Source organism: Haloechinothrix sp. LS1_15, from assembly GCF_033042135.1.
Lineage (GTDB): Bacteria > Actinomycetota > Actinomycetes > Mycobacteriales > Pseudonocardiaceae > Haloechinothrix.
This window is the reverse complement of record NZ_WBXM01000012.1, coordinates 5,001-60,329: the sequence shown is the minus strand read 5'-3', so window position 1 is coordinate 60,329 and position 55,329 is coordinate 5,001. Positions and strand designations below refer to the sequence as shown.

Here is a 55,329-nt window from a genome sequence, read left to right as displayed (position 1 = left end):
AAGTCAACAGGGACAACCTGATCGACCTCACCGCGACGGCTCAGCCGACGTTGGACATCCTGGAGCGCTACGCGCCGCAGTATCCCTGCATGCTGCGCCAGATGGCCGCCCAGCTGGAGGACGCCGAGAAGGCGTTCAGTGGGGGGCGGAACCAGATCAGCCTTGAGTTCATCTCGAGCAGGGGCAAGTACGAGCCGGGCGTGGACGAGCCGCGTTACGAGGACAAGCGCGGTCCACGGTGCTATCCGATGGGTGACCGGCCCGATTTCTTCCCGCAGTACCCGCCGGACGGGCCTCTTGAGGACGGCTCCAGCAAGCCGCCGCCGCCGAGCAACGCCGACGGCAGCGGTGTGTCCTACGAGGACTTCGGCGACGACGGCAGGCGTGGCAGTGCCGCGGCAGGCGGCGTATCGGTGGCCAACTCGCCGATGGAGCAGCAGCTGATTTCGGTGCTGGCGGCCCCAGCGGTCGGTGACGGGCCGGAGGCCGTGCCCGGGTGGGCGAGCCTGCTGGTCGGGCCGCTGTATCGCGGAGCGGAGGTGGAGGTGCGATGAGCGGTTTCGTCTCCTCGCTGATCAAGATCATCGCGTTCGCGCTCGTCACTGTCTTTCTGACCGCCATGCTCGCGGCGACGATTGCCAGCGCGAACTTCGGCGAATCCTCCAGCTATACCGCGCGGTTCGACGACGCTTCCTCGTTGCGTGACGGCTCGGACGTGCGGATCAGGGGGGTGCGGGTCGGGCAGGTGTCCTCGGTTGAGGTCGCCGAAGACAGCATCGCGGAGGTGCGATTCGACGTGGACGCGGGGCATACATTGCCAGCCGAGACCACCGCGGCGGTCAGGTTCCGCAACGTCATCGGACAGCGCTACCTCGCGCTGGACACCGAAGTCGGCGCTTCAGGCGACACCCTGTCGGAGGGCGACGTCATCCCGGTGGAACGTACCGAGCCCGCTCTCGACCTCACCGCGTTGTTCCGGGGGTTCCAGCCGCTGTTCCAGGCCTTGGATCCGGAGCAGGTCAACCAGCTCGCCGCGCAGATCATCCGGGTTTTCGAGGGCGAGGGAGAGTCCATCAACAGCTTGCTCGCGCATACCGCGTCGGTGACCTCCACCCTCGCCGAGCGGGACGAGGTGATCGGCAACGTGATCACCAACCTGAACGAGGTGCTCGACACGGTCAACGAGCGTGGCCCGCAGACCGAGCAGCTGATCGACACGACACGGCAGTTGGTGGCGGGGCTTGCCGAACGGCGCGAACCTATCGGGGAGGCGACCGAGTCCCTCGGGGATCTCACGCACAGCGTGTCCGGTCTCGTGTCAGAGGTGCGCCCGCCGTTGCGGGACAACATTCACGCGCTCGGCGACCTCGCTGACACTTTGGACGAGTCGGACGACACGATCGACGAGATCCTCAACCGGCTGCCGCGCACCCTACAGCAGTTCACGAGGGTTCTCAGTTACGGCGGTTGGTACAACTACTTCATGTGCGACATCTCCGGCACGATCGGGGTGGAGTCGCTCAATGTCGAGATCCCCCTGATCCCGCCCCCCGGTATGCAATCGGCAGAGAGGTGCGGGTGATGAAGCCACTGAAGTCGCGCGATCAAGCCGCCGTCGGCGCCGTTTCCGCGATGTTGCTGGTGCTGGCCGTGGTCGTGGCCTACAACGCGCAGGACCTGCCGATCATCGGCGGCGGGACGACGTATTCTGCCCATTTCGCCGAATCAGCGGGCCTGTCGGGTGGTGACGAGGTCCAGATGGCAGGCGTCCAGGTCGGTGAGGTCACCGATGTGGAGCTGGACGGTACCCAGGTGCTGGTCACCTTCCGTATCGACAGGCAGGCGCGGAACTCGGCCGCGCGGCTGGGTGAGCGGTCAACGGCGTCCATCGACGTCAAGAACCTGCTCGGCGAAAAGCAGCTTACGCTGAACTCGGCAGGCGACGGCCAGCTCGATCCGAACGAGCCGATACCTGTTGATCGCACCATGACACCGTTCGAGATCCAGGATGTGTTCGACGAGCTGGCCGACACCGCGGGACGGCTCGATACGGAACGACTCTCCGACAGCTTCGACGTCGTATCGGAGACTTTCGCCGACACCCCGGAACACCTGCAGGACACGCTCGACGGGCTGTCCTCGCTGGCGGATACCGTGGCCTCGCGCGATGACGAGCTCGTGCGGCTGATGTCCAACACCAGCCAGATATCCGAGCTGCTCGTCGAACGCAGCGGCGAGATCGAGAGCATCATCGACGAGGCCAACCTGCTACTCACCGAACTGCGGGAGCGCGAGGAGGCGATCAGTAGGCTGCTGGCCGGCACGCAGCGGGTCTCCGAGCAGCTGTCCGGCGTCGTGGCTGACAACCGGGCGCAGTTGAAACCGACACTGGACACGCTGGACGACGTCACCGACGTTCTCCAAGCCAATCAGGACAACATCTCCCGCAGCATCGAGCTGCTGGGACCGTTCACCCGGCTCGGCACGAACGCGCTGGCGGACGGCCGGTGGTTCGACGGATACTTCTGCGGCTTCCTGCCACCGAGCCTGCGCATCGGTGGACTTACCACCAACCCGGAGGGCTGCATACCTCCGGTGGCGGCTCCGGATCAAGGGATTGAGAGGGAGTGATGGTGGGCGTGCTGCACAAGGTCGGTGGCCCTCGTGTCATCGCGCTCGGCTGCGTTCTCGCCTTGCTGCTCGCCGGGGTCCTGGTTGTGACACAGCAGCAGCGAACGGAGTTCACCGCCTATTTCGACAGGGCCGTCGGGTTGTACGAGGATTCCTCGGTGCGGGTCCTCGGTATCGAGGTGGGCACCGTGACCCGGGTACATCCCGAGGGCGAGACCGTGCGCGTGGACCTGGCCGTCGACTCCGATGTCGACGTGCCCGCGAACGCGAGCGCGGTCGTCGTCGCACCCAGCCTGGTCAGCGACCGGTACATCCAGCTGACACCGGTGTACGAGGGGGGCGAGAAGCTCGCAGCCGGCGCGGAGATTCCCTCCGAACGTACCGCGGCTCCCGCTGAGATCGACGAGCTGTTCGAGCGGCTCGACACGCTGGCGACCGACCTGGGGCCCGACGGCGTCAACGCCGACGGGTCGCTGTCGGGCGCGCTCGACACCGTCGCGGAGAACGTGGACGGTACCGGTCAGGATCTCAACCGAACCGTCACGAAGATGGCCGAGCTGGCACGGACGTTCGACGATTCGGGCGACGACCTGTTCGACACCGTGGACAGCCTCGCCGACTTCGTCACGATGCTCGCCCGCAGCGACGAGCAGCTGGACGAGCTGTACGACACGATGGCGGATGTGACCGGCTTCCTCGCCGAGGAGTCGGGCGAGGTCGACGCCGCCCTGCACTCGCTGGCGATCGCGCTGGACGACGTCCGTGGCTTCGTCGACGAGAACTCGGAGACATTGTCGTCGAATGTGGACAAGCTCGCGGCGCTGACGCACGAGCTTGTCGAGCATCGCGGTCAGGTGGCGGAGGTGTTCGATGTGGCGCCGACCGCCATGAGCAACTTCATCAACGCCTACGACGCGGCGTCCGGCACGATCGCCGTCCGGGGCAATCTCAACGAGTTCACGTTCCCGCCCGCGATGATGCTGTGCCGGATCCTCGGGCCAGCGGTGCCCGACGAGCTTCCCATCGAGGTCACCGAAACCTGCATGGAACTGGCGCCGGTGATCGACGGTGCGCTGCCGCTGCCCTCCGTTTCGGAGATCGTGTCCTCGCTCAACGCAGGGGAGTTGCCGTCCCTGCCGTTGCCGCTGGAGAACGTCCTGTCCGACGGCCGGGGAGGTGAATAGTGAACTCGACCGCTCGACGTAAGGTGTTCGCGCCGCTGGCCGTTGGCTGCGTACTGGTGCTGTCGGCCTGCGGTGTTGGGGAGTTCTCCGGGTTGTACAATGCGCCGCTGCCCGGCGGGGCGGACCTCGGCGACGATCCCTTTCAGGTGACTGCGGAGTTCACCGATGTGCTGGACCTGGTGCCGCAGGCCAGCGTGCGGGTCAACGACGTTCCCGTCGGTCGGGTGGACAGCGTCCAGCTCGCCGAGGACACCAGCGCGGCGCGGGTCGACATGACCGTCAACGGCGAGGTCACGTTGCCTGCCAACGCCGATGCCGCGTTGCGGCAGTCGAGCCTGCTCGGCGAGAAGTTCGTCGAGCTGCGCCCGCCGGAAGGTAGCGAACCGCAGGGTACGTTGTCGGACGGCGACGTGATCCCGCTGGCGAGGACCAGTCGCGGCGCCGAGATCGAAGAGGTTCTCGGCGCGCTGTCGCTGCTGCTCTCCGGCGGGGGCATCGAGCAGTTGCGCGATATCGCTGAGGAACTCAACCTCGCGATGTCGGGCAACGAGGAGGAGCTCAATGCGCTGCTGTCGCACGCCTCGGAACTGGCGAGGTCGCTGGATGGCCAGAAGGACGAGATCGTCAGGGCGATCGACGGCATCGACGAGCTCGCGGGCACGCTGCGCGCCGAGACCGACCACATCGAGCTCGCTCTCGAAGAGCTCGAACCCGGCCTGGCCGTCGTCGCCGAGCAGACCGACGACATCGTCGACACGCTCGTCGCGCTCGACGAGCTCTCCGATGTCACGGTCGACACCATCGAGCGGAGCAGGGACGGCACGGTTCGGAATCTGCGAGCGCTCGAACCGACCCTGCGGAAGCTGGCCGAAGCCGACGACGACCTCGTCGAGGCGCTCAAGATCCTGCCGACCTACCCACTGCCGTGGAACGCCGCTGACGTGGTCAAGGGCGATTTCGCCAACGTGGATGTGGAGTTCGAGCTGAAGCTCGACAAGCTCATCGACAACATCCGGAATTCGAGCCAGCCGCCGCTGGGGCTGTTCGACGAACCAGAGGGGGCTCCGGAGCCCGGCTCGGCAGCCGAGCCGGACGGTCAGCAGCCCGAGAGCCCGCAACCGGAGTTGCCGCTGCCACCCAGCGGTGGCCACAGTGATGGTTCCGGCGGTACCTCCGGCCTGCTCGACGGTCTGCTGGGAGGTCGCTGATGCTCACTCGCGCGACCCGGATCAAATTCGTTGCGGTGCTGGTCATCTCCGTACTGTCGGTGGGCTACGTGGCCGTGAACTACGCCGGTTTCGACGACCTGCTCGGGCCGCGCGGCTACGTTGTCACCGCGCAGTTCGTGGACTCCGGTGGCATCTTCGAAGGAGCGCAGGTGGCTTACCGGGGGGTCACCGTCGGGCAGGTCGAGGAGCTGCGGCTCGCCGAGCACGGCCTGGACGTCGATCTCGGCATCGACGACGACGCACCATCGATCCCGGCCGACACCACCGCGACCGTCACCAATCGCTCCGCGGTCGGCGAGCAGTACGTGGACCTGCGCCCGGAGAGTAACGGCGAGCCGTACCTCGCTGCCGGTTCGGTGATCGAGCAGGACCGCACCGATATCCCGGTGGCGTCCTACGAGATGCTGCACAGCCTGGACGAGCTGGTCACCAGCGTGAACACGGATTCGCTTCGCACCGTGGTGACCGAGCTCGACGAAGCCTTCTCCGGTGCGGGAGGCGATATGCAGCTGCTGCTGGACACCGCGCGTTCGTTCACCGAGCGGGCGCAACAGAGCCTGCCGGAGACGCGGCAGCTCCTGGAGTCCGGCCGTACGGTGCTGGACACCCAGCGGCGCAACGCGGACAACATCACCGAGTTCTCCAGCGGCCTCAACGAGATCTCCCGACAGTTCGCCGAGTCCGACGAGGATCTGCGGCACGTCATCGACCGGACCACCGACGTGAGCGAGCAGGTCAGCGACATCCTCGCGACCTCGGGTAACCACCTGGGCACGCTGATCGCGAACCTGCTCACCACGGCCAGCGTCTTGGAGGTGCGCACCGATGCCACCGAACAGATCATGGTGAGCTCCAGCGTCCTCTCGGCGTTTCCGCACTCCGTCGGTGAGGACGGGCAGGGCAAGCTCGGGCTGGTGTTCAACTTCTTCGACCCGCCCTCGTGCACCAGGGGGTATGAGAGTACGCGGCAGCGGCCGGCCAACGACCTGCGGGAGATCGAGCCGAACGTCGAGGCGTACTGCGCGGAGCCGCCCGGCAGTCCGGTCGCGGTGCGGGGCGCGCAGAACGCGCCGTACGCGGGCAACCCGGTTGAGGTGGAGTCGCCTGATGAGCAGCAGGTCACCGCCGCAGACGAGGCAGGCGAGCTGCCTGGCATGCTGGATCTGCCCTCGCAGCAGGGCGCGCCGTCCGGCGAGGGCAACGGTATCGACGATCTGCTCGGGTTGGAGGGGTGACCGCTGACCGGCAGGCGCATCCGCGTCCGTGACCCGCTGCGCGACGGGCTGATCGTGGCGACCGCGCTGGCGGTGCTCGCCGCCCTCGCACTCGGCTGGGCCTGGGCCGCGGCCGCGCGGGATCACCAGCTGGCGCATGCCATGGAACGCGACGAGGTGCAGCGTGCCGCCACCGACGGCCTGGTCGCGCTGCACACCATCGATCACGCCGAGATCACCGAACACCTCGACCGGTGGCAGGAGGTCACCGACGGCGAGCTGCAGGAGGACCTGCGCGACGACAGGGAGAGCCAGCGGGACCGCGCGGAGGCAACCGAGACGGTGGCCATCGCGGAACCGCGCCGGGTGGTGGTCACCGACCTGGATCGCAGGGAGGGTACGGCCAGGGTGATCGCCGTGCTCGCCGTCGAAGTGTCGGTGGGCGGGGACGACCCGGCCACGCAGACCCGCCGGGTCAACGCCGAGCTGTCCGACACCGGTGAGGGTTGGCGGCTCATCAGGGTGGAGGCGGTGTCATGAGCAGCGCGAACGTGGCTGGACGTGCTCGCCGGGTGCTGCTCGGCTGCCTTGCCGCGGTGCTCGTCCTCGCGTTGGCCAGCGCGATGTGGTCCGGTTGGCGAGCGTACGAGCTGCGCACCCACCCGGCGGCCGGCAACGCGGCGCTGGCTGACCCGGATGCCACCAGCGAGGTGATCGAGCAGGTCAGCACCGCGCTACGGGCAGCGTTCTCGTACGACTACGCCAACCTGGAACGCACCGAGCGAGCGATCGAGTTGGCACTGACCGGGCAGGCGGCCGAGGACTACCGGGAGCGCTTCGACCGGTTGGCCGAGCAGGCGGAGGCCGAGGAGGCGGTGCGGACGTCCACGGTGCGTTCGGTCGGCGTGCGGCAGCTCGACGAGGAACGGGCCGAGCTGCTGGTCTTCCTCGACCAGCAGTTCCGCAGCGGGGACGGGGACCCGCGATCCCGGGCGGCCACGCTGGATGTGACAGCCGAACTGGTCGAGGACCAGTGGCTCGTAGCGGAGATCGAGCAGCTATAGCCTTCTGGCTCAAGGTGCTCGATCGGCGGGGATCCGGAGCAGCTGGCTGATCACCGCGAGCACGGGCAGCTCGATCAGCGGGGCGATCACCAGGCTGACCGCGATGAGCGGGCGGTCGGGAAACGCGGCTACCGCCAGTGCCAGCGCGATCGGTGAGTTGCGCGCCACCGTGGTCATGGTCAGCGTGACCCGATGCGGCTCCGGAATACGCAGCGCACGGCCGAGCACTGTGGATACCACGGGGGTGATGGCGAAGAACACCGCGAGCGGCGCCAGCAGCGCGGCCACGGTCAGGCCATGCTCGACCACCGTCTCTGCCTGCCAGGCGAACATCGCCAGTACCGCCAGGTACAGCAGCGGCGGCACAGCCCGCTCCGCGAACGGTACCAGCGTCCGGTCCCGCCACAAGGTGCCGAACGCGGCTCGGGTGGCCCACCGCAGCACCATGGCGGCCAGCAGCGGCACCAGCAGCACGAGAAGCACCGCACGGACCACCGTGCCCGCGTCGATGAACGCGGCCTCGCCGATCGCGGCGCCGCCGAGCAGCAGCACGTAGACCGGCAGCAGGAGCAGTTGCAGTACCAGGTTGATCGGCAGCAACGCCGCGGCCACGCCGAGGTGCCCGCGCGCCAGCCCGGTGAACACCAGGTACCAGTCGGTACACGGGGTGACCAGCAGGAGCAGCAGCCCGAGGCGCAGGTCGGGGGAGTCCCCGAGCAGACCGGCTCCCAGCGCCCAGGCCAGCAGCGGGGTCCACACGAAGTTGAGCAGCAGGCTGGTCGCCACGACCGTGCGGGCACGGCCGGCCTCCCGCAGCTGCCCGGCGTCGACCTGAACGAACATCGCCGCCAGCATCACCAGCAGAGCAGGCAGCACCAGCTGCCCCGCCAGCGGGGCGACCGGCACCGCGAGGCCAAGGACCAACCCGGCGAGCGCCGCGGCCCCCACAAGCGGCCCCTGCAAACGTTCCCAGATCGACATGGCGATCCGAGAGTAGCGAGCGGTTCAGCGCAGCTTGCGCGAGAGGGTGAGTGCGGCGGTGCGTACCGCAGGGGCAATCCGCTCGGTGCGCATCCGGTTGCTCCAGCCGGATATCGAGATCGCCGCGACGGCCGCGCCTTCACCGTCCAGCACCGGGCTGGCAGCGCAGACCACGCCGACGCCGGACTCCTCGAGGTCGTAAGCCACACCCTCGGCGCGGATGGTGGCCAGCTGCTTGCGTAGGATCGCGGGCGAGGTGATCGTCCGCCTGCTCACCGCGGGCAGGCTCGTCTCGAGCACCTTCTCGACCGCCTGTTCGCCGGCATGCGCCAGGATCGCCTTGCCCACCCCGGTGGCGTGCGCCGGGAACCGCCCGCCGATACGCGAGGGCAGCCGGGGGGCATCCGGTCCCCGCAGCACGTCGAGGTAGACGACTTCGGTGCCTTCCAACACGGCCAGGTGCACCGTGTTGCGAGTCGCCTCGCGCAGGTCGGCCAGGTGCGGGCGGGCGGAGTCGACCAGGCCGCGCTGTCGGATGGCCAGCTGCCCGATCTCGAACAGTCGCAGGCCCAGCCGCACCGCAGCGCCGTCGCGTTCCAGCAGACCGTTGGCGATCATGTGCGACACCAGCCGGTGCGTGCTGGTCTTCGGCAGGCCCGCGCGGCGCGCCAGCTCGGAGACGCTCAACGCCTCGTCACCGGGGCGGAAGGCGGTGAGCAGCGCGCAGACACGGGCCGTCGTCGACGGGTCGCTGCGCTGCGGTTCGTTCCGCTGAGCGGGACGCATGTGTTGAGTGTGCCCGACACCGCGATGGAGTGTGAAGGCGGCGGAGGCACTCCGGTGGACGAATGAGGTGAGTGATGCGGGACGGCAAGGCCGTCGCGGCGATCGTCGGGTCGGGCAATATCGGCACTGACCTGCTGGCCAAGCTGCGACGTAGCGACTCGGTCGACGTGCGATACATGGTGGGGGTCGACCCCGCCTCGGAAGGGCTCTCCAGGGCCGCCGAGCTCGGCCTGGAGACCTCGCCGGGCGGCGTGGACTGGCTGCTCGAGCGGCCTGAGCTGCCGGACCTGGTGTTCGAGGCGACCTCGGCGAAGGCGCACGCGGCCAACGCGCCCCGCTACGCCGAGGCCGGTATCCAGGCGGTGGACCTGACCCCTGCCGCGCTCGGCCCGTTCACCTGCCCGGTGGTCAACATCTCCGCCCAGCTGACCGCACCGAACATCAACATGATCACCTGCGGTGGGCAGGCGACCATCCCGATCGTGCACGCGGTTTCCCGCGTCACCCCTGTGCCGTACGCGGAGATTGTGGCCTCGGTGTCCTCGCGTTCGGCAGGCCCTGGCACCCGGGCGAACATCGACGAGTTCACCGAGACCACCGCGCACGGCATCGAGACCGTCGGTGGGGCGGCCAGGGGCAAGGCGATCATCATTATCAACCCGGTCGAGCCGCCGATGATCATGCGGGACACGGTGTTCTGTGCGATCGACCCCGATGCCGACCGGGACGCGATCACCGACTCGATCCGCCGCATGGTGCGCGACGTGCAGGAGTACGTGCCCGGTTACACCCTCAAGGCCGAGCCGCAGTACGACGACCCGCGTCCCGGCTGGGACGGCCGCGCTCGCGTTGCGGTGTTCCTCGAGGTCGCCGGTAATGGCGACTACCTGCCGACGTACGCGGGCAACCTGGACATCATGACGGCCGCCGCTTCCCAGGTGGGCGAGCTGCTGGCGCAGCGGATCATCGAGCAGGACACGGGGGTGCGGGTATGAGTATCTTCAGCGACGACGGTGTGGAGCGGGACGTGCGGATCGTCGACACCACGTTGCGGGATGGTAGCCACGCGATGGCGCATCAGTTCACCGAGCAGCAGGTGCGGGACACCGTGCGGGCGCTGGATGCCTCTGGGGTGTCGCTGATCGAGGTCACCCACGGCGACGGGCTGGGCGGCTCCACCTTCAATTACGGCTTCTCGCTGGTCGACGAGCGCAAGCTGATCGCGGCCGCGGTCGAGGAAGCGCAGCGGGCGCGGATCGCGGTGCTGCTGCTCCCAGGGCTGGGAACGGTGACCGACCTGCGGGCCGCGGCCGATCTGGGTGCCGGGGCGGTCCGGATCGCCACGCACTGCACCGAGGCCGATGTCTCCATCCAGCATTTCCAGGCCGCGCGGGATCTCGGGCTGGAGACAGTCGGGTTCCTGATGCTCTCGCACATGACCACGCCGGAGGAGCTCGCGAAACAAGCCCGGATCATGGCCGACGCCGGATGCCAGTGCGTCTACGTCGTCGACTCGGCAGGCGCACTGATCCTGGAGGATGCCTCGGACCGGGTGGCGGCGCTGGTCGCCGAGCTCGGCGATGACGCGCAGGTCGGCTACCACGGCCACCAGAACCTCAGTTTCGGCGTGGCCAATTCGGTGCTGTGCTACCGCGCGGGCGCGCGGCAGATCGACGGCTCGCTGGTCGCGCTGGGCGCTGGGGCGGGCAACTCGCCGACCGAGGTGCTGGCCGCCACGTTCAACCGGATCGGGACACGAACCGGGGTCGACGCCGATGGCTTGATGGACGCCGCCGAGAACGTGGTGAAACCGTTCATCACCCGGCTGCCGGTGATGGATCGCTCCTCGATCGTGCAAGGCTACGCCGGGGTGTACTCCTCGTTCCTGCTGCACGCCGAGCGTGCCGCCGAGCGCTACGGGGTGCCCGCCCACGAGATCCTCTACCGCTGCGGTGAGCGACGCTACGTCGGCGGCCAGGAAGACATGATCATCGACGTGGCCCTCGAGATCCGCGCCGAGCGCGACGGCGCGGCGGGGAGCTGAACGTGACGTTCGGCGCCCTAGAGGGAACGAAGGCCACGTTCAGCTCATGGTCCGAAGGGGAGCGGCCACGAGTCAGTCCCGCTTATGCGCGCGAGTTCGCGCGATGAATCGCGCGCAGCTCGTCCAGGTAAGCTCGGGCTTCGGCTTCCTTCGGGTACTGGGTGTCGAGTACGGAGGCGAGGTCTTGAGCTACCAACGCCAGTGACGGGAGGGACTTCCGGTCACCGTTGAGTGCGCGCCGTCCATACGACACGGCTTCGTTGAGTTCGCCTTCCCTGGCGGCGGCGACGCCGTGTGTGATCCAGGCTTCGGCGACGCGCATGGGTTTCCGTTCGTGGCCGTCGAAGTCGGTACTGGTGCGGAGGACGTGATCGGCAAGCGTGCGTGCGAGCCGGTCGTGGCCGATATGTCGGTAGCAGTCCATGACGTAGAAGTCGTACTTGGCGGGGTCGACGACGAAGTGATGGTCCGTGTTCTCCGGATAGGGCAAGGATTCCAGCAGCGTGCGGCCCTTCTCCAGGGCCGCTTCCATCTCCTTCGCCTCGCCCATTCGCGCCCACGCCTTGGCTTCCTGGGCGAGCAGCTGCACGCTCACGCTGTGGCTGCCAGCTGCTTGCTGCCCTGCTTCGGTTGCTGCGAGCACCCCCCGGTAGTCACCTGCGGTTAACGCGAACCATGCGCGCATCTCGTGAGCCCATCCGAGGATTCCGCCATGATTGACGTCCGTACCGAGCTTCAAGGCCATCTTCCTGGTGGCCTCGGCAGCTCGAGGATCACCGGTGTCGTGTTCGAGGCAGCCGACGAGCAGGGCCAGCCATCCTGCGAGCTCCAGGGTTTCCTTGCGCTGCCGGAACGTGAGTCGCTGTTCTTGCAGCTCGACGATGCGTCGTAGCCACTGGCGGCCCTCAGCGATGAGCTGATCAGGTGGCATGTACGGATACTCGGAGCACAGCTTGTCGACGGTGATGCGGACCCCGTCGAGCGTGGAGTCGGTGACATCGGACGAACTCAGCCTGCTGACGATCTCCAGGGTGTCCATGCCGGTAGCGCTCAGGACTTCCAGCCTGCGTGCGCTGCTGTGCTCGGGCGGGAACAGCGCAGCCGTCACCGTTCCGAGCGCGGCTGCGATCAGCGGGGCGTACTGAACCCCTGGTCTGTTCTCCCCCAGTTCCCACGCCTTCCAGCGCCTCAGTAAGTGATCTTGTTCAGGTAGCGCCTTCTCGGAATGGTTTCGCATTGCCTGGACGGCTTCGTGCTGTGAGAGCCCCCGTGCCTCCCGGAGTGACCGGATGCGCTGTGACCACGCCGGTAGCTCGTTGGACATGACATCTCCCCTGGAAGCCAGCACCTTCCCGCCGAGTGTGCCATCGAGAGGTAACGATTGGCGAGGTGATGTTCCGGTGATACGGGCGCATCACCATGTCACCCAACTGTCACTGCCAATAACACTGTGTGATCGCTCGCCGCTGAGGAATCGTAGTGGACGTGCGATGGCAAGCGAACGAGCTGAGTGGGACTCCGGTACGGCCGCATGCGGGCCGGGCCGAATGGGCCCTCCAGTACCGCATGGGCACTGACGGGTCCCTTCGGCCCAGCTCTCCGGCATTGAGGTACCGGCGCCCGGTGTGGGTGACGGTTGCGGCGGGTCGTGTTGATCATGCGGTGGCCTGTGGGGTGATGGCCGAGGCGGTCGCCCGGGGCAGTGGGATGTATCGGGCGGTGTGCGGGGTGCGATTCGCCGCTGCGCCGATGATCGCCGAGCCGTTGCCGGCCTGCCCCGCGTGTGTACAGGCGCTGCAGCCGCCTGCCGGGACGGTCCGGCCACGGCGCGGTCGTGGCGGTGTGCGGCGGCTGCTGGCGGCACTGGTCAGGGTGCTTGGTTCCGGCCGGGCCGGGGGCCCGGCCGTACGTGCAGACTCGCGGCGGGCTCGATCTGTCCCGGCTCCCCTTCCTGCGGTCGGGCTCGCCGCGTCCCACCACCCCGGCTCGGCGGCGGGAGGGGGTGAGTGGCGATGAGCGCGCCACTGCCTGATGCGGAGTTGCGGGCGCGGTGTGTGTGGAGCCCGGAGCATGCCCGGCTGCGGGAGGCGGCGGTGGACTACGCCGCCCACGGCTGGGGGGTGATCCCGGGCGCGGCCTGTGACGGGCTGCGCTACCTGCGGGGCCATACCGGCGACCCGGCCCCCGGTCTGGTGCCGGTGCTGCGCGGGGCGCGGACCCTGCGTGATCCGCGCCGGGTGTGGCACTGGTGGTCGCTGGCCCCCTACAGCATCCTGGCGCGTGCCGGGGAGCAGCTCACCGTGCTGTACCTGCCGGTCTGGCTGGCCACCGCCACCCTCACCCACGCCAGCGACCGTGGCCCCGTGTGCCCGGTCATGCTCGGCCCCCACGGCGCCGCTCTGGTGATCACACCGGGCATCGCACCTCCGGCCGGGATCCCGGACCTGGCCGTGGCCCAGGCCGGCGAGCTGATCCCCCTGCCGCCGACCCGCACCCTGGCCGGCACCCTCACCTGGCACATCCACCCCAGCCAGAGCGGATGGCAGCCCGGCCCCGCCGACCACATCTACACCACCGCCACCACCACCCTCGCCGAGCGAATGGGCCGCGCGTCCGGGGGTAGCGAGCGTGACCGGCTGGGGGCATCTCGGCAAGCAACGTCGGGAGGAGTGTCGCGCGAGACTCGCATCGGTGATCTATAGGCGTAGGTATCTCACCGGTGCGGAGGTAAGGAAATCTAGGAGGAAGGTGGTCCTATGACCGAACAGGACGTTGTCGTGCTCTCTGTGAGTGCTGATGTGGCAGAGAAGGAGGAGTTCGTGTCAGAGCTCGGCGCTGCCAGCGATCTCACGTTGGGTATTGCCGGTCCGCACTCGGAGGCCGGTGTTCCGCAGAGGTCGCATGTCTGATCCGCGCTACGCGGGCCCAGGGCCGCGCTGTGGCGTGGTCCCGGGCCCGGGGGTCTATCTCGCAGCCGATGGCGGTGAGCTGATTGCCCTTGATGTGAAGCGTGATCGGTACCTGGCGCTCGATTCGAGGGCGAGTCGCGTTGACTGGATGGCGCTTCGCGGGGATGTTGCACACCTGTCACCGCAGCAGCAGCTCATGCTGGATGCCCTTCTACGTCAGAGGCTGCTCATGCGAGCACCGATGACGACCGGGGGGTTCTGTCTGCCGGTTCCGCATGATCCCCGTGGGGTGTCGAGTTACTCCTGGTTACCGTATCGGAGTCGCGTGGCGCGGTCGGGTGTGTCTCCTGGCCTGCTCGGCGTTGTTCGGTCGGTCTGGTTTGTCCACTGTGCGGAGACGGTGAGGCAACGGCTGGGCATCGCTGGATTACTGTCGTGGTTGGTCGAGCGTCGTGCTGGGTGCTCGCGGCAGGAGCGCAGGCTTCACGAGCAGAGAGTCGCCGCTGTAGTTCGAGGGCACTTGTGGGCACGTTCGTTGTATCCACGGCAGGTGCAGTGCCTGAGCGGCTCTGCGGGGTTGGCCGCGCACTTGTGGCGCTTGGGAATTGCGGCGGAGTTCGTCATCGGAGTGCAGAAGTATCCCTTTGTGGCGCATGCCTGGGTGGAGGTCAATGGTGAGGTGATCAACGATCGCGCGGAAGTGTCCGACGGGCTGGCCCGACTCGTTTCGGTCTGAGTAGGACGCGATATGGAACTGCTCGGGTACTGGGGAGTTCATGACGACTTCCACATACAGGAACGTCTTGCCCTGCTCAGCGGAGGCGACTCGGTACACGCCATTCCAGGATGCGCTTGGGCCGTGTCGTCGGGGGCTGCCGATGGGGAGGGTGTGTATCGGATCCGGGACACGCAGGGTAGGCAGGTTGGTGCCCTCCTCGGGTGGCTGTCCGGGCATCCGGTATGCCCGGATACCCGCACGTCGCAACTCACGTTCGTGCAGGTGGACGCGGCCACAGCATTCATCGATCGAGCGTGGGGTGCGTATGCGGCGCTGACCGCGAACGCGCAGCGGCTGGTGCTTCAGGTCGACCACGTGGGATTCCGGACCTTTTTCTGGATGCCCTATCAGTCCGGTATCGTGTTCGGTTCTCGCCTGGCCGAACTGGTCGAGCTGGCGGGACACCAGCCCGGATTCGATTGGTCGTACCTCGGCGACTACCTGCTCCACGGCAACTTACCGACCACCGCGACGGGCCTGACGGGCGTACGCAGGCTGTTGCCAGGAAGGCGTCGGGAGGTGACGATGCACGAGCGCAACGAGTACGTCCGGTGGACACCGCTCGCGATCGCCGCCGACGCCAGCGGCCGTGCGCCGTCCCCGCAGTCGCTGCGCCACTGGGTGGACACCTGCGTCGACACATGGGCCGGGGACGCGGAGAGGGTGTACGTGGAGCTGTCCGGCGGACTCGACTCCGCCGTCATTGCTCGCTCACTGGTCGCAAGCGGTCGGCGAGTCATCGGGGGGCACTTTCATCATCCCGAGTCGGCGCTGGCCGACGAACATACCTACGCCCGCAGTATCGCACACCACCTCGGCATCGAGCTCCACGTCATCGATGCCAGCGAGGCCCTACCACTCACCCCGGTGGAGTCCTGGAAAGATCGCTGGGACGCGCCAACAGCGACGTGCGCATGGCAGTCGCTCACAGCCGCACACCAACGCCTCGCGGAACGACACGGCTGCCGCGTGATCATGGCCGGGACCGGGGGCGATCACGTCTTCGTCGCTCGACCCGGCTGGCCGTGGTACCTCGACGATCATCTGCACAACGCCGGGATCCGCGATGCGTTCCGCCAGGTGGTAGCGGTCAGCTGGCGGACGGGAATCCCCATAGTGGCGCTGATGACGCAGCTCGCTCGACGGAGACTGGCTCGGCGTCGAGGTCGCTCCGCGCCGATGGAGCAACTCTGCCCCGAGGTCGACCGGCCCCTCTGGCTCAACCGTGAAGCCGTGGACCCCGTGGTCCCGTCACTTGCGATGCAGCCAGCTTCGGGAGCGGCACTGCCTGCGGGCAAGGCCGCTCAAGCCGTCGAACTGACGTTGCTCAGCTGTGCGATCGGCGTGGGACATAGCGGTCGCCGCGCGGCACGAACAGCATTCCCCTTGCTGTCCCAACCCTTGATCGAGCTCGGGCTGCGAACCCGACTCGATGCGATGATCGACGCGTACACCGATCGCAAGCTGCTGCGCACGGCCATGCGTGATCACCTTCCGGAACAGGCGGTGCGACGCTGTGACAAAGGCGAACATACCGCCACATGGCAACGAGGCATTCGCGCCAACCTCACCTCGGTGCGGGAACTCGTGGGCGACGGACTCCTGGCACAGCAGGACATCATCGATCGCAGGCGGGCACTCGACGCGGTATCCGCCGCTGCGCTCGGGCACACCGGCCGATTGTGGCCACTGGTCAACCTGCTGTGCGCAGAGCTGTGGCTACGATCGTGGTCCTAACCACGACCCTGCCTATTCCGACTCGCCCCGTAGCTTTCGCTCCGGTGGAAGCTGGTGGGCATCGTGCTCATTCTGCACGTGCACAACCGAGGTCACGTGCGTGCCTTCGAGCCGGTCGAGCTGCGCGGACAGCTTGCCGCTACGGCGAACCACGGACACCGTGCGCCCCTCGCCGCGCAGGCGCCGGGCGACATCCAGTGCCTGCTCGACCGGGACGTCGGCCTCGTACAGCACAGCCACGTGGTCAGCCGGAACCGGAGCCGTAGCCAGATCAACAATGCGCTCGAACCCGATGGAGAACCCACAAGCAGGAACATCCGTTCCAAGGAACCGCCCGATCAGCTGATCGTAGCGACCACCACCGGCGATCGAGCCAGCGGCGGCAGGGTGGCTGACCTCGAAGATCTGGCCGGTGTAGTAGCCCATCCCGCGCACCAGGGTGGGGTCGAACGTCCATCGCGCCGCCTGCTCGGGAAACTGCTCCAGGCACGAGATCGTGGTCGCAAGGTCCCGCGTGACCTGCTCGGGAACCGTCGGCACGACGTCAGCCAGCACGTCGACCACCTTGCCTGCCGGGGCTTCGCTGAGCGACTCGATCGCGCCCCGCACCCGCTCGACCACCTCGGCCGACACACCACGCTGGTCACGCAGCTCCTCGCCCACTCCGTCCCAGCCAATCTTGTCGAGCTTGTCCACGGTGATGAAGAACCCGGCCTGCGCCTCCTCCGGCACGCCACACGCCGAGGCGAGCGCAGCCAGCAGCCGACGATCCGACAACCGAACCGTGGTGCCGCTCAACCCGACAGCCGCCAGCGCCTGCGTCGTGGCCTCGATCAACTCGACCTCGGCGAGCACGCCCTGCTCACCGATCAGATCGATATCGCACTGGTGGAACTGCCGGTACCGGCCCTTCTGCGGGCGCTCGGCACGCCAGACAGGGCCGAACTGAAACGACCGGAACGGCTGCGGCAACTCCGAACGATACTGGCTGTAGTAACGCGCCAACGGAACCGTCAAGTCGAAGCGCAACCCCAGATCGACAAGCTCCCTCGGATCGGTACCGGCAGGCAACTCCGAACTCAGCCCGCGCCGCAGGACCTGGAAGATCAACTTCTCGTTCTCGCCACCCTGACCACCAGTCAGCCGCTCGATCCGCTCCAGCGCAGGCGTCTCGATACGCCGGTAGCCGAACCGGCGATACACCTCCTCGATGCGCCCGGCAACATGATCGCGCGCAGCCACCACATCGGGCAGGAGGTCACGCGTACCACGGGCGGGACTATTGTCGATCTTCACCTGAGCGCCTCGTATCTCACCAGCCGGTCATGCGTACCGCGCGCGACAGCCAGCCCCACGATGACCGCCGCCCGCGCAACCACCATCGTAGGTGGCCCGCCGTCGCGCTGCGGTAGCCGTATGGCATGAACCGCAGGGCACCACCGACGAACAGCCCGCGAGCCGAACGTGACCTCCGTTCCGTCTACGGCGCTGAACGTCACGTTCAGCCCCTTACGGGCCACGGTAAACACATGACTGGACAAGTGTACAGTCATCCTGTTACCGTGGCCCGTAGCTCGGTTGGCCTTGAGTCAGGGCGGCACGGCGGAATCGGTGAGGATTCCGCGCAGGAGCGAGGTGAGCTATGGGTTCGGCCACGGTCAGATTGCACGATCCGGATGTTTACGAGCAGGGCGTCCCGCACGAGTTCTTCGACGAGCTTCGCCGGGCGGATCCGGTGCACTGGCATCCCGAGGATGCGCGAGGCCGTGGCTTCTGGGCGGTGACCAGGTATCAGGACGTGGTCGCCGTGTCGCGGGACCCGGATACCTTCTCGTCGTACCGGGGGACGGCCATGCTCGCGGACTTCGATGACGAGGTCATCGAGATGCAGCGGGCCATGATGGTCAATATGGACCCGCCGAGCCACACCAGGCAGCGCAACCTGGTCAACCGCGGGTTCACTCCTCGCATGGTGGGCAAGCTCGAGGATCATATCCGCGAGGTGTGTCACGAGCTGGTCGACGACGTCGCGCGGCAGCCTCAGGCGGATTTCGTGCACGACATCGCCGCGCAGTTGCCGCTGGCTGTGATCGCTGAGCTCATGGGTGTTCCCGGCGAGGACAGGGAACGGCTTTACGACTGGTCGAACCGGATGATCGGGTTCGATGACCCGGAGTTCCAGGTCGAGGGTTCTGACGGTGCGGCCGCCGCGACCGAGATCTTCGCCTACGCGGGCGAACTGGCCCAGCGGCGACGTGCCGAGCCGCGCGACGACATCGTCACGAAGATGATCCAGCCCGACAGCAACGGCGACGTGCTCCAGGATCTGGAGTTCAACATGTTCTTCGTGTTGCTGATCGTCGCGGGCAACGAAACGACCAGGAACGCAGCCTCCGGCGGGATGCTGGCGTTGCTGGAACATCCGGAGCAGTGGCAGCGGATCCAGCAGGACCGCGCGCTGGTTCCCTCAGCGGTCGAGGAGATCCTGCGCTGGGTCACCCCGGTCATGGACTTCCGCCGCACCGCGACCAGGGACACGGTGATCGGTGATCAGCCGGTCAGCGCGGGCGACAAGGTGATCCTGTTCTACCCCTCGGCCAATCGCGACGAGAGCGTTTTCGACAACCCGCACACCTTCGACATCACTCGGGAACCGAACCCGCACATCACCTTCGGTGGTGGCGGGCCGCACTTCTGCCTCGGCGCCCACCTGGCCCGCCTGGAACTGCGGGTGCTGTTCGAAACCCTCGCCGAACGGCTGCCCGGTATCCGGCTCGCCGGACCCGTGCGCAGGCTCCGGTCCAATTTCATCAACGGCATCAAGGAAATGCCGGTTCAGCTGTGGACGTGAACTCCCGGAGGGACCATGAGAGTCGTCGTTGATCACCAGGCCTGCGAGGCCAACGGGGTCTGTGAAGGCATCGCTCCCGAGATCTTCCAGCTTGACGAGGACGACAACCTGCACCTCCTCGACCAGCCAGGAGCTGACTCCGAGGAGCGAGTGCGCCGCGCGGTGCGTTCGTGCCCCAAGGTCGCACTGTCGCTGGAGGGCGACCGGGAATGAGCGCCCTCCAGCCGCGGGACCGCCACCGTCGACTTACCTGTTCGGCTCGGTTGAGCTCCCATCCTGCTCGGCGCTGTTGGCGATGACGTTCTCGATCGCCATGGTGAGCTTGGTTCCGAGCGGCCACCCGACGTAGTGCGTCAAGAACAGGGCGATCTCACGGAGCTGCGCCGTGTCGAGCTCCGCGTTGTGCAGCGCCGCCCCGGCTTGGATCCCCGCGACGTCGTCCAATCCCTGCGCCGCCAGCGCTCCGAGGAGCAGCAGGCGGCGTTCCCGGATCGTCAGGCCGGGACGGGACCAGATATCGGCGAACAGGTGATCCGCCGTGGTCGCGAAGAAGTCGCCGGGGCCGTCCTCGAAGTCCCAGCCGTACACCTGGCGCATCATGTCGAGTCCGCGTTGTCGCCGCGTGTTCATGGGGGCTCCCTTCGTTGCTGTCGGCGAACTTCGTTCCGGTTCGCCGGTCGAGTTCATTCGAGGCTGATGTGGACCGAGGGCGTGGCAGGCAGCGCCTGGCATGCGAGTACGTAACCCTCGGCGATGTCCTCCTCGTCGAGGACCTGGTTGTTGACCATCCGCACCTCACCTTCGACGACCCGGCACTCGCACGAGGCGCAGACACCTTCCCCACAGGAGGACGGCGCGTCGACGCCGTGCGCTAGCAGGAGATCGAGCAGCCGGGTATCGGAGGGCCAGTCGATGGTGCGCCGCTGCCCGCCGGTATCGAGATCGAGGCGGGAGGAGCCGGTACCCCCCGCGTGTCCATGCCGCCCGGCGGCGACCGCGCCGTCGAACGGGTCGCCGCCCAGGGAGGCGAAACGCTCGATTTGGATCCGGGACCGATCGATGCCGTTGGCACGGAGTGCCCTGCGGGCGAGGTTCATGAAGGGTTTCGGCCCGCACACGAACACCTCGCTGAAGGTGTCGCCCGCGATGAGCTCGCCGATCCCGTCCTCGGTCGGTGTGCCGCTGACGGATTCCCACCAGTGCCGCACCGTCAACCGACCGGGATGTGCGAGTTCCAGCCGCCGCAGTTCCTCAGCGAAGATGACCGAAGCCTCGTCGCGGTTCGCGTAGCAGAGCACGATGGATCCGGTACCCACCGTGAGGAGCGACTTGATGATGGACATGACCGGCGTGATCCCGCTCCCGGCGGCCAGTAGCAGGACGTCGTCATCAAGGGAGCGTGGGGTGAAGATTCCCGCGGGTTCGAGGGCGTCGAGTACGGTGCCCGGCGTGACGTGATCGCAGATCCAATTCGACGCGCGCCCGCCTGCCACGCGCTTGACCGTTACCTTGAGGGCGTTGTCGGTGTGCGGCGAGCTGGATAGCGAGTAGCAACGCGCGAGTTGGCCGTCCGGGGTGGGCAGCCGGAGCGTGAGGAACTGCCCGGGTCGGTACCCGAACCGTTCCTCCTGGTAGCTGGTCAGCTCGAAGATCAGCGACACCGCGTCGGCGGTCTCGCTGATCACCTCGGACACCAGTAGCTGGTGACACACCGGTACACGATCTCCCTCACGCGCCACTTCCAGACTCATAGACAATAGTCTAGACAGATGTCCAGCACAGTGGCAAGGCTTGCCGTGCCTGTGACACTGTAGTAGTGTCCAGACATATGTCCAGTCGTTCGATCGCCCAGGAGTCCACCCGACGGCGACTCAGTCCGCGGCAGGCCGATACGGTGCGTCGGTTGACCGACGCCGCCGTGGAGGAACTGCGTGCGGTGGGCTACTCGGCGTTGACGGTGCGGAATGTGGCGGCGCGTGGTGGGGTGGCACCCGCGACCGCATACACCTACTTCTCGTCGAAAAACCACCTGGTAACCGAGGTTTTCTGGCGGCGGCTGCGCGACCTTCCTCAGGAGGCGACGGCTGAGCCATCGGCGGTGGGGCGTGTGGTCACCGTCCTGCGGCAACTTGCCCTACTCGTGGTCGACGAACCCGAGCTCGCCTCGGCCTGTACCGCGGCCCTGCTCGGTGACGATCCCGACGTCATCCACCTCAGGGAGGAGATCGGGCGCGAGTGGCACCGCAGGCTCAGCGAGGCGCTGGGAGAAGACGCCGATCCCGCGGTCCTGCGGACGCTCGAGACCTCCCTTGTCGGAGCGTTCATCCACACCGGACTCGGTTATGGCTCGTACGAGCGGATGGCAGATCAGCTGGAGTCGTCCGCCCGACTGATCATGGAGGGCCGATCATGACACACGTCGCTGGCCAGGCGGTCGTGTTCAACCCGTACGACTACGGCTTCCACGAGGATCCGTATCCCACGTACGCGAGATTGCGGGACGAGGCGCCGATCTACCGGAACGAGGAGTTGGACTTCTGGGCGTTGTCGCGCTACGAGGATGTGACGGCTGCCTTCCGGGACAGTACCCGGCTGTCGAGCGCGAACGGGGTGTCGCTCGATCCGGCGGCATACGGTCCACACGCGCACAAGACGATGTCGTTCCTCGCGATGGACGACCCGCGTCACATGCGCATGCGCTCACTGGTCTCACAAGGATTCACGCCACGGCGGGTCCGCAGGCTCGAACAACGCATCCTCGAGCTGACCCGGACCTACCTCGTCCCGGCACTGGCCAAGGGGGAGTTCGACTTCATTGCCGAGTTCGCGGGCAAGCTGCCGATGGACGTCATCTCCGAACTCATGGGCGTGCCCCCTGCCGATCGCGACGAGGTCCGCGCGCTGGCGGACGCGGTGATGCACCGCGAGGAGGATGTGCTCGACGTGCCACGCTCGGCGATGGAAGCGGCGATGCGGCTCATCGAGTACTACACCGACATGGTGGCGCAGCGCCGCACCGAACGGACCGACGACCTCACCTCCGCCCTGCTCGATGCCGAGATCGACGGCGACCGGCTGAGTGACGACGAGATCATCGGCTTCCTGTTCCTGATGGTCGTGGCGGGAAACGAGACCACGACCAAGTTGCTCGGCAACGCGGTGTACTGGGGATGGCAGAACCCGGACCAGCTTGCCAAGCCACTGGCCGATCCCGACCGGGTTCCGGATTGGATCGAAGAGACCCTGCGCTACGACACGTCGAGCCAGATCATCGTCCGTACCGCCGCGGAAGACTTGGACTACTACGGGAACCTGGTCCCTCGTGGTGCCCGCGTGCTGCTGCTCGTCGGTTCCGCCAATCGCGACGGCCGGGTGTTCGAGCGGCCCGACAGCTTCGATCTCGACAGGGATCGCGCAGCGCAGCTGGCCAGCTTTGGCGGTGGCACCCACTTCTGCCTCGGCGCGCACCTGGCGCGGCTGGAAGCGCGGATCGCGCTGACCGAGCTGGTCCAGCGTGTCTCGTCGTACGAGGTGGACGCCGTACAGGCCGAGCGGGTGCACTCCACCAACGTTCGCGGCTTCGCGAAGCTTCCCATCAACGTGGAGGTCGGTTGACATGCCCAGGTTCGACCCGCACCCGCAGCGCCGGCCTGTCGTGGTCACCGGTGCCTCGTCCGGCATCGGGGAAGCGACCGCCCGAGCGCTGGCAGGGCACGGTCACCCGGTGGCGCTCGGCGCTCGGCGGGTGGAGGTGTGCGAGCAGGTCGCCGAGAGCATCCGGGCAGGCGGTGGTGAGGCGATCGCGCTGAAGCTCGATGTGGCGGAGACCGATTCGGTCAACGGCTTCGTCGCCGAGGCGACGAACGCCCTGGGGCCTATCGAGATCGCGGTCTCCGGTGCGGGCGAGCTGGATACCGGGCTGATCCACGAGCAGGACCCTGAGGCGTTCCTGCGGCAGATCGATGTGCACCTCGCCGGAGCGCACCGGCTGGTCGCCGAGGTCGTGCCGGGGATGATCGAGCGACAGCGAGGCGATGTGGTGATCATCGGCTCCGACGTGGTGCCGGCACCGCGACCACGGGTAGGCGGGTACGTGCCTGCCAAGTCCGGGCTGGAAGCGATGGCCAGGACCATGCAGAAGGAGCTGGAAGGTACCGGTGTGCGCGCCTCCATCGTGCGGCCCGGCCCGACGAGCACCGGGATGGGTATGGACTGGGATGCCCATGAGGCCGAGGCCGTGCTGCAGGACTGGGTCCACTGGGGATTCGCCCGCCATTCCTACTTCCTGCGCCCTGGGGATATCGCCGACGCGGTCACGACCGCGATCTCGGTACCTCGTGGTGTGCACCTGACCTTGCTCGAGGTGGAACCGGAAGCTCCACTACGGGAATCAACGTGACACCGGCGTGAACGAGGAGGATGACATGCGACTCAGCGCTGACCTCGATCTGTGCCAGGGGCACGCGATGTGCGAGGTCGAGGCTCCCGAGCTGTTCTCCGTACCGAAGAACGGGAAGGTCGAGATCCTCGACGATCAGCCGGGCGAGGAGTATCGGGACGACGCGCGGCGCGCGGTGCAGTACTGCCCGACCCAGGCGCTGATGCTTTCCGAGTAGACACCGACGACACAGGGAGTGAAGGCGATGCCCTCGTATCCGCGCGAGGAACTGGACGAGATGGTGCGGCGCTGGCTCGACGAGAACAAGCGCTGCGAGGAACTGGGTGACTGGCGCCCGCTGGCGGACATGTACACCGAACACGCCACCTACGGTTGGAACATGGGTCCTGATCAGGACTTCATGGCCGTGGGCAGGGAGGAGATCCGGGAGATCGCCCTCGGTCAGGAGATGGCAGGTCTCGAAGGCTGGACGTATCCCTACCAGAGCATCGTCATCGACGATCGCAGCGGCGAGGTGATCGGCTTCTGGAAGCAGATCGCGGCAGCGACGCGGCCTGATGGCAGCCACTACGAGGTGCCGGGTATCGGCGGGAGTTGGTTCCGGTACGGCGGTGACTGGCAGTGGAACTGGCAGCGTGACTTCTTCGATCTCGGCAACGCCGCGGCGGTGTTCCAGGAGATGATCGCCAACGACGCGCTGTCCGACGGGATGAAGATGCGCATCGACCGCGCGGTCTCGGGCGAACCGCTTCCCGGCTACTTTCCACGAGGCAAGGCGCCGGTACCGATCTGGTGAGAAGGGTGAACATGTCCGCTTCTGTCGACATGACCAGTAGGTACCACGAGCTGGCGCGTACCGATCTCGCCGACCTGGTGCCGGAGCTGTTGCTGGCCGGGCAGCTGATCGATCGTTCAGGCATGGCATGGTGCATCTCCGAGTTCGGTCGTGAAGGCATGCTCGAAGTGGCGATCGAGGAGTGGATGGCGGCCAGCCCCATCTATACCGAGCGCATGCAACGCGCCCTCAACTTCCAGGGCACCGACGTGGTCACGATCTTCAAAGGCCTGCAACTCGACATCGGTGCCCCTCCCCAGTTCATGGACTTCCGCTACCACGTGGAAGACGCCAACCACGGCACGTTCCACCTGGATCACTGTGGTGCGTTGATGGACGTCGAACCGATGGGCCAGGAGTATGTCAAGGGCATGTGCCACGACATCGAGGACCCCACCTTCGACGCCACCGCGGTGGCCACCAACCCGAAGGCCCAGGTACGGCCGGTGCACCGGCCGCCGCGCACGCCTCCTGACCGGCATCCGCATTGTATGTGGACGGTCACGATCGACGAGTCCCATCCGGCGGTGGACGAATCGCCGGGCTGTACCGAGAACAGGAAGTCCCGCGCAGCCTCGGTCACGCTCGATCCGATCGATGCCGGGGAGCAGGGTAAGGCGGACTACTCGGGTCCGCTGCTCAGCGACCTCGACTTCGCCGAGTTCTCGCACTCGGCCCTGACGCGGATCGCCGACGAGGTGTGCCTGCAGATGCACCTGCTCAACCTCGGGTTCGTTCGCGCGGTATCCGATCGGCTCGACCCCGAAGGCGCAAAGGCGCTGTGCCTGAAGCAGCTGACCGGCATCGCGGGGATCGCAGCGGAGCGCATCCACCGCGCACTGCGGCTGCCGGGCGGCATCGCAGGCGCGGTCCGGACGCTGCGGCTGCACCCGCTGCTCAACCCCGCCGCCTACGTCCGAGCCGAGTTCACCGAGGACGGGTTCACCGTGCGCCACTCACCCGCGCACGAGGACAACGCCTGGATCGCGCTGTGCGGGCCGCACTCGGTGAAGCCGCTCCAGGCCATCGTCCGTGCCGTCGATCCCTGCCTCGATGTCGTGGTCGAGGGCGACCCCGTGGAGTGGAGCTGCCGCGTCGTCGAGCGAGACGAGGCTGCCGAGGAGTTCACCGAAGTCGCCGTCACCCGAGTGAGCACCGGGTCGGCATTCGAGTTCGAGCCACGCCGTTCGCTACCCATCACACCGATTGGTTGATCATGGCCAGCATCAAGCGACGTCCCAAAGGGCTGGATTCTCCTGTCGTTCCCGCGATCATCAAGTACATGAGCCGGGCACAGGTGTGGCTGTACCGGCGCACGGGAGGACGGCTAGGAAGCAAGTGGCGCGTCGGGGCGGGTTTCCGAAACCCCGTCGACACCTTGCTGCTCGACCATCGAGGGCGCAAGTCGGGCACGGTTTTCACCGCCCCGTTGCTGTACATGCCGGACGGTGACAACCTGGTTGTGGTCGCCTCGCAGGGCGGGTTGCCCCACCACCCGCAGTGGTACCTCAACCTGCGCGCCGACCCCGACACGCGCGTCCAGGTCGGCGACGAAGTCCGGCACGTACGGGCACGCACCGCGACCGGGAAGGAGCGCGAAGCGCTGTGGGAGCGGCTTGTCGAGACCTATGCGGATTTCGCCAGCTACCAGTCGTGGACGGACCGTGAGATTCCCGTCGTGGTGCTCGAACCACGAGCGGCAGGCTGAGGCCTGGGGGCATGGAGGCTCCCGCGCCAGCAGTGTGGCCGATCTGATCAGCTACACGCCGGGCACAGTACGGCAGCTCGGGTCGTGGCGAACGGGGATGGGACCGTGGCCGCCCACGTCTGGTAGCGGTAGCCGGGCGATACCGGCACGACGACGTTCGGCGAGCTAGCTACATGCCGCTACCGTCAACCTCGGCTTCGATCCGCTCGAAAATGTCCGCGTCGGTTTCCCGCTGCCAGTCGGGCAGATCCTGCCAGCTCGCCACGTAGGACGGCTTCGGATCCTCGAAGTGACGGTAGATCTGCCCGATCCAGCACAGGGCGACGAACTGCCCTTTCTGCTCGCGACTCAGCCTGGCGGTGCTGCCTCGCGTGGCCCGTACGAAGTCGTGGACCTGCTGGTACACCGCCGCCGCACTCTCCCTCTCCCAATCGGGGGTTTCTTCCCACGGCGCGATATAGCTTCGCTTGGGCTCTCCCGGGTAGTGCTTGGTCACTCCGGCGATCCATGCTTCCCGAAAGATTCGGCCCTTTTCGGTCGACACGCGCACTCTCCTTTACCGACCGGACTCGACTGTGGCAACGGTGTCGCCAATCTGACAACTTAGATGCCGTACATGTCGATTGGTCCTCGTCCATGCGAGTGACGTCGTACCGGAGCCACCCGCTGACATACGAATGTGCGTGACGATGCTCGACCTGTTCTGCTCAACAAGCGAAGAGCGTCCGCTCAGCGATGCGGAGGCGTCTCGTTCGCGGGGCTTGGCACCATAAAGACGGCGGCGGGCTCGGTGAGGCCGCCGCCGTGATGATGAGTAACGCTACGCAGTCGGACCGCACCCATGCGCTCGTAAACGCGGATCGCAGCGGAGTCCTTCTCCATCACGTCGAAGGCAACGGAGCGTCCGAGGGAATGCGCGTACCGAACGGCTGTGCGTATGAGTTGGAGCCCTGTCCCGGTACCCCGGTGATCGGGGTCAACGAACAACCGCGCCGGTATGGCGAGACGGTCGATATCGCCTCCGGTGTGTTCGTGCCACACCCGGGCGGCATCGTCCTCAGCGGATGCCGTGATGAGCGTGATCTGGCCAGCCGGAAAGCCAGCGATGTCGGCCGTCCAACTACGAAGCTCCCGCGGATGTTGCAGCCACGCCTCGGGGTCGGCGACCCCTTCGACGGGATAGCCGTCGTAGGCGTGAACGCGGACGAGCACGTTGGCCAGTGTCGATAGATCGTCGTCCCGGCGTGGCCGGATAGCAGGGCCGGTGGGCATGGTCAGTCCTCGATAGGCATGTCGTAGTCCAGCGCGGTGTGATCGGCGCGCATGACGAAGTTCGTGACCTCGAACGGCCGGTGGTTGGCGTCGATGCCGGTGTGCCAGAGATCGATGACTGGCACGCCGTCGGGGACCTGGAGACCTTCGGCTTCGGCGTTGGTGGGCATTCGCGCGGCGATCTCCTCGCGGATGTAGGTGATTGCGTATCCCAGACTCTCGAACAGCCCGTAGATACCTCCTGGCCCCATATCGGCGGAGTCGGCGAGTGCTGTTCCCTCGACGATCGCCCACGGAGCGTAGGTCACGCCGATCTGGATGGGATCGCCATCGGCGAAGTACCAGTTCTCCCGCCGAACGACGTCGGTGTTGTGCTCAAGTCCGAGGCGGTCGCTGACGTCGGGCGGGGGTGTGACCCTGGCGATGCTGGGTACGTCCACGTGTGGCCTCTTACCCTGGGCTACCGCTTCAGAGCCGAACGGGCCGAGTTCATTCGTGGCGCGCATCGCGGAGCTGTAGCGGTGCCGCCCGAAGCGCATCCACCGCGGCTTCTCGCGAACGAATACCCCGCGTCCGTGTTCGGCGGTGACGAGGCCTTCATGGCGGAGCTGCGCGATCGCTTCCCGTGCAGTGTTCCTGGCGGCCTGATGCTTGGTGGCGAGTGCTCGTTCCGACGGCAGCTTGTCCCCTGGCTGGTAGTCGCCGCGCGCGATCGCGTCGCGGAGGTCCTGAGCGATGGCACGAAAGTCCCCTCGGTGGAACTCGGGCCCGGGCTGCGTCGTCGTCATACGTCGAAATTCTATCGCAACTGGTCTGAGCCAGTGCTTGTGTTCACTGGCTCAGGCCAGTTACATTAGTGGCTCAAGCCAGTTGGTTTCTGTGACCAGGACCCGTTCTGGTTCATCCCACATCGAGGCACAGGAAGGCAGGCGGAGGATTCCCGGTGGGCAGGCACGAACGTGCGATCCCGGTGGTGCGGCTACTGGCGCGGCTGGGTTGGCAGCGCGATCCGGACACGTGGACGATCGGCTGCCACGACGGAGAGGCGTGGCGGGCACGCTTGTTCGTGCGGCTGAGCCCCAGGGGCGTGGCGCTGGTGGCCTCCTCGCCGGGCCCGTGGCATGTGCGTCCGCTGGAGGCCGGGCAGTTGCGTGCCGCGCCGCGGGATGCCCTGGTGAGCTTCGACGAGCTGGCCGGTTCGGAGCGAGGGGGCTGGTACGTCGTGGGGTGGAGCGAGGCGGACCCGCTGCTGGGGGAGTTGGGGCGGCGGAGATGGGTGGTGCACCTGTTCGGGCGGCGGGACGCCCCGTGGCTGCTCGCAGCGGTCTTCGCGTGGCAGACCTGCGCCGATGTGGTGCTCCTGCGGGGCGAACACGACGCGACCGCCTACCGTGTGCCGACCTTTCCGGGTACTGACGTGTTCGCCCCCGAACTGGTCTCGTGGCAGTACCACGCGGGTGCGGTGTGGACGCTGCGCGTAGCCCTGACACTTCCGCCACCAGGGCACCCGCGTGCTCCGATGCAGATCCTTCGCCCGTCGGTGAGGTGCACGGTGCCGCCCGAGATGCGGCGCCCGGAGACCATCCGACCGGCCGCGCCCGGGGCAGGCTGCCACGGCTGACGACAGGTTGTGTGTAGCCCTCCGGGAGCGCGTCACGCCTTGTGCGGGATCTGGTTGACCGTGCCGCCGTCCATGACGAACTCGGAGCCGGTGGCGAACGAGGACTCGTCGCTGGCGAGGAAGACCACGAACGATGCGACCTCCTCCGGCTGACCGGGGCGACCGAGTGGGATCGGGATCATGTCGTCGGGGATCCCTTCGGTGATGGGCGTGCGGATCAGGCCTGGGTGCAGCGAGTTGACGCGGATCCCGTTCGGTGCGAGCTCCATCGCCACGGACTTGGTCAGGCCGCGCAGGCCCCATTTCGACGCGACGTAGCCGTGCGCCCACGGGGTGCCGCGCAACCCCTCGATCGATGACATGTTGATGATCGCTCCGCCGCCTGCGGCGATCATCGAGTCGGCTACGGCCCGCATGCCCAGGAACGGGCCGGTCAGGTTGACGTCGATGATCTGCTGCCACTTGTCCATCGCGAAGCGCTGCAACATGCCGCCGTTGGCGATACCGGCGTTGTTGAACAACACGTCGACCTTGCCGAACTCGGAGACGGCGGTTTCCACGGCAGCCGTCCAGTCCTCGGCACTCGTCACGTCGAGGTGCACGTAGCGGGCCGCCTGGCCCAGCTCGTCCGCGAGTGCCGTGCCCTCGCCGTCGAGGACGTCGCCGATGACCACCTGAGCGCCTTCGGCGACCAGCATCCGTGCGCTCGCGGCGCCGATACCGCGCGAGCCGCCACTGACCAGAGCGACCTTGCCCGTTACACGTCCCATCACGACAACCTCTCTGACGAACTCCCTGACGAACTCCCTGACGGACGGTTCTCCTTGCTGGTGCGCAGCGCCGGGGACGCGGCGAAAACCCCGTTCGCGGTGCCGAAGGGCAGGTCGAGCGTGGTGCGGATGCCTGGCGCCGCCGCGGTGACGTCCGGGATGGCGTTGACGACCCGCCCGGCGCCGGAGGCGATCGCGGCGTAATTGTGGTCGCCGTGCCTGCTGGTGGGGCAGACGTCCACCCGGTACGACGGCTCTCCGGTGATCTCGATCCGGTACGAGCCGCCATCCTGTGCGGGCTGTGGCCAGTCGGGCCGCAGGTCCGGGTGGAGCCGTGTGGTGTGGTCGACCACGATGACCGGCTGATCACCGACCATCCCGCTGACCTGGAAGCGCACCGCGGCGACTCCTCCCTTCGGGATGTGCCCTGCTGTCACGGCCAGCGACTCCGGAGCGGGTTCCTGCTCGAACCACTCGGTGATGTCGTCGAGCTCGATTCCGAACCCGCTGGCGAGCTGCCGCACGGTGACACCCCACGCGGACGCAAGCACGCCCGGCTTGAACAGCATCGGCAGGTCGCCGACCGGCCTGCCGAACCCCATCACGTCGAACATCACCGGTGCACCGCTGTAGGTCGCGTAGTCGGCGACCTCCGAACATCGCACCTGCTCGATGTGCTGGCAGGTGCTGGCCACCGCGAACGGCAGCAGGTCGTTGGCCCAGCCGGGGTCGACGCCGGTGGTGAACAGGCTGACGCCGTGCTCGCGACAGAGATCCTCAATGGGCTCGATCATCTCGTCGGGCAGCAGGCCCCACGGGTAGATCAGGGGTACCGGAGACGTCGCGACGACGTTGACGCCCGCCGAGAGGATGAGTTTCAGATCGTTCAGCGTTTCGAAGAACCGGGTCTCGGCCAGCGCACAGTAGACCGCGCAATCCGGCTCCGTGGCCATTGCGGACGCGAGATCGTCGGTGGCTCGCACGCCCGTGGCGAGGTCGAGGCCCGCCAGCTCGCCGGCGTCCCGCCCGACCTTCTCCTTCGCCGACACGACAAGCCCGGCCAGCTCGAAACGCGGATCGTTGATGACGTGGGCGAGCGCGATCCGGCCGGCGTTACCCGTGGCCACGTGGACGACGCGAATGGCCATCCCGACCTCCTCGGCGCGTGGTCGTGCCGCTTGACGCGAAGTAAGCAGACAGCAGACTGGACAAGTGTACAGAGCGTCGGCGCGACAGCGCCAACGGTGATCCATCAGGCACAGCTACGACACGCTCTCGGCGGCTGCGAGGCCGAGCCGTCGTGCGTGCCTGTCGAGGAAGGCGACGACCTCGTCTTCCGGTTTGTCGGGTAGGCCCCAGATGATCTCGGTAATGCCGATGCGTTCCCAGGCTTCGATCTCCTCGGCCGACAGTTTCGTCGCGGCGAGCATCGAGACCTCCGGCGAGCCGGTGCGGCCCGCCGCTTGCCAGCTGCGGTGCAGTGCGGCGACTTTGTCCTCGATGCCGTCCTCGAATGGGGTGGTGATCCAGCCATCGGCGTTGGCGGTGATCCATTCGATGGTTTTCGGTCCGCCGCCTGCTCCGATGAGCAGCGGCACGTGGGATTGCACGGGCTTCGGCCAGGCCCATGAGGGGCCGAAGGAGACGAACTCGCCGTCGTAGGAGGCTTCTTCCTGAGTCCACAGCGCGCGCATCGCCTCGATGTACTCGCGCAGCACGGTACGTCGCCGGTTGGCGGGGACATCGTGGTCGCTGAGCTCGTCGGTGTTCCAGCCGAATCCGGCCCCTACCGACACGCGACCACCGGAGAGGTGGTCGAGCGTGGCGATGGTCTTGGCAAGGGTGATCGGGTCCGATTCGACGGGTAGCGCGACCGCCGTGGACAGCCGGATCCGTGAGGTCACTGCCGCGGCGGTGGCCAGCGAGACCCACGGGTCGAGCGTGCGCATGTACCGGTCGTCGGGCAGGGTGCTGTCCCCGGTGCCCGGGTGTGCGGCTGACCGCTTGGTAGGGATGTGCGTGTGCTCGGGGACGTAGAAGGTGTCGAAGCCGCTCGCCTCGGCGGCCTTGGCCGCGGCAGCGGGGGTGATTCCACGATCGCTGGTGAACAGCACGATGCCGTGACGCATGCGAACCATACTAGAACACGTTCCATTCCTCGGCTGGACCATCGGCGGCCCCGCTGCGAGCTGGTGTCGCGGGCGCCGGGCTGGGGGTTGCACGACGCCGGGGCCCTCCCTACACTGTACAAGTGTCCAGTCAAATGTCTAGCACATGGTGCGCCTCGGTCCGGAGAAGGTGGCTGACGCGATGATCAAGACCGTTTCGAACCGTCACCCAGGTGATCCTCATGGGCACCTCGAGGATCTGCGAGCGGATCCCATCGGCCTGCTGGAACGGGTTCGCGAGGAATGCGGGGATATCGGCATCTTCCGGCTGGGTGCGCGTGACGTGTACCTGGTCACCGGTGCCGAGCTCAACGAGGAATTCTTCCGCGCGCCGGACGAGGTGCTCGATCAAGCCGAGGCGTACCCGTTCATGACGCCGATCTTCGGTGAAGGGGTCGTCTTCGACGCGCCGCCCGAACGTCGCAAGGAGATGCTGCGTAACCAGGCGCTGCGGGGCGATCAGATGAAAGGTCACGCGAGGACGATCGAGAAACAGGTCCACCGCATGACGGCCGATTGGGGCGAGGAAGGGGAGATCGATCTGCTCGACTGGTTCGCCGAGCTGACGATCTACACGACCTCCGCCTGCCTGATCGGTGAACGGTTTCGCGAGGAGCTCGACAGCCGGTTCGCCGAGCTGTACCACGACCTGGAGCGAGGCACCGATGCCATCGCCTTCGTCGACGCGCACGCACCGATCGAGAGCTTCCGCAGGCGCGATGAGGCGCGCAGGGCCCTGGTAGCGCTCGTGCAGGACATCATGGACCGGCGGGTAGCGGCCGGCCCCGTCGCCAAGGAGGAGCGCGACCTGCTGGACGTGCTGATGACCCTCACGCGGGAGGACGGCGAACCCGCCTTCACCGCCGATCAGGTCACCGGCATGTTCATCTCGATGATGTTCGCCGGGCACCACACCAGCAGCGGGACAGCGGCGTGGACGCTGATCGAGTTGCTGCGGCAGCCGGAGCTGATGAAGGAGATCACCGCTGAGCTGGACGAGCTCTACGCCGACGGCCGCGAGGTCTCGCACCACGCGCTACGGGCGATCCCGCGGCTGGAGTCCGCGGTGAAGGAGACGTTGCGGCTGCCCCCGCCGCTGATCCTGCTGCTGCGCGTGGCGCAGCAGGACTTCGAGATCGGTGGCGTCACCGTGCCCGCGGGAGCCATGGTCGGGGCCTCACCTCGGGTGTCCAACCGCATCCCGGAAGACTTCCCGAACCCGCACGAGTTCGACCCGGGACGGTACATCGAGCCGCGTCAGGAGGATCTGATCAACCGGTGGACGTGGATCCCGTTCGGCGCAGGTAGGCACCGCTGCGTCGGCTCGGCCTTCGCGATGATCCAGCTCAAAGCGATCTTCTCGGTCATCCTGCGTGATTACGAGTTCGAGCTGGCCCAGCCTGCCGACTCGTACCGAGACGACACCTCCAAGATGGTGATCCAGTTGGAACGGCCGTGCATCGTTCGCTACCGCAAGCGGGCTCGCGGATGATTCCCGCGAACCCGCCCGCCCGGCTACTCGTGGACGGCAAGCTGCGCGGAACGCGAAGCGGTGCCGAGTTTCCGATCGTGAACCCGGCTACCGAGGCGGTGATCGGGCGCGCCCCGGACGCTACCGCCGACGATATGGATGCCGCGATCGCGGCGGCGCGCCGGGCTTTCGATGAGACGAGCTGGTCGGCCGACCTGTCGTGGCGGCTCCACTGCCTGAAGCAGCTGCACCGGGCGCTCGTCGGAGCCGGTGAGGAGATGCGCGCGCTCACCACGGCGGAAGCCGGAGCACCGGCCTTTCTCACCTCGGGACCACAGTACGACGTTCCCGTGGAGAGCTTCAGGTGGACGGTTGGGCTGGCCGAGTCGTTCCCGTGGACCGAGGACCTCGGCACGGCGAGCCCGATGGGCATCCCGACCCGGCGTACCGTGGTGCGGGAAGCCGTCGGCGTGGTCGGTGCCATCACACCGTGGAACTTCCCCAACCAGATCAACCTCGCCAAGCTCGGCCCGGCGCTGGCGGCGGGCAATACCGTGGTGCTCAAACCCGCACCGGACACCCCATGGGTGGCCGCCGAGCTCGCGCGGCTGGCCGCGGAACACACCGACCTACCGCCCGGCGTGCTCAACGTTGTGTCTACAACGGACGATACTGTTGCGGTCCGATTGGCCACCGACGAGCGTGTCGACGTGGTCTCGTTCACCGGATCCACAGCCACCGGTCGGCAGGTCATGGCAGCGGCGGCGCCGACACTGAAGAAGGTGTTCCTGGAGCTGGGCGGGAAGTCGGCCGCGATCGTGCTCGACGATGCCGACCTGGCTGGCGCGGTTGGTACGGCGGCGTTCTCGGTGTGCGTCCACGCCGGTCAGGGATGCGCGCTGACCACGAGATTGCTGGTGCCCCGCGAGCGCTATGACGAGGCTGTGGAGGTCGCAGCGACCACGATGCGTGCCATCGGCACGGGAGACCCCACCGACCCCGGCACGGTGTGTGGGCCACTGATCTCCGCTGCGCAACGGGATCGTGTGGAAAGCTACCTCGATCTCGCGGTTGCCGAGGGCGGTCGCTTCGCCACGGGGGGCGGGCGGCCGGATCGTGATCGCGGCTTCTGGATCGAACCCACCGTCATCACCGGCCTGGACAACTCGACGCGGGTGGCGCGTGAGGAGATCTTCGGCCCTGTGCTGGTGGTGATCCCGCACGACGGGGACGACGATGCGGTGCGGATCGCGAACGACTCCCCGTACGGGCTGTCGGGCTCGGTCGACTCGGGCGATCCCGAGCGCGCCAGGGCGGTCGCCGGTCGGATCCGCACCGGAACGCTGGCGGTCAACGGTGGCGTCTGGTTCGCGGCGGACGCACCGTTCGGCGGCTACAAGCAATCCGGGATCGGCCGCGAGATGGGAGTGGACGGTTTCCGCGAATACCTCGAGACGAAGCTCGTTGCCGAGCCTGCCGGAGGAGATACATGAGCAAGCGATTCGACGGCAAGGTCGCGATCGTCACCGGCGCCGCGCAGGGAATCGGTGAGGCTTATGCCAGGGCTCTCGCCGCTGAGGGTGCCTCGGTGGTGGTCGCCGACGTCCAGGACGAGTCCGGCGCGGCCGTTGCCAAGCAGATCGAAGCCGCTGGTGGGCGCGCGGTCTACGCGCACTGCGATGTCTCCGACGAGACCAGCGCGACCGCGCTGGCCGAGACCGCGGCAGCGGAGTTCGGCGGTGTCGATCTGCTGGTGAACAACGCCGCGATCTACGGCGATATGCAGTTCGACCTGCTGATCACGGTGGATTGGCAGTACTACCGCAGGTTCATGGCGGTGAACTTCGACGGTGCCTTGCTGGTCACCAGGGCCGTGTACCCGTACATGCAGCAGCGCGGCGGCGGCGCGATCGTGAACCAGTCCTCCACCGCCGCCTGGCTGTACTCCGGTTTCTACGGCTTGGCCAAGGTCGGGATCAACGGGCTGACCCAGCAGCTCGCGCACGAGCTCGGTGGCATGAACATCCGGGTCAACGCCATCGCGCCGGGACCGACCGACACCAAAGCCACCCGTGATCAGGTTGGCGAAGCCGTCGACGGCCTGGTATCCGGGCTGGCGCTCAAACGGTTGGGCCAGCCTGCGGACATGGTGGGCGGGTGTCTCTTCCTGCTTTCCGAGGAGGCCTCCTGGGTGACCGGGCAGATCCTGGCGGTCGACGGAGGGCAGGTCTTTCGATCATGACCACGGCGGGCTTTATCGGATTGGGCAACATCGGGCGTCCGATGGCGCTGCGACTGGCCGACTTGCCGGGCGGACTGGTGGTCTACGACGTCGACACCGCGGCTACGGCACCGCTCGCCGATTCGGGAGCCGCGGTTGCCGGCTCGATCACCGAGCTGGCTGCCAAGGCCGACATCGTCTGCGTGATGGTGCGCGACGACGATCAGGTACGCGAGGTGATCGAGGAGCTCCTCGCGGCGGGCAGGCAGGATCAGGTGGTCGCGGTGCACTCGACGGTGCATCCGGATACCGCTGTGGAGCTGGCCACGCGAGCCGAGCGGCACGGTGTCGCGGTACTGGACGCGCCGGTCAGCGGCGGTGCCATGGGGGCAGCCGACGGCCGGCTAGCCATCCTGCTCGGTGGCGCCGACCAGGCCGTGGCGCGCGCTCGACCGATACTGGAACGACTGGGCGAAGTGATCGTCCATTTCGGCCCGGCCGGAGCCGGTACGAAGGCCAAGCTGGCGCGTAACCTGCTGCATTTCGTCGCATTCACCGCGGTCACCGAGGCCGAACGGTTGGCAGAATCGGCCGGCGTCGATCTCGAGGCGCTCGGACGTGTCGTCCGGCACACCGATGGGCTCACCGGCGGCCCGGGGGCGATCATGCTGCGGTCCACCACGATGCCGATGGTCGACGACGATCCGTTGCGCCCGATCTTCGAGCACGTGCGTGAGCTCGGCGAGAAGGACCTGCGCCTGGCGATCGAGCTCGGTGACACGCTCGGCGTTCCGACCCCGCTGGCGAAGCAGGCCATCGAGCGCCTCGCTGCGGGGCTGGGACTCGCGGGCGACCCGTGAGTCGATATGTAGAACAAGTTCTACTACGATGAGGTGCTATGACCACGGAGATTCCCACACCGATCAGTGCCTCCGAGCTACGCTCCTGGTCGGACGACGTCGACGTGCTCGTCATCGGGGCGGGTATGGGAGGGGTCAGCGCTGCGCTCGAGGCGGCGTCCGAGGGCGCGCGCGTGCTGGTCATCGATCGCGGCGGCAGGCTGACCTGCACCACTGCCATGGCAGGCGGGCACTTTTACCTGGGCGGCGGTACCCCGTTGCAAGAAGCGGCCGGGTTCACCGACTCGCCGGAGGACATGGCGAAGTACCTCCGCGCGATGTCACCCGAGTGCGACGCCGAGAAGATCCGGGTGTACTGCGAGAACAGCGTCGAGCACTTCCACTGGCTCGAATCGCTCGGATTCTCCTTCGAGCGGTCGTTTTTCCCCGGTAAGGCCGTGGTGCAGCCCGGTACCGAGGGATTGATGTACACCGGCAACGAGAAGTGCTGGCCGTTCCACGAGATCGCGGCCCCCGTGCCGCGCGGGCACAAGCCGCCGATCGTGGGCGACACCGGGGGCGCGTCGTTCGTCCTTGAGCTGGCACTGGATCGGCTGGACGCCCTCGGTGTGGAGGTGCGCTACGACACGGCGGCGACAGCGCTCGTCACCGACACCGACGGTGCCGTCACGGGAGCGGCGTGGAAGCGATTCGCGGAGTCGGGTGCTATCCGCGCGGGTGCGGTGGTGATCGCAGCCGGGGGGTTCGTGCTCAACTCCGACATGGTCGCCGCGTACGCGCCACGGCTGACAGCCCTCATGCGGCGGGGCATGCCGCTCGGGAACAGCTACGACGACGGGCTGGGCATCCGGCTAGGGGAGTCGGTGGGCGGGGTAGCCGAGCACATGGACGGCGCGTTCTTCACCTCGCCCTTCTATCCCCCGGAGGAGATGCTCAAGGGCATCCTGGTCAACGTCGAGGGGTCCCGCTTCGTGAGCGAGGATTCCTACCACGGTCGTGTGTCGTCGTTCGTGTTCGAGCAACCAGGGCAGCAGGCTTTCCTGGTCCTCGACTCGGCGACGATGGCCGAACCGCACTACGGGTTCCAGTCGCTGGTGGATGGCTGGGAAACCATCGAGGAGATGGAGCAAGGCCTCGGGATACCCGCCGGTGCGCTCGACAAGACCCTCGCGAGCTACAACGCCGCTGCCGAGTCTGGGCAGGATCCCGAGTTCCGCAAGGCGTCGGAGTTCGTGGTGCCGCTCGACAACCCACCGTACGGCGCCTACGACCTCACGCCGGGCAAGGCTTTCTACAGTGGCTTCACCATGGGTGGGCTCCGGGTGACGGTGGACGGGCAGCTGCTCGGCGCCGACGGGGCAGCGGTGCACGGTGCGTACGCTGTCGGGGCGTGCGCGTCCAACATCGCCTACGACGGCGCCGGGTACGCCTCCGGTACGCAGCTGGGCGAGGCTTCGTTCTTCGGCCGCCGTGCCGGACGCCACGCAGCCGCGGTCGCGCGCCGGAGCAGGTAGCGTTAACAGCACACGGTTACGATCGGGCCATGGACCCGGTACGCAGAATCGTCGATGGCCGCAGAGCGAGCACCGTCCAGCGGCTGCTCGACGCCGCGCTCGAGGAGATCCGCGCGGTGGAGTACGGGGATCTGTCCGTACGGTCGGTGGCCAAGCGTGCCGACGTCTCACCCGCGACCGCGTATACCTACTTCTCGTCCAAGGACCACCTGATCAGCTCCGTCGTATGGCGACGGGTGCAGGAGGTCGCCGCGTCCTTCGCCGACGGCGCCGATGGCGCCGAGTTGCCCACGATCGTCCGGAGCATCACGGATGTGTTCGCTCAGGAGCCCGAACTGAGCCGCGCATGCACCTCGGCGCTGCTGGCCGACGATCCCGAGGTGGCGCGGCTGCGGGACGAGATCGGTGCGGCCTGCGCGCAGTCGCTGTCCAGCGCGTTGCCACCGATGCCGTCGACGGCGGTGGACTCGATCACCATGGCCTTCGTCGGCGGGTTGCTCCTCGCGGGGATGGGGTACATGCCGTTCGAAGCGATCGCGGACCGGCTGAACGAGACGGCGGAGCAGCTGCGATCCGCCGACGGCGATCACACATCGTCGCAGTGACCGTGACCGTGCCCCGCTGTGGCGAGCCGAAGGGCCCCTTGGGTACACGATAGCCACCGGAGAGGCCCTTCGGCTCGCACCCCTGGGTCAGCTCACCCCGAGCGCGTCGTCCCACGAAGCGTGCTTGCCGATCATGGCGCGCAGCTTCATGACCTCCCTGCGCCGGTTCAGTCCCAGTGCACCGATCACCCGTTCGCCCCTGCGGTACAGCGCGAGGAAGCTGTCCGAATCCGGATCGCCCGCGACGACGCGTACCTCGTCGGCGGTGGGCACGCCGACGAACTGGATCCGGCTGTCGTACCAGTCGGACCAGAAGTACGGCACGGTCGAGCACGGCCTGGCCGCTTCCGGCGCGATGGCGTTCCTGGCGGCCAGCGCGCCCTGCTCGGCGGCGGTGGTCCAGTGCTCCAGCCGCATCGTCTCGCCGAACAGCGGGTTCGGCCAGCGGGCCACGTCACCCGCGGCGTACACCCCGGGCAGCCCGGTGCCCAGCGTCTCGTCGCAGACCACGCCGTCGTCGACCTTTACGCCCGAACCGGCCAGCCAGCCGGTCTCAGGAGTGGCGCCGACCCCGACGATCACGACATCGGCGGGGATCCGGGTGCCATCGTCGAGCGCGACCGCCTCGACGCGCCGCTCACCCTCGATCCCGGTGACCGGCACCCCGCATCGCAGCTGGGTGCCGTTGCGCTCGTGCAGCGCGGCCAGTGCGGTGCCCATACGCTCGCCGACCGCCGCTGCCAGCGGCACCGGCGCGGCTTCAACCACGGTCACCTCGGCACCGGTGGCCCCTGCCGAGCAGGCGATCTCGGATCCGATGAAGCCCGCGCCGATCACCACGATGCGCACCCCGGGACCCAGCGCGGCGCGGATGGCCCGCGCGTCGTCCAGGGTGCGTAGCGTGTACACCCCGGCAAGGTCGGGCGCCCCTGCCAGCGGCCGGGCGGCCGCGCCGGTGGCGATCACCAACCCCGTGTAGCTGATCTCCTCGCCACCTGCCACGACGGTGCCGTCCTGCGGGCGCAACGACTCGGCTGCCGTGCCCAACCGCAGGTCGACGTCGAGCTCGTCCCGCAGCGAGCGCTCGTCCCGCAGGTAGGTTGGCTCGCCCCGCTCGGTGAGGAACTCCTTGGACAGCGGTGGGCGGTCGTACGGGGCGTGAGGCTCGGCGCCGATCAACGTGATCGCCCCGGCGAATTCCGCCCGCCGTGCGGCTTCCACCGCCCGCAACCCGGCCAGGGACGCGCCGACGACTACGAGCCGATCGGGCATGCTGTCAGCCCTCGAGCCGCAGCGCCTGGGTCGGGCACTGGTCGACGGCGTCCTCGAGATCCTGCCGGTCGTCCTCGGTGAAATCCTCGGAAACCAGGTGCACGATGCCATCGTCGCCCACCTCGAAGATGTCGGGGCGGATCCCCTCGCAGACTCCGTGGCCGGTGCACACGTTCGTGTCGATATGGATCTTCATAGCACTCCTTCGCCCGTGGTGGGAACGTCCGGTGTCGTCGGTCAATCCTGGTGGGGAGGCTGCTCCTCACCTATGACTGCGGTCACACTACCGAGTCCGGCCACCGATGCAGTGACGGTGTCGCCCGGCCGGATGGGCTCAGCGCGGGTCATCGAGCCCGGTAGCACGACGTGGCCAGCCGCCAGGGTGATACCGAGCGGACCCACGGTGTTGGCCAGCCAGACCAGCGCGTTGATGGGTGAACCGAGGACCGCGCTGCCCGCCCCGGTGCCGACGATGTGACCGTTGATGCTGAAGGTGCACCCGGCAAGCGGCAGCTCGACGGCGTTCAGCGGGTAGGGGGTGCTGCCGAGCACGACCCCGCCGGAGGAGGCGTTGTCGGCGATGGTGTCGACGATCGAGATACGCCAGTCCGCGATCCGCGAGTCGACGATCTCCAGCGCGGGTACGACGTAGTCGACGGCACGGAACGCGTCGGCCACCGTCACGCCGGGACCGGTCAGATCGCGACCGAGCACGAAAGCGATCTCCGGTTCGATGCGGGGCTGCAGGTAGCCACCCGCCGGGATCGGCTGGTGTTCCAGGTGGAACATGCCGGTCAGCAGGTGACCGTAATCCGGCTGGTGGACGCCCATCTGGCGTTGCATGGCCGCCGAGGACAGGCCGACTTTGTGCCCGTTGACGGTCTGACCAGCCGCGACCCACTGCCGTACCTGCTCCTGCTGGATGCGGTAGGCGTCGTCGGTGGTGGCCTCGGGGAAATCCTCGACGATCGGGCTGATGGGGATGCGCTTGTCGTAGGCGCGCAGGATCCGATCCGCGGCGTCATTGATGGCTGTCGCGTCCATGATTCCGTCTCCTCACGCGCCGGTGCCGATTCGCTACCTCTCGACAAGATACTAGAACACGTTATAGTTTCGACGGTAGGAGTCACCCAGTAGCTGCCAGCACCGAAAGGTCCCATTCCGATGAAGTTCACGCTTTCCGTGGCATTGTGCCCGCCGGATCAGCTGGCTGAGCTGGCTGCGGCCGCCGAAGAGAACGGGTTCTCGTCCATCGCGTTGCCGGACTCGCTGTTCTACTCCGAGCAAACCTCGGCAAGCTACCCCTACACCGCCGACGGGAGCCGGTTCTGGGACGCCGACACCCCGTGGGTGGACCCGCTGCTCGCGGCCACCTGGATGGCCGCGGCCACCAGCAGGATCCGCTTCTACACCTCGGTGCTGAAGCTGGGGTCGCGCCATCCCGTGGTGCTGGCGCGGCAGCTCGGCACGGTGGCCACGCTGACGGGTGACCGGTTCGGGCTCGGACTGGGCGTGGGATGGCTGCCCGAGGAGTTCGAGTGGTGCGGGGTGCCGTACGAGGGCAGGGGCAAGCGTGCCGACGAGGCTATCGAGGTGCTCCGGCTCATCCTCGGCGGCGGGATGGTCTCCTACTCGGGGGAGCACTTCCAGTTCGGTGAGCTGCGGATGACCCCCGCGCCCCGCAGCAGGATGCCGTTCTACATCGGCGGTCACAGCAAGCCGGCGCTGCGCAGGGCCGCGCGTTACGGGGACGGCTGGTCCTCGGCCATGATGCGGTTCGACGAGCTGCGCGCCACCATCGAGCGGCTGCGTGAGCTGCTCGCCGAACAGGGCAGGCAGGGCGACCCGTTCGAGTTCCAGGCGGTGTGTGTGGACCGGTTCGGCGCCGACGGATACCGCGATCAGGCCGCGATCGGTGTCACCGACGCGGTGGTCATGCCGTGGGTGTTCGACGGGTTGGGCTTCGACGCGGACATCGTGGCCAAAAAGGATTCGATTAAGAAGTTCGCCGACGAGGTGATCGGCGAGGTAGCGGACGGGTGATACGAGTGGGAGGTTCCTGGTGACAGTGACGGTCTGCTGGGACGAAAATGCCGACCAGCCCCCGGCGAGGCAGGCGGCCTACCGGTCGATGCATGCCGCGTCGGGCGGTGACAAGCAGGCATGGCTGGCGCTGTTCGCCGAGCACGCCGTGGTGGAGGACCCGGTCGGTCCGTCCGATTTCGACCCAGAGGGCAAGGGGCACCACGGCCGTGACGGCCTGTCGGCGTTCTGGGACATGACGATCGGCTCGGTGGAACGCCTCGATTTCACCATCAGGGACTCGCACGCGGCAGGCGACGAGGTCGCCAACGTCGGCACCATCACCTCGTACCTGCCGGGCAACTACCGGGTGGACACCGACCTGGTCGCGGTGTATCGGGTCGATGACAGCGGCCTGCTGCTGTCCATGCGGGCGTTCTGGGAGACCGCGCGAGCCTTCGCCACCGCACGCCAAGTGACATGACGGCGTGTCGGGCGTGGGCGACCGGCGTGTCGGGTGTATGGACACACCGTGTTGGGCGCTTAGACCGTGTCGCTGCCCAACACGGTGTGCTCGTACGCCCAACACGACTAGCGGCCGACGGCGTAACCCTGCATGCCCCTGGGGTTGGCAGCGGCGCGCAGGATGCCGGTCGCCGGATCGCGGGCCACGGCCGAGAGCCTGCCCAGCTGCCACGGGCCCGCGTCGACCACGCGGTGACCGTACTCCCGGAGCGCGGCCAGCGTGGCCTCGCCGAGTCGGGACTCGACGACCAGCTCACGGGGGTTCCAGCCGCGCGGATGGAACGAGCTGGGAACAGCCGTGGTGTGCCAGGCAGGGGCATCGATGGATTCCTGCAGGTTCAGCCCGCCGTGCTGGTGTGCGAGCCAGAAACACAGCTGCCACTGATCCTGCTGGTCCCCGCCGGGGGTGCCGAACGCCAGCGTGGGCCTGCCGCGGTGCAACGCCATCGACGGCGACAGCGTGATCCTCGGTCGCTTGCCGGGTACCAGTGAGTTCGGCAATCCTTGTTCGAGCCAGCACATCTGCGCACGGGTGTCCAGGCAGAAGCCGAGCTCGGCGATGGTGGGGCTGGACTGCAGCCAGCCGCCAGAGGGCGTCGCCGAGATCATGTTCCCCGCGGCGTCGACCACGTCGAGATGCACGGTGTCACCGCGGCTGGCGATGGTGGGTTCACCGGTGGAACCGGCCGCGGGTGCCCGCCCGCGGGTCTCGGCCAGGATCTCCGGCAGGCGGGGGTTCCTGGCACCGGGAGCTCCCGGACGTAGCTCGTCGCTGGCGTCGGCGACCAGCTTCCGGCGGGCGGCGAGATAACCGGGATCGAGCAGCTCGTCCAGCGGGACCTCGTCGTCGCCGAACCAGGCCTCACGGTCGGCATAGGCCAGTTTGGTGCACTCGGTCGCCAGGTGTACCGTCCGCGCGTCCGGCACGCCGTCGCGATAGGCCAGCTGGTCGCGGAACCCGTCGAGCAGCAGCAGTTGCTGGGCAAGCACCGGCCCCTGTGTCCACGCGCCGCACTTGACCAGGCTCCACTCGCCGAGGTCGGTGATGAGGGGATCCTCCCAGGAAGCTTCCCATGCGGCCAGGTCGGCGCCGGTGATCAGTCCGCTGTGGTCGTGGCCGGAGTCGTCACGGACAGCGCGCCGCGCGAAGGTGTCCACGGCCTCGGCCACGAATCCCGTCGACCACGCGCGCCGCGCGGCCTCGATTTGTTCCTCCCGTTCCCGGTAGCGCTCCGCCTCGCTGAGCAACCTGCGCCAGGTGGCGACCAGTGCCGGGTTGCGATGCAGCGATCCGGGCGAGGGTGGCTTCCCGCCGGACAGCCACAGTTCGGCCGACGTCGGCCAGTGTCGGGTGAACAGCTCGGCCACCGAGGTGATGACGCTGCTGGCGCGCTGGACGAGCGGGACGCCGCGCTCGGCGTACCCGATGGCGTAGCCAAGCACTTCGCGCAGGCTGCGGGTGCCGTAGTCGCGCAGCAGCAGTAGCCAGGCGTCCCACGCGCCGGGCACGGTGGCTGGCAGCAACCCGCTTCCGGGGATCAGTCGTAGCCCGAGCTCGGTGAAGTGCTGTGCGGTCGCTGCGGCAGGGATCACGCCCTGCCCGCATAGCACCCGAGGCCGCTGCTCGTCGCCGGTCGCCAGCAGCGCGGGCACCTGGCCCCCTGGCCCGTTGAGGTGCGGTTCAGCCACCTGGAGGACGAAACCGGCGGCAACGGCGGCGTCGAACGCGTTGCCGCCACTTTCGAGAACTGCCATGCCGGTCGCTGAGGCCAGCCAGTGCGTGGAGGCGACCATGCCGGTGGTTCCGGCGAGTTCAGGTCTGGTCGTAAACACCCGTTCAGGTTACATCGATTCGTTTCCTCAACTAACCTAGTTCCGTAAAGTCGATCATGTAAGACTGGGTGGATGGACACAGCCGGAGCGGGATATCCCAGGTTTCCCAGTATCAGCGGCGACGTCGTCGCCTTCGTGTGCGAGGACGACCTGTGGCGCGTGCCCGCGGCGGGAGGTCGGGCCGAGCGGCTCACGGCGAGCGTCGCACAGGCTGGGCATCCCCACCTGTCACCGGACGGCGAGCGGCTGGCGTTCGTCGGGCAGGACGACGGCCCGGAGGAGGTCTACGTGATGCCCGCCGGCGGGGGGCCTGCCACCCGTCTGACCTTCGACGGCGCGAGCTGCGCCGTCGTTGGCTGGCACGAGGGCGCCATCGTCTACGCCAGCAACGCGGGGCGCCCGTTCGTCAAGGACTTCCGGTTGTGGCGCCTCGATCCTGCCGAAGGTCTCCCTCGGCAGCTGCCCGTCGGGCAGGCGCGCACCATCTCCTACGGTCCGCACGGCGGTGTGGTGTTGGGCAGGCACAACGGCGGCAACATCGCGCTGGGCAGGCACAACCGGGAGCCCGCTATGGCCAAGCGGTATCGCGGTGGCCGGGCAGGCAGGCTGTGGGTGGATGTCGACGGGACCGGTGAGTTCACCGAGATGAGTGAACTCGATGGCAACCTGGCCAATCCCTGCTGGGTCGGCGAGCGCATCTTCTTCCTGTCCGACTACCAGGGCATCGGCAACGTCTACTCCTGCCTCCCGGACGGGTCCGACCTGCGCAGGCACACCGATCACGACCGGTTCTACGCCCGCAACCTCACCACCGACGGGCGGCGGCTCGTGTACCACTGCGCGGCGGAACTGTACCTGCTCGATCCCGCCGCCGATGCTCCGGAACGCATCCCGGTCGAGCTGCCTGGGCCACGGGCTGGCCGCGACCGGCGCTTCGTCGACGCGGGCGAGTACCTCTCGCACGCGACTCCTGGGCCGGACGGGACCGAGCTGGCCCTGACGGTCAGGGGCAAGGCGTTCACGATGGCGCACTGGGAAGGCCCGGTGCGGCAGCACGGCGAGCCGGATGGCGTCCGGTACCGGTTGCTGACCAGGCTTGCCAGCAACGAGCGGCTCATCGCCGCGGCGGGGGACGACGGGCCGGACGAGTACCTGGTGCTGCTCGGCGAAGGGCAGCCGCGCAGGCTCGACGTGGATGCCGGTCGCGTCACCGAGCTGGCGGTCAGTCCGGCTGGTGACCGGGTGGCGCTGGCCAACAACCGCCACGAGATCCTGCTGCTCGACCTGGCCACCGAGCGACTGCGCAGGATCGACCACAGCGAGGCCTTCCTCGAACCCGGGGATCTTGCGTGGTCGCCGGACGGCCGGTGGCTGGCATACCGGCGCCCCGAGTACCCGGGCAACGTCGCCTCGATCATGGTGGCCGAGGTCGCTACCGGCGTGAGTAGGCCGGTGACGCGACCGGTGCTCGCCGACAGCAAACCCGCATGGGATCCCGCAGGGGACTACCTGTACTTCCTCGGCCAGCGCCACTTCGACCCCGTATACGACACCGTGCAGTTCGGCGCGGGCTTCCCGCTCGGCACGGTGCCGTGCGCGGTGCCGCTACGCCCCGAGGTCCCCTCGCCGTTCGTGCCACGGCCACGGCCGGTTGCCCCGCGAAGTGACGGCAGCGCTGCCGAGCGCGCGATCCCGGCGCCCCGCGTCGACATCGACTTCGCGGGGATCGAGCAGCGGGTGGTCGCCTTCCCGGTCCCGCAGGCGCGGTACCGCAGGATCGCAGGCCTGCCGGGCAAAGTGCTGCTGGCCAGCACCGGGGTCCAGGGCAGCCTGTCCAACCAGGTGGGTGAACAGGGCCCGCGGGCGGACGCGGTCCTGGAGGTCTTCGACTTCGATACCGGCAAACCGGAGCGGCTCTGCGAGGGGATCACCGATGTCACCGTCGATACCGGCGGCGACACCATGCTGATCCGGGCGGGCAAGCGGTTGCGGGTGCTCCCCGCAGGCACGAAGCCACCGGAGAACGGCGACACGCCGGGTAGGGACACCGGCTGGATCGACCTCGGCCGCGTCAAGGTCGCCGTCCGGCCGGGTTCCGAGTGGCGGCAGATGTTCCGCGAGGCCTGGCGGCTACAGCGGGATCACTTCTGGGACGAAGGCATGTCCGGCGTGGACTGGGAGGACATCTACCGGCGTTACCTCCCGCTTGTCGACCGGATCGCCACCCGTGCCGAGCTGTCCGACCTCCTCTGGGAGTTCCAGGGCGAGCTGGGCACGTCGCACGCTTACGAGATGGGTGGCGATTACCCCGACCGTGCCCACTACCACCAGGGACACTTGGGTGTGGACTGGGACTACGACGCGGCCACCGGACGGTTCGTCATCGACCGGATCGTCACCGGTGACCCATGGGACGACGAGACGGCCGGGCCGTTGACCCGTCCCGGTACCGGCCTCCGGCCCGGCGATGCGGTGCTGGCCGTAGCCGGCAGGCCCATCGGCGATGTGGGTCACCTGCGGTTGCCAGGGGAACCGCTGGTCAACCGGGCGGGGTCCGAAGTGGAGCTGACGGTGAACCGTAACGGCGAGCAGCCGTGGACGGTCACGGTCGCGGCGAGCAAGGACGACCGGCAGGCCCGCTACCGGGACTGGGTGGACGGCAACCGTGCTGTCGTGCACGAGCGAACCGGTGGCAGGGTCGGCTACCTGCACATCCCGGATATGGGCCCGCACGGTTTCGCCGAGTTCCACCGGGGATTCCTCGCAGAGTGCGACCGCGAGGCGCTCGTGGTGGACGTCCGGTTCAACGGCGGCGGGAACGTCTCGCCGCTGCTGCTGGAGAAGCTCGGGCGGCGCAGGGCGGGCCACGTGATCTCCCGGTGGAGTGCGCCGATCGGGGTTCCCCGGGAGTCGCCACGTGGGCCGCTCGTGGCGTTGACCAACGAGAACGCCGGATCCGACGGCGATATCTTCTCCTACCGCTTTCAGCAGCTCGGCCTCGGACCGCTGCTCGGTAAGCGAACCTGGGGTGGGGTCGTGGGCATCAGGGCCCCGCGCCAGGCCCTGGCCGACGGCACGGTGACCACGCAACCGGAGTTCTACATGACCTACGCCGATGTGGGGTGGGACCTGGAAAACCGCGGTGCGGTGCCGGACATCGAGGTCGACATCGCACCGCAGGACGATGCGGCGGAACTCGATCCGCAGCTGGATCGGGCGATCGAGGTCGCGCTGGAGCGACTCGAATCCTACGAGCCACCCGTGAACCTCCCGAAGGATCCGCCGAGGTTGGGACTGCCCTCGCTGCCGCCACGTCCGCAGGCCGGCGGGCAGTGAGAGCATGAAGGTCATGCGCAAGCTCGTGGTGGCCCGGCACGCGAAATCGGCATGGCCGGAGGGAGTCGACGATGCCGAGCGGCCGCTGAACGAGCGGGGTCGCCGGGACGCGCCGCGGATCGGGGCGTGGCTCGCTGAGCACGTACCCGAGCTCGACCTGGTGATCTGCTCGCCTGCCGAGCGTGCGCGGCAGACGTGGGATCTGACCCGCGCAGGCTTGCCAAGGGAGCCTCGGGTGCACTACCAGCGCCGGGTCTACGGAGCTTCGGTCGCCGACCTGCTGCTCGTGGTGCAAAGCCTGCCCAATGTGGCGCGCGCCGTGCTGCTCGTCGGGCACAACCCGGGCGTATCGGAACTGGTGTACGCCCTCGGCGGTGGCCAGGTGGACATGAAGACCTCCGGGCTGGCGGTGCTGTCCAGCGACGCCGAGTGGAGGTGGTGGCGGGAAGGCACCGCGCAGCTGGTGGACACGGCGACGCCGCGCGGCTGATCAGCGGTTTCGCGGCAGGCACCGCCGTGATCCCGCCGATCGGGTGAATTGACCACGCCAGACGTCGCAATTAAGCTCCGCCCACATCGATGGCCGGTGCTGCGCCCCATCCGGCCGGCCAAGGAGCGTATCGGGAGCCTGCGGTGGCGGAGAGCATGCGCGCGGAGATCGAGCGATCGTGGCAGCGCGTGCGGATCGCGGGACTCGCGCGGGACCAGCCGGTCCGGAGGCTCGAGATCGCGGACGTGGATACGCGGAGCAGGTTCATGGTCGCCGCCCGGCCGGTGCTCGAGGACATGGCAGAACAGCTGACGGGCACCCGGTTCTGCCTCGTGGCTGCCGACAGCGCCTGCCACATTACCTACCGGTGGTTCGACAACCCCAAGGTCGAACGCGCGCTCGACGAAGTCAGCGCGGTCACTGGTGCCCGCTACTCGGAGGATCAGGTCGGCACCAACGCGCCGGGCACCGCGCTGGAGACCGGGCATGGCGTGGTTGTGCACGGCGAGGAACACTACAAAGTGGCGTTGCAGCGGTTCAGCTGCTACGCCCAGCCCGTGCGCCCCCCGGTGAGCCGCCGGATCGAGGGCGTCGTCGATATCCCCGGGATCACCGCCGATGCCAACCCGTTGCTCGCCCCGTTCCTGCAGCGGGCGGTCCGTGATATCGAGCAACAGCTGTTCGAGGAAGCCAGCGCTACCGAGCAGCGGCTGCTGCTGGCGTACCGCTCCGCGGCACGTACCCGATCGAAACCGGCCGCGGTGCTCGGCGGGGACACCGTGCTGGCCAACACGGCAGCGATCGAACTGCTCGACACCGCCGACCACGGGTTGCTCCGGGTCCTTGCCGCGCAAGCCCCGCTGCGGACCAGCTGCGTGCTCGCTTCCGGGACCCGAGTGGCCATGCATGTGGATCGCATACCGGGAACAGTGGACGGTGCGTTGTTCCAGTTCGACCGGTTGGCCTCCGATCGGCCTTCGGCGCCGTCGGAGGTTCCCGTTAGCTCGTTGGCTGGGCCCGATTGGGCGGAGCTGCGCAACGCCGGGCTGGCGGTGCACGTCGCCGGAGAGCCGGGCACGGGACGCACGACAGCGCTGCGCGCGCTCGCCGGTGAGCGGCCGTTCCACGTGTTGAACGCCGCCGACGTGGTGGTTTGGGGTGAGCGCGCCTGGGCCGCCAGGCTTGCCGAGCTCGCGGCACAGCCAGGCGCGGTCGTGGCCGTCGAGGAGATCCAGCTGCTGCCCGAGCCACTCACCGTGGCATTGTCCACCTTGCTTGGCGAGTCGGGCGGCGCGAGGCTGCTGCTGAGCAGCGGCCCCCGCGATGAGCTGAACCAGCAGGTGGCGAACCTTGCCGCGCGCTGTCCCGAGCAGGTTGAGTTGCCACCGCTGCGTGACCGGTTCGCCGAGTTCGGAGAGCTGGTCCGCAGCATGCTCGCCACACTGCGAGCCGATGCCGATCTACGGTTCACACCGAGCGCACTGGAAGCGCTGGTTTCACAGCCGTGGCCGGGGAATCTGCGGGAGCTCGCCGTGGTGCTGCGCCAGGTCACCGACAAGCGGTCGGCAGGGGACGTGACGGTCGACGACCTGCCGCCTGGTTACCGCGTCAGCAGCAGGGCCTCGCGGCTGGCTGGTCGGGACCGCGCCGAGTACGCCGCCATCGTCGCCGCCTTGCAGACCACCGGCGGCAACAAGGCCAGGGCGGCCGAACGGCTCGGGATCAGCAGGACGACCCTCTACAACCGGATGCGGGCGCTGGGCATCGCCGGGTGACACGCGCCCAGTCCCTCGGTGGTGACCGGGACCGGGCGCGAAGCGCCCCGTCGCGAGCGGTGGGTGACTGAGGAAGACACAGCGAACAAACTGTTCAATTCTTGTACAGCAACATTGTGGTGTCACGCACTAGTGTGTTCCCAATCACTCACGCACCTCCGGTGCTTGGTTGCTCGAGCGGTAGGTGTGTGTCGAAGTTTCTCGACTGCAGAAAGGGTTCATCGATGGCCATTCCGGCAAGGAGGTCGGGGGAGCACGCCGAACCACCACACGATCGGGGTTCGCCGGAAGGAGTCGGGCGCCGCCGGTTCCTGACCTATCTGGTGGCCGCACCGGTGCTCACGGTCGCGGCGAAGGTCGGGTTCGATGTCGTGTCCGGCGCCGGGGGCCAGGCACAGGCATTACCCAAGCCCCCCCAGTTGGCCGATATCAAGGATCTCGGTGACATCCTGGCGCTGGCGAACGCCCCGACGCAGGAGAACGTGAAGCTGGAGGTCGGAGAGGACAGCATCGTCCGGTTGTTCCTGCACCGGACCGAGGTCGGTCAGGGCATAGCGACCGCGTGCGGGATGATGGTCGCCGAGGAGATGGACATCCCGCTGTCCCAGGTGGAGGTCCCGCTCCGCGACGCCGATCCGGAGCTGCTGTTCAATCAGCTCACCGGCGGCTCGGCCACGATCCGCCACCTGTACGGGCCGGTGCGCCGCGCCGCGGCGCGGGCAAGGGGCCGGATGGCGGCGGCGGCCGCGCAGCGTTGGGGTGTCGACACCGGTGAGGTGGCCTTCGCCGACGGCATGCTGGTGGGGCCGGACGGTCGAGCGGAGTCGCTGGGTGCGCTGACCGCTGCCGCTGCCAACCCGGATCTTCCCGACCCGGGCGCGGAACCCAAACCAGAATCCGAGCAGGAGCTGATCGGCAAGCCGACCGGCCGGATCGATGCGCGCAGGCTCGTGACCGGCCAGCACGAGTACACCCTCGACATCGACGTGCCGGGTGCGCTACCGACCATGGTGCGCCACGCCCCGACCATCCAGGGCACACCGAAGTCGGTGGCCAATGCCGGAGAGGTCAAGTCGATGCCTGGCGTTGTCGACGTGGTGACCATACCCACCGGCGTCGCCGTAGTGGCCGAGACTTTCGGGCAGGCCGAGGATGCCACCAAGGCACTCGAGGTGAGCTGGAACGCGGGCTCGGTGGATGATATGTCCGACGAGGACGTCGAGGCCAGGCTGAAGAACGAGACGCTGCCGCTGACGGTTCCCGACCTCGGTACGAGCATGGACTTCGAGTTTTTCTGGCATTTCGTCAGCCACGCTCCGATGGAGACCAACTGCGCCGTGGCCGACGTCCGGGACGATCACGCCACCATCTGGTCCGGCTTGAAGATCCCGATCATCGCCAAGCAGGACATCGCTGAAGCTGTCGGGTTGCCGCAGGACCGCGTGGACGTGCATGTGGTGCAGTCGGGTGGTTCCTTCGGGCGGCGGTTGTTCCATGACGCGGCGTTGGAGGCCGCGCACGTTTCGAAGGCCATCGGCAAGCCGGTCAAGTTGATGTGGGGGCGGGTCGATGACACCCGCCACGGTCGCGCCAGGCCGGCTTCGTTCAACCGTGCGCGGGTGACGCGGCTGGGCAACGAGATCGTCAGCTACGAGTACCGCATGACCCAGATCGAGGCCAGTGCCGAGCACGGGCTCGGTGAGCACATCACAGCCGCAGGCGCGCGGTTCGCGAACTATCCCTGGTCCCAGTCGATCTTCCATGCCGTTGTGCACTGTCCGTACGAGTTCGGCGTGGTGAACCAGCTGCTCCACGAACCTCTCGACATCAAGTTCAACACCGGATCCTGGCGTTCCCCGTACTCGAGCGTGGTACGGACTACCGAGGAGATCATCGTTGACGAGGTCGCGGCGGAGCTCGGCAAGGATCCGTACGAGTTCCGCAGGCAGTTCGTCGGCTCCGACCGCAAGCGGACCGTGCTCGACACCGTCGCCGAGGCAGCCGAGTGGGGCAAGCGCATGCCGAGCGGCCACGCACAGGGCATGGGTTTCCACGAAGAGTACAACTCCATGTGTGCGTTCGTGGTCGAGATCGATGCCACCGACCCTGGCAACCCGCGGGTCTACCGCGCGACGTGCGCGGTGGATGTCGGCCACCCGATCAACCCCAAGGGGCTAGAGGCGATGATGCACGGCGGCATCAACGACGGCATCGCCACCGTGCTGCAGGCGGGCTTGCACATCCGGGATGGGCTGCCGCTGGAAAGCAGCTTCGGGGACTTCCGCTACACCAGGCAACAGCACTTCCCTCGGGACGTGAACGTCATCGTGCTGCCGTCGCACACCACCGATCTCGGCGGTGCGGGCGAGCTCGGTGTGGCGGGGGCGGCCGGGGCAGTGGCCAACGCCTACGCGCGCGCCACGGGGACCAAGCCGCGCCGCTTCCCCATCAATTTCGATGTGGACTTCGAACCCGTTCCCCGCTGACCGATTCGCCGACCACCGCAAGGAGCATGCTCGTGCCCGAATACTCGTTCACCGTCAATGGCGAGGACGTCACCGTCGATGCGCCCGCCGATCTGCCGATGCTGTGGACCCTCCGCGACAAGCTGGGCGTGACCGGGCCCAAGTACGGCTGTGGGGTGGGGGTGTGCCGCGCCTGCACCAGCCATCTCAACGGGGAGGCGTTCCAGCCTTGCATCACCCCGACTGCGGACTGTGCGGGGCAGGACATCACGACGATCGAAGGGCTCGCGGACGGGGATTCGCTGCACCCGGTGCAGCAGGCCTGGCTGGAGAACGACGTGCCGCAGTGCGGCTTTTGTCAGCCGGGTCAGATCATGACCTGTGCGGCCATGTTGGAACGTAAGCCGCGACCGGATGACGAGGATATCGACGAGATCGAGAACATCTGTCGGTGCGGCACGTACTTCCGCATCCGGGAAGCCATTAAGTCGCTGGCCGCCGGACGTGGTGGCGGCCAGCGTGGTCGAAGCGGCTGAACCCGCTGAACCCGCTGAACCCGCTAGGCGGGGCGGGCGATGCGGGCTGCGCGGGTGGGGTAGGTGTCCCGGCTCGCGCAGCCCGCGATCATCCTCACGCGTTGATCTGCTTGGCCTCGTCGCCGCCGCTGATGCTGATCTTGCGCGGCTTGGCCTTCTCCGCAACCGGGATGCGGATCGTCAACACGCCGTTGTCGTAGCTGGCCTTGATGTTGTCGGTGTCCAGGGTCTCGCCGAGGAACAGCTGCCGCGAGAACACGCCGCGGGGCCGCTCGGCGACCTGAACGTCGGCCTGCTCGTCCGTCTCGGCGGCGCGCTCGGCCTTGACGGTCAGCACGTTGCGCTCGACGTCGAGGTCGATGGAGTCGGCCGATACGCCGGGCAGGTCGAACTTCACGACGAACTCGTCACCCGAACGGTAGGCATCCATCGGCATCGACGCGGGACGCTGCCACGTCCCGCCGTTGCCACCGAATACCTGCTGGGTGAGCCGGTCCAACTCACGGAACGGGTCGGTGCGCATCAGCATCGGTGATCGCCTCCTTCACACTGTCCAGCTGTCTGGTCACTACGGCTCGCGCCATACCTTGCTAACGACAAGCTCAAGTAGTTTGTTCCCCACAGATCGACCTTGTTTGTGTAGTCACCTCATGGCTAGATCAAGACCGCCTTAGCCTGGCTCGTTCCAGACAGCACATCTTTTTTATATCGCATACTTAAGATTGCGTCAAGCTGACGTGATAGATAATCTAGAGGTGACAGTACGTCGTGGCGGTGATGCCGCCTCGGGGTCGAGGACGCGACACGGGAAGGGTGGCCGTTGGGTCTTTCGAAGCTGGATGACGAGCACTACCCGGCATTCACAACCGGGCAGGCCGCGGAGCTGCTCGGTGTCGAGCAGCCCTTCCTCCGTAGCCTGGACGCCGCGGGTGTGGTCTCCCCGGAGCGTTCCGAGGGAGGTCACCGCCGCTACTCCCGCCATCAGCTCAACCAGGCCGGTCGTATGCGGGCCCTGTTCGACGAGGGGCACAACCTGTACTCCGCGCAGCGCATCCTTGAGCTGGAGAACGAGCTCGACGCGGCGCGAGAAGAGATCAGCAGGCTACGACAGCGGCTGGCACCGCACCGCGACAGCGGGAGCGAGGAGTAGCGGAGCGGCGTGTCCGATCATGCCCGGATCCAGCCGTGCCGGATGCGGCGGCGTTGGACGAGCAGGATGACGGCGAAGACCACGCAGAGTACTTCGGCCACCGCGGCGACGATCTCCGGTGCCTGCCACATCAGGGGGGATGGCGGGCCGAACACCCCGAGGAACCGATCGGCGAGGAACGCCCCCAGTGTCGCCGCGCCGAATGCCGCCGCAGCGAGCAACGGAAGCCAATGGTTCCAGAACACGACCGCGAGTGCGATACCTACGCCGACGACGACGTTAACCAGGAAGAGCGGCCCGAGCAGGAGGAAGGCGCGGTCGCCGATCACGGTGGGGATGTCCCGGTATCCCGCGAACCACCGCTCCAGGTGCACCGCCGAGGTGACCAGCAAGGCGACGACGAGCAGCCCTCGCAGCCCGAAGCTGGTCACGTTCGACTCCCGGGGTGATTCGATGTCGCAGTGTGTGGCGTACGCGCGCCTCACGGGTGATCGTACTGGTGGCGTGGATCGCCCGATAGGTCACGTCGGCGCTACGAGATCGCGGTGTTATCGGGTAAACTCCGTTGGCTCGTGCGGCACGTCCGGACGGCAGCATGCCCGCACGCCGACGGTGGAACCATGGGGGAGTCATGGCTGCTCTGTACCAGGAGATCGAGCCGTACGCCTACGGCATGCTCGACGTCGGGGATGGCAACCGAGTGTACTGGGAGGCCTGCGGGAACCCGGACGGCAAGCCCGCTGTGGTGTTGCACGGCGGGCCCGGATCGGGCTGCACCGCGGACCTGCGCCGGTATTTCGATCCGCGCGCCTACCGGATCGTGCTGTTCGACCAGCGTGGTTGCGGGCGTAGCGTGCCGTATGCGGGCGATGCGGGTACGGACCTGTCGGTCAACACCACCGACCACCTGCTGGCCGATATGGAGCTGCTGCGCGAGCACCTCGGCATCGAACGGTGGTTGCTGTTCGGTGGTTCCTGGGGCACCACGCTCGCGCTTGTCTACGGGCAGCGTCACCCGGAGCGGGTCTCGGAGATCGTGCTGATGGCGGTGACCTCCACCCGGCGATGTGAGA

General features: G+C 67.6%; 57 protein-coding genes (2 of these 57 running past the window's edge). 39 read left to right on the top strand and 18 right to left on the bottom strand.

All coding sequences use genetic code 11. From position 1 onward, the window contains the following. The 8 genes in view from F8178_RS16895 to F8178_RS16860 are tightly spaced (at most 54 nt apart) and all read left to right on the top strand, a layout consistent with a single transcriptional unit that may run on beyond the window. Positions 1-554 carry the 3' end of an MCE family protein gene (locus F8178_RS16895; protein WP_317495798.1) on the top strand. It extends 802 nt beyond the left edge of the window, so the window shows 554 of its 1,356 coding nt (coding positions 803-1,356); its start codon lies beyond the left edge, outside the window; it ends in the stop codon at positions 552-554. After that, on the top strand, positions 551-1,582 hold the full coding sequence (locus tag F8178_RS16890; RefSeq protein ID WP_317495797.1) for an MCE family protein: 1,032 nt from the start codon (positions 551-553) through the stop codon (positions 1,580-1,582). The genes F8178_RS16895 and F8178_RS16890 overlap by 4 nt, the downstream gene beginning before the upstream one ends. After that, the gene (locus tag F8178_RS16885; protein WP_317495796.1) at positions 1,582-2,631 is read left to right on the top strand and encodes an MCE family protein; all 1,050 of its coding nucleotides are present in this window, start codon (positions 1,582-1,584) and stop codon (positions 2,629-2,631) included. Before F8178_RS16890 ends, F8178_RS16885 begins: the two co-directional genes overlap by 1 nt. Continuing rightward, positions 2,631-3,815 (top strand): MCE family protein, encoded by a 1,185-nt coding sequence (locus tag F8178_RS16880; RefSeq protein WP_317495795.1) that lies wholly within the window; start codon positions 2,631-2,633, stop codon positions 3,813-3,815. The genes F8178_RS16885 and F8178_RS16880 overlap by 1 nt, the downstream gene beginning before the upstream one ends. After that, positions 3,815-5,023: an MCE family protein gene (locus F8178_RS16875; protein WP_317495794.1), complete on the top strand. Its 1,209-nt coding sequence runs from the start codon at positions 3,815-3,817 to the stop codon at positions 5,021-5,023. The genes F8178_RS16880 and F8178_RS16875 overlap by 1 nt, the downstream gene beginning before the upstream one ends. Continuing rightward, positions 5,023-6,279 carry an MlaD family protein gene (locus F8178_RS16870; RefSeq protein ID WP_317495793.1) on the top strand — a complete coding sequence of 419 codons (1,257 nt, stop codon included), beginning with the start codon at positions 5,023-5,025 and terminating at the stop codon, positions 6,277-6,279. The genes F8178_RS16875 and F8178_RS16870 overlap by 1 nt, the downstream gene beginning before the upstream one ends. A 54-nt stretch (positions 6,280-6,333) precedes the next feature. Beyond that, the gene (locus tag F8178_RS16865; protein ID WP_317495792.1) at positions 6,334-6,798 is read left to right on the top strand and encodes a hypothetical protein; all 465 of its coding nucleotides are present in this window, start codon (positions 6,334-6,336) and stop codon (positions 6,796-6,798) included. Continuing rightward, complete coding sequence (locus tag F8178_RS16860; RefSeq protein ID WP_317495791.1) at positions 6,795-7,322, top strand: hypothetical protein; 528 nt, start codon at positions 6,795-6,797, stop codon at positions 7,320-7,322. Before F8178_RS16865 ends, F8178_RS16860 begins: the two co-directional genes overlap by 4 nt. Positions 7,323-7,331: 9 nt before the next feature. Here F8178_RS16860 and F8178_RS16855 read toward each other — a convergent pair whose 3' ends face one another. Together F8178_RS16855 and F8178_RS16850 are read right to left on the bottom strand one after the other, a co-directional pair. Beyond that, a complete protein-coding gene (locus F8178_RS16855; protein ID WP_317495790.1) occupies positions 7,332-8,303 on the bottom strand; it encodes an arsenic resistance protein in 972 nt (323 codons plus the stop codon). Between the two features lie 24 nt (positions 8,304-8,327). Beyond that, entirely contained in the window at positions 8,328-9,089 is a 762-nt protein-coding gene (locus F8178_RS16850; protein ID WP_317495789.1) for an IclR family transcriptional regulator, read from the bottom strand. Positions 9,090-9,163: 74 nt separating this feature from the next. On the opposite strand from F8178_RS16850, the gene F8178_RS16845 reads away from it, so the two are divergent. Both F8178_RS16845 and dmpG read left to right on the top strand, forming a co-directional pair. Next, positions 9,164-10,084: an acetaldehyde dehydrogenase (acetylating) gene (locus F8178_RS16845; RefSeq protein WP_317495788.1), complete on the top strand. Its 921-nt coding sequence runs from the start codon at positions 9,164-9,166 to the stop codon at positions 10,082-10,084. Continuing rightward, positions 10,081-11,133, top strand: a complete 1,053-nt coding sequence (dmpG, locus tag F8178_RS16840) for a 4-hydroxy-2-oxovalerate aldolase (RefSeq protein WP_317495787.1) — start codon at positions 10,081-10,083, stop codon at positions 11,131-11,133. Before F8178_RS16845 ends, dmpG begins: the two co-directional genes overlap by 4 nt. An 82-nt stretch (positions 11,134-11,215) precedes the next feature. Here the strand turns inward: dmpG and F8178_RS16835 are convergent, their stop codons facing one another. After that, positions 11,216-12,241, bottom strand: a complete 1,026-nt coding sequence (locus F8178_RS16835) for an XRE family transcriptional regulator (protein WP_317495786.1) — start codon at positions 12,239-12,241, stop codon at positions 11,216-11,218. Between the two features lie 904 nt (positions 12,242-13,145). Here F8178_RS16835 and F8178_RS16830 point away from each other — a divergent pair. From F8178_RS16830 to F8178_RS16815, 4 genes are all read left to right on the top strand, one after another. Then, on the top strand, positions 13,146-13,835 hold the full coding sequence (locus tag F8178_RS16830; protein WP_317495785.1) for a hypothetical protein: 690 nt from the start codon (positions 13,146-13,148) through the stop codon (positions 13,833-13,835). Positions 13,836-13,889: 54 nt separating this feature from the next. Continuing rightward, positions 13,890-14,042, top strand: coding sequence for a hypothetical protein (locus F8178_RS16825; protein ID WP_317495784.1), 153 nt, complete (start codon positions 13,890-13,892; stop codon positions 14,040-14,042). Next, positions 14,035-14,778: a lasso peptide biosynthesis B2 protein gene (locus tag F8178_RS16820; protein WP_317495783.1), complete on the top strand. Its 744-nt coding sequence runs from the start codon at positions 14,035-14,037 to the stop codon at positions 14,776-14,778. The genes F8178_RS16825 and F8178_RS16820 overlap by 8 nt, the downstream gene beginning before the upstream one ends. A gap of 123 nt (positions 14,779-14,901) precedes the next feature. Next, the gene (locus tag F8178_RS16815; RefSeq protein WP_317495782.1) at positions 14,902-16,557 is read left to right on the top strand and encodes an asparagine synthase-related protein; all 1,656 of its coding nucleotides are present in this window, start codon (positions 14,902-14,904) and stop codon (positions 16,555-16,557) included. 12 nt (positions 16,558-16,569) lie between these two features. Here the strand turns inward: F8178_RS16815 and hisS are convergent, their stop codons facing one another. Further along, a complete protein-coding gene (gene hisS, locus F8178_RS16810; RefSeq protein WP_317495781.1) occupies positions 16,570-17,853 on the bottom strand; it encodes a histidine--tRNA ligase in 1,284 nt (427 codons plus the stop codon). A 346-nt stretch (positions 17,854-18,199) separates the two neighbouring features. Between hisS and F8178_RS16805 the strand changes: the two genes are divergently transcribed. Together F8178_RS16805 and F8178_RS16800 are read left to right on the top strand one after the other, a co-directional pair. Next, complete coding sequence (locus tag F8178_RS16805; RefSeq protein ID WP_317495780.1) at positions 18,200-19,408, top strand: cytochrome P450; 1,209 nt, start codon at positions 18,200-18,202, stop codon at positions 19,406-19,408. Positions 19,409-19,423: 15 nt separating this feature from the next. Next, positions 19,424-19,621 (top strand): ferredoxin, encoded by a 198-nt coding sequence (locus F8178_RS16800; protein WP_317495779.1) that lies wholly within the window; start codon positions 19,424-19,426, stop codon positions 19,619-19,621. A 33-nt stretch (positions 19,622-19,654) separates the two neighbouring features. Here the strand turns inward: F8178_RS16800 and F8178_RS16795 are convergent, their stop codons facing one another. Together F8178_RS16795 and F8178_RS16790 are read right to left on the bottom strand one after the other, a co-directional pair. Then, positions 19,655-20,038 carry a carboxymuconolactone decarboxylase family protein gene (locus F8178_RS16795; protein ID WP_317495778.1) on the bottom strand — a complete coding sequence of 128 codons (384 nt, stop codon included), beginning with the start codon at positions 20,036-20,038 and terminating at the stop codon, positions 19,655-19,657. 53 nt (positions 20,039-20,091) lie between these two features. Further along, complete coding sequence (locus F8178_RS16790; RefSeq protein WP_317495777.1) at positions 20,092-21,159, bottom strand: ferredoxin--NADP reductase; 1,068 nt, start codon at positions 21,157-21,159, stop codon at positions 20,092-20,094. 77 nt (positions 21,160-21,236) lie between these two features. Here F8178_RS16790 and F8178_RS16785 point away from each other — a divergent pair, with 77 nt between their 5' ends. From F8178_RS16785 to F8178_RS16755, 7 genes are read left to right on the top strand one after another with little or no spacing between them, the layout of a single operon-like run. Continuing rightward, entirely contained in the window at positions 21,237-21,821 is a 585-nt protein-coding gene (locus F8178_RS16785) for a helix-turn-helix domain-containing protein (RefSeq protein ID WP_317495775.1), read from the top strand. Next, the gene (locus F8178_RS16780) at positions 21,818-23,023 is read left to right on the top strand and encodes a cytochrome P450 (protein WP_317495774.1); all 1,206 of its coding nucleotides are present in this window, start codon (positions 21,818-21,820) and stop codon (positions 23,021-23,023) included. The genes F8178_RS16785 and F8178_RS16780 overlap by 4 nt, the downstream gene beginning before the upstream one ends. Before the next feature lies 1 nt (position 23,024). Beyond that, the gene (locus F8178_RS16775) at positions 23,025-23,807 is read left to right on the top strand and encodes an SDR family oxidoreductase (protein ID WP_317495773.1); all 783 of its coding nucleotides are present in this window, start codon (positions 23,025-23,027) and stop codon (positions 23,805-23,807) included. A 25-nt stretch (positions 23,808-23,832) separates the two neighbouring features. Further along, complete coding sequence (locus tag F8178_RS16770; RefSeq protein ID WP_317495772.1) at positions 23,833-24,024, top strand: ferredoxin; 192 nt, start codon at positions 23,833-23,835, stop codon at positions 24,022-24,024. Positions 24,025-24,051: 27 nt separating this feature from the next. Then, on the top strand, positions 24,052-24,603 hold the full coding sequence (locus F8178_RS16765; RefSeq protein ID WP_317495771.1) for a nuclear transport factor 2 family protein: 552 nt from the start codon (positions 24,052-24,054) through the stop codon (positions 24,601-24,603). Between the two features lie 11 nt (positions 24,604-24,614). Then, a complete protein-coding gene (locus tag F8178_RS16760) occupies positions 24,615-25,856 on the top strand; it encodes a hypothetical protein (RefSeq protein ID WP_317495770.1) in 1,242 nt (413 codons plus the stop codon). Between the two features lie 2 nt (positions 25,857-25,858). Then, positions 25,859-26,350 carry a nitroreductase family deazaflavin-dependent oxidoreductase gene (locus tag F8178_RS16755; RefSeq protein ID WP_317495769.1) on the top strand — a complete coding sequence of 164 codons (492 nt, stop codon included), beginning with the start codon at positions 25,859-25,861 and terminating at the stop codon, positions 26,348-26,350. Between the two features lie 169 nt (positions 26,351-26,519). On the opposite strand, the gene F8178_RS16750 is transcribed toward F8178_RS16755, so the two are convergent. The 3 genes from F8178_RS16750 to F8178_RS16740 form a co-directional block, all read right to left on the bottom strand. Next, entirely contained in the window at positions 26,520-26,894 is a 375-nt protein-coding gene (locus F8178_RS16750; protein WP_317495768.1) for a hypothetical protein, read from the bottom strand. A gap of 185 nt (positions 26,895-27,079) precedes the next feature. After that, positions 27,080-27,622, bottom strand: coding sequence for a GNAT family N-acetyltransferase (locus F8178_RS16745; protein WP_317495767.1), 543 nt, complete (start codon positions 27,620-27,622; stop codon positions 27,080-27,082). A 2-nt stretch (positions 27,623-27,624) separates the two neighbouring features. Beyond that, positions 27,625-28,410, bottom strand: coding sequence for a GntR family transcriptional regulator (locus F8178_RS16740; protein ID WP_317495766.1), 786 nt, complete (start codon positions 28,408-28,410; stop codon positions 27,625-27,627). A gap of 155 nt (positions 28,411-28,565) precedes the next feature. On the opposite strand from F8178_RS16740, the gene F8178_RS16735 reads away from it, so the two are divergent. Next, positions 28,566-29,243: a hypothetical protein gene (locus F8178_RS16735; protein ID WP_317495765.1), complete on the top strand. Its 678-nt coding sequence runs from the start codon at positions 28,566-28,568 to the stop codon at positions 29,241-29,243. 32 nt (positions 29,244-29,275) lie between these two features. Here F8178_RS16735 and F8178_RS16730 read toward each other — a convergent pair whose 3' ends face one another. The 3 genes from F8178_RS16730 to F8178_RS16720 all read right to left on the bottom strand — a co-directional run bounded on the left by F8178_RS16730 (position 29,276) and on the right by F8178_RS16720 (position 32,142). Next, on the bottom strand, positions 29,276-30,013 hold the full coding sequence (locus F8178_RS16730) for a glucose 1-dehydrogenase (protein WP_317495764.1): 738 nt from the start codon (positions 30,011-30,013) through the stop codon (positions 29,276-29,278). Further along, positions 30,013-31,161, bottom strand: coding sequence for a diacylglycerol kinase (locus tag F8178_RS16725; protein WP_317495763.1), 1,149 nt, complete (start codon positions 31,159-31,161; stop codon positions 30,013-30,015). Before F8178_RS16725 ends, F8178_RS16730 begins: the two co-directional genes overlap by 1 nt. A 114-nt stretch (positions 31,162-31,275) precedes the next feature. Beyond that, complete coding sequence (locus F8178_RS16720) at positions 31,276-32,142, bottom strand: LLM class F420-dependent oxidoreductase (protein WP_317495762.1); 867 nt, start codon at positions 32,140-32,142, stop codon at positions 31,276-31,278. Between the two features lie 181 nt (positions 32,143-32,323). Here F8178_RS16720 and F8178_RS16715 point away from each other — a divergent pair, with 181 nt between their 5' ends. The 6 genes from F8178_RS16715 to F8178_RS16690 are packed head-to-tail and all read left to right on the top strand — an operon-like array spanning position 32,324 to position 38,852. Further along, positions 32,324-33,673, top strand: a complete 1,350-nt coding sequence (locus tag F8178_RS16715; protein ID WP_317495761.1) for a cytochrome P450 — start codon at positions 32,324-32,326, stop codon at positions 33,671-33,673. Continuing rightward, positions 33,670-35,145, top strand: coding sequence for an aldehyde dehydrogenase (locus F8178_RS16710; RefSeq protein ID WP_317495760.1), 1,476 nt, complete (start codon positions 33,670-33,672; stop codon positions 35,143-35,145). Before F8178_RS16715 ends, F8178_RS16710 begins: the two co-directional genes overlap by 4 nt. Beyond that, positions 35,142-35,894, top strand: coding sequence for an SDR family oxidoreductase (locus F8178_RS16705; RefSeq protein ID WP_317495759.1), 753 nt, complete (start codon positions 35,142-35,144; stop codon positions 35,892-35,894). The genes F8178_RS16710 and F8178_RS16705 overlap by 4 nt, the downstream gene beginning before the upstream one ends. After that, positions 35,891-36,733, top strand: coding sequence for an NAD(P)-dependent oxidoreductase (locus F8178_RS16700; protein WP_317495758.1), 843 nt, complete (start codon positions 35,891-35,893; stop codon positions 36,731-36,733). The genes F8178_RS16705 and F8178_RS16700 overlap by 4 nt, the downstream gene beginning before the upstream one ends. Before the next feature lie 38 nt (positions 36,734-36,771). Beyond that, complete coding sequence (locus F8178_RS16695) at positions 36,772-38,247, top strand: FAD-binding protein (RefSeq protein ID WP_317495757.1); 1,476 nt, start codon at positions 36,772-36,774, stop codon at positions 38,245-38,247. 29 nt (positions 38,248-38,276) lie between these two features. Beyond that, positions 38,277-38,852 (top strand): TetR/AcrR family transcriptional regulator, encoded by a 576-nt coding sequence (locus tag F8178_RS16690; protein WP_317495756.1) that lies wholly within the window; start codon positions 38,277-38,279, stop codon positions 38,850-38,852. Between the two features lie 87 nt (positions 38,853-38,939). Here the strand turns inward: F8178_RS16690 and F8178_RS16685 are convergent, their stop codons facing one another. Genes F8178_RS16685 through F8178_RS16675 form a run of 3 tightly spaced genes read right to left on the bottom strand, consistent with a single transcriptional unit; the run spans position 38,940 to position 41,168 of the window. Next, the gene (locus tag F8178_RS16685) at positions 38,940-40,124 is read right to left on the bottom strand and encodes an FAD-dependent oxidoreductase (protein ID WP_317495755.1); all 1,185 of its coding nucleotides are present in this window, start codon (positions 40,122-40,124) and stop codon (positions 38,940-38,942) included. A 4-nt stretch (positions 40,125-40,128) separates the two neighbouring features. Further along, the gene (locus F8178_RS16680; protein WP_317495754.1) at positions 40,129-40,320 is read right to left on the bottom strand and encodes a ferredoxin; all 192 of its coding nucleotides are present in this window, start codon (positions 40,318-40,320) and stop codon (positions 40,129-40,131) included. Between the two features lie 41 nt (positions 40,321-40,361). Continuing rightward, on the bottom strand, positions 40,362-41,168 hold the full coding sequence (locus tag F8178_RS16675) for a 2-keto-4-pentenoate hydratase (RefSeq protein ID WP_317495753.1): 807 nt from the start codon (positions 41,166-41,168) through the stop codon (positions 40,362-40,364). 120 nt (positions 41,169-41,288) lie between these two features. Between F8178_RS16675 and F8178_RS16670 the strand changes: the two genes are divergently transcribed. Both F8178_RS16670 and F8178_RS16665 read left to right on the top strand, forming a co-directional pair. Further along, on the top strand, positions 41,289-42,167 hold the full coding sequence (locus tag F8178_RS16670) for a TIGR03619 family F420-dependent LLM class oxidoreductase (RefSeq protein WP_317495752.1): 879 nt from the start codon (positions 41,289-41,291) through the stop codon (positions 42,165-42,167). Between the two features lie 19 nt (positions 42,168-42,186). Beyond that, entirely contained in the window at positions 42,187-42,630 is a 444-nt protein-coding gene (locus F8178_RS16665; protein WP_317495751.1) for a nuclear transport factor 2 family protein, read from the top strand. A gap of 107 nt (positions 42,631-42,737) precedes the next feature. Here F8178_RS16665 and F8178_RS16660 read toward each other — a convergent pair whose 3' ends face one another. Beyond that, on the bottom strand, positions 42,738-44,504 hold the full coding sequence (locus tag F8178_RS16660) for a gamma-glutamyltransferase (RefSeq protein WP_317495750.1): 1,767 nt from the start codon (positions 44,502-44,504) through the stop codon (positions 42,738-42,740). Between the two features lie 72 nt (positions 44,505-44,576). On the opposite strand from F8178_RS16660, the gene F8178_RS16655 reads away from it, so the two are divergent. The 5 genes from F8178_RS16655 to F8178_RS16635 all read left to right on the top strand — a co-directional run bounded on the left by F8178_RS16655 (position 44,577) and on the right by F8178_RS16635 (position 53,106). Further along, positions 44,577-47,840, top strand: coding sequence for a S41 family peptidase (locus F8178_RS16655; protein ID WP_317495749.1), 3,264 nt, complete (start codon positions 44,577-44,579; stop codon positions 47,838-47,840). 13 nt (positions 47,841-47,853) lie between these two features. Continuing rightward, a complete protein-coding gene (locus tag F8178_RS16650) occupies positions 47,854-48,330 on the top strand; it encodes a histidine phosphatase family protein (RefSeq protein WP_317495748.1) in 477 nt (158 codons plus the stop codon). Positions 48,331-48,473: 143 nt separating this feature from the next. Next, entirely contained in the window at positions 48,474-50,105 is a 1,632-nt protein-coding gene (locus tag F8178_RS16645) for a helix-turn-helix domain-containing protein (RefSeq protein WP_317495747.1), read from the top strand. A 224-nt stretch (positions 50,106-50,329) separates the two neighbouring features. Then, a complete protein-coding gene (locus F8178_RS16640; protein ID WP_317495746.1) occupies positions 50,330-52,591 on the top strand; it encodes a molybdopterin cofactor-binding domain-containing protein in 2,262 nt (753 codons plus the stop codon). A gap of 32 nt (positions 52,592-52,623) precedes the next feature. Beyond that, entirely contained in the window at positions 52,624-53,106 is a 483-nt protein-coding gene (locus tag F8178_RS16635) for a 2Fe-2S iron-sulfur cluster-binding protein (protein WP_317495745.1), read from the top strand. A gap of 94 nt (positions 53,107-53,200) precedes the next feature. Here F8178_RS16635 and F8178_RS16630 read toward each other — a convergent pair whose 3' ends face one another. Then, positions 53,201-53,635: an Hsp20/alpha crystallin family protein gene (locus F8178_RS16630; RefSeq protein ID WP_317495744.1), complete on the bottom strand. Its 435-nt coding sequence runs from the start codon at positions 53,633-53,635 to the stop codon at positions 53,201-53,203. Between the two features lie 291 nt (positions 53,636-53,926). On the opposite strand from F8178_RS16630, the gene F8178_RS16625 reads away from it, so the two are divergent. Then, positions 53,927-54,256 (top strand): MerR family transcriptional regulator, encoded by a 330-nt coding sequence (locus tag F8178_RS16625; protein WP_317495743.1) that lies wholly within the window; start codon positions 53,927-53,929, stop codon positions 54,254-54,256. Positions 54,257-54,273: 17 nt separating this feature from the next. Here the strand turns inward: F8178_RS16625 and F8178_RS16620 are convergent, their stop codons facing one another. Continuing rightward, positions 54,274-54,687 carry a hypothetical protein gene (locus F8178_RS16620; protein WP_317495742.1) on the bottom strand — a complete coding sequence of 138 codons (414 nt, stop codon included), beginning with the start codon at positions 54,685-54,687 and terminating at the stop codon, positions 54,274-54,276. Positions 54,688-54,887: 200 nt separating this feature from the next. Between F8178_RS16620 and pip the strand changes: the two genes are divergently transcribed. After that, positions 54,888-55,329, top strand: partial view of a prolyl aminopeptidase gene (pip, locus tag F8178_RS16615; RefSeq protein ID WP_317495741.1) — the beginning only. It continues 533 nt past the right edge of the window; only the first 442 of its 975 coding nucleotides appear in the window; it begins with the start codon at positions 54,888-54,890; its stop codon lies off the right edge, out of view.

Excerpts from the sequence above, each read along its gene's own strand:
- F8178_RS16890 (WP_317495797.1), top strand. The coding sequence starts at position 551 with ATGAGCGGTTTCGTCTCCTCGCTGATCAAGATCATCGCGTTCGCGCTC.
- F8178_RS16885 (WP_317495796.1), top strand. The coding sequence starts at position 1,582 with ATGAAGCCACTGAAGTCGCGCGATCAAGCCGCCGTCGGCGCCGTTTCC.
- F8178_RS16880 (WP_317495795.1), top strand. The coding sequence starts at position 2,631 with ATGGTGGGCGTGCTGCACAAGGTCGGTGGCCCTCGTGTCATCGCGCTC.
- F8178_RS16870 (WP_317495793.1), top strand. The coding sequence starts at position 5,023 with ATGCTCACTCGCGCGACCCGGATCAAATTCGTTGCGGTGCTGGTCATC.
- F8178_RS16860 (WP_317495791.1), top strand. The coding sequence starts at position 6,795 with ATGAGCAGCGCGAACGTGGCTGGACGTGCTCGCCGGGTGCTGCTCGGC.
- F8178_RS16855 (WP_317495790.1), bottom strand. The coding sequence starts at position 8,303 with ATGTCGATCTGGGAACGTTTGCAGGGGCCGCTTGTGGGGGCCGCGGCG.
- F8178_RS16850 (WP_317495789.1), bottom strand. The coding sequence starts at position 9,089 with ATGCGTCCCGCTCAGCGGAACGAACCGCAGCGCAGCGACCCGTCGACG.
- F8178_RS16845 (WP_317495788.1), top strand. The coding sequence starts at position 9,164 with ATGCGGGACGGCAAGGCCGTCGCGGCGATCGTCGGGTCGGGCAATATC.
- dmpG (WP_317495787.1), top strand. The coding sequence starts at position 10,081 with ATGAGTATCTTCAGCGACGACGGTGTGGAGCGGGACGTGCGGATCGTC.
- F8178_RS16830 (WP_317495785.1), top strand. The coding sequence starts at position 13,146 with ATGAGCGCGCCACTGCCTGATGCGGAGTTGCGGGCGCGGTGTGTGTGG.
- F8178_RS16825 (WP_317495784.1), top strand. The coding sequence starts at position 13,890 with ATGACCGAACAGGACGTTGTCGTGCTCTCTGTGAGTGCTGATGTGGCA.
- F8178_RS16820 (WP_317495783.1), top strand. The coding sequence starts at position 14,035 with ATGTCTGATCCGCGCTACGCGGGCCCAGGGCCGCGCTGTGGCGTGGTC.
- F8178_RS16805 (WP_317495780.1), top strand. The coding sequence starts at position 18,200 with ATGGGTTCGGCCACGGTCAGATTGCACGATCCGGATGTTTACGAGCAG.
- F8178_RS16800 (WP_317495779.1), top strand. The coding sequence starts at position 19,424 with ATGAGAGTCGTCGTTGATCACCAGGCCTGCGAGGCCAACGGGGTCTGT.
- F8178_RS16795 (WP_317495778.1), bottom strand. The coding sequence starts at position 20,038 with ATGAACACGCGGCGACAACGCGGACTCGACATGATGCGCCAGGTGTAC.
- F8178_RS16790 (WP_317495777.1), bottom strand. The coding sequence starts at position 21,159 with ATGAGTCTGGAAGTGGCGCGTGAGGGAGATCGTGTACCGGTGTGTCAC.
- F8178_RS16785 (WP_317495775.1), top strand. The coding sequence starts at position 21,237 with ATGTCCAGTCGTTCGATCGCCCAGGAGTCCACCCGACGGCGACTCAGT.
- F8178_RS16780 (WP_317495774.1), top strand. The coding sequence starts at position 21,818 with ATGACACACGTCGCTGGCCAGGCGGTCGTGTTCAACCCGTACGACTAC.
- F8178_RS16775 (WP_317495773.1), top strand. The coding sequence starts at position 23,025 with ATGCCCAGGTTCGACCCGCACCCGCAGCGCCGGCCTGTCGTGGTCACC.
- F8178_RS16770 (WP_317495772.1), top strand. The coding sequence starts at position 23,833 with ATGCGACTCAGCGCTGACCTCGATCTGTGCCAGGGGCACGCGATGTGC.
- F8178_RS16765 (WP_317495771.1), top strand. The coding sequence starts at position 24,052 with ATGCCCTCGTATCCGCGCGAGGAACTGGACGAGATGGTGCGGCGCTGG.
- F8178_RS16760 (WP_317495770.1), top strand. The coding sequence starts at position 24,615 with ATGTCCGCTTCTGTCGACATGACCAGTAGGTACCACGAGCTGGCGCGT.
- F8178_RS16755 (WP_317495769.1), top strand. The coding sequence starts at position 25,859 with ATGGCCAGCATCAAGCGACGTCCCAAAGGGCTGGATTCTCCTGTCGTT.
- F8178_RS16745 (WP_317495767.1), bottom strand. The coding sequence starts at position 27,622 with ATGCCCACCGGCCCTGCTATCCGGCCACGCCGGGACGACGATCTATCG.
- F8178_RS16740 (WP_317495766.1), bottom strand. The coding sequence starts at position 28,410 with ATGACGACGACGCAGCCCGGGCCCGAGTTCCACCGAGGGGACTTTCGT.
- F8178_RS16730 (WP_317495764.1), bottom strand. The coding sequence starts at position 30,013 with ATGGGACGTGTAACGGGCAAGGTCGCTCTGGTCAGTGGCGGCTCGCGC.
- F8178_RS16725 (WP_317495763.1), bottom strand. The coding sequence starts at position 31,161 with ATGGCCATTCGCGTCGTCCACGTGGCCACGGGTAACGCCGGCCGGATC.
- F8178_RS16720 (WP_317495762.1), bottom strand. The coding sequence starts at position 32,142 with ATGCGTCACGGCATCGTGCTGTTCACCAGCGATCGTGGAATCACCCCC.
- F8178_RS16715 (WP_317495761.1), top strand. The coding sequence starts at position 32,324 with ATGATCAAGACCGTTTCGAACCGTCACCCAGGTGATCCTCATGGGCAC.
- F8178_RS16710 (WP_317495760.1), top strand. The coding sequence starts at position 33,670 with ATGATTCCCGCGAACCCGCCCGCCCGGCTACTCGTGGACGGCAAGCTG.
- F8178_RS16705 (WP_317495759.1), top strand. The coding sequence starts at position 35,142 with ATGAGCAAGCGATTCGACGGCAAGGTCGCGATCGTCACCGGCGCCGCG.
- F8178_RS16700 (WP_317495758.1), top strand. The coding sequence starts at position 35,891 with ATGACCACGGCGGGCTTTATCGGATTGGGCAACATCGGGCGTCCGATG.
- F8178_RS16695 (WP_317495757.1), top strand. The coding sequence starts at position 36,772 with ATGACCACGGAGATTCCCACACCGATCAGTGCCTCCGAGCTACGCTCC.
- F8178_RS16690 (WP_317495756.1), top strand. The coding sequence starts at position 38,277 with ATGGACCCGGTACGCAGAATCGTCGATGGCCGCAGAGCGAGCACCGTC.
- F8178_RS16685 (WP_317495755.1), bottom strand. The coding sequence starts at position 40,124 with ATGCCCGATCGGCTCGTAGTCGTCGGCGCGTCCCTGGCCGGGTTGCGG.
- F8178_RS16680 (WP_317495754.1), bottom strand. The coding sequence starts at position 40,320 with ATGAAGATCCATATCGACACGAACGTGTGCACCGGCCACGGAGTCTGC.
- F8178_RS16675 (WP_317495753.1), bottom strand. The coding sequence starts at position 41,168 with ATGGACGCGACAGCCATCAATGACGCCGCGGATCGGATCCTGCGCGCC.
- F8178_RS16670 (WP_317495752.1), top strand. The coding sequence starts at position 41,289 with ATGAAGTTCACGCTTTCCGTGGCATTGTGCCCGCCGGATCAGCTGGCT.
- F8178_RS16655 (WP_317495749.1), top strand. The coding sequence starts at position 44,577 with ATGGACACAGCCGGAGCGGGATATCCCAGGTTTCCCAGTATCAGCGGC.
- F8178_RS16650 (WP_317495748.1), top strand. The coding sequence starts at position 47,854 with ATGCGCAAGCTCGTGGTGGCCCGGCACGCGAAATCGGCATGGCCGGAG.
- F8178_RS16640 (WP_317495746.1), top strand. The coding sequence starts at position 50,330 with ATGGCCATTCCGGCAAGGAGGTCGGGGGAGCACGCCGAACCACCACAC.
- F8178_RS16630 (WP_317495744.1), bottom strand. The coding sequence starts at position 53,635 with ATGCTGATGCGCACCGACCCGTTCCGTGAGTTGGACCGGCTCACCCAG.